Source organism: Streptomyces barringtoniae (assembly GCF_020819595.1).
In the GTDB taxonomy this organism is placed as follows: domain Bacteria; phylum Actinomycetota; class Actinomycetes; order Streptomycetales; family Streptomycetaceae; genus Streptomyces; species Streptomyces barringtoniae.
Genome location: NZ_JAJHNP010000017.1, coordinates 1 through 55262 on the forward strand (window position 1 = coordinate 1; position 55262 = coordinate 55262).

Sequence of the window (55262 nt, forward strand, 5' to 3'; positions counted from 1 at the left end):
GCCCGAGATGATCTTGCCGACCGTCTGCCGCGGGTTCAGCGAGGCGTACGGGTCCTGGAAGATCATCTGGATCTCGGAGCGGATCGGCGCGAGCTCCTTGCGGCCCGCGTGCGTGATGTCCTGCCCGCGGTAGGTGATCTTGCCGCCGGTCGGCTCCAGCAGGCGGGTGATCAGCCGGCCCGTGGTCGACTTGCCGCAGCCCGACTCGCCGACGAGGCCCAGGCTCTCGCCCTCGCCGACCTGGAAGTCCAGCCCGTCCACGGCCTGCACCGCGCCGACGGTACGGCGGATCGGGAATCCGCCCTTGATCGGGAAGTGCTTGGTGAGCCCGGAGACGTCCAGGAGGGGGTTCGTGTTGCTCATGGTCGTGAAGTCCCGTCTGGTTTCCGTCAGTTGTGCCGGGTTGCGGCGAAGTCGGAGAAGAGTTCCCGCTTCTGCTCCGCGGTCAGGTGGCACGCGGAGCCCCGGCCGTCGGCCACCTCGAGCGTCGGGCGCTCGGTCGAGCACAGGCCGCCGGCGACCTTCTCGGCGAACGCGCAGCGCGGGTGGAAGCGGCAGCCGGAGGGCGGGTTGAGCAGCGAGGGCGGGGAACCGGGGATGGGGGAGAGCGGCACGTCGACCGGGCCGTCCAGGCTCGGCATCGAGTTCAGCAGGCCCAGCGTGTAGGGGTGGTCCGCGGTGCTCAGCACCTGCTTCTTGGTGCCGCGTTCCACGCACCGGCCGCCGTACATCACCAGCACGTCGTCCGCGATGTCGGCGATGACGCCGAGGTCGTGCGTGATGAAGATGATCGCGGTGCCGAACTCCTGCTGGAGGTCCTTCAGCAGGTCCATGATCTGCGCCTGGACCGTCACGTCGAGGGCCGTGGTCGGCTCGTCGGCGATCAGCAGCTCGGGGTCGCAGACCAGCGCCATGGCGATCATCGCGCGCTGGCGCATACCGCCGGAGAACTGGTGCGGGTAGTCGTCGACGCGGGTCTCGGGCTGGGGGATGCCGACGCGGCGGAGCATCTCGATCGCACGGTCCCGGGCTTCCTTCTTGGAGGCGCCGGTGTGCTTGCGGTACGTCTCCGCGATCTGGACGCCGATCTTGTGATACGGCGACAGGGAGGCCAGCGCGTCCTGGAAGATCATGGACATCTTGTTGCCGCGCAGCTTCTCCAGCGTCCGCTCGGAGGCGGTGAGAAGCTCCTGCCCGTCGAGCACGATCTCGCCCTCCAGGGCGGTGCGCTCGCGGTTGTGCAGGCCCAGGATCGCCAGGTTGGTCACGGACTTGCCGGAGCCGGACTCGCCGACGATGCCGAGCGTCTTGCCCTTCTCCAGGTCGAAGGAGAGCCCGTCGACGGCCTTGACGATGCCGTCCTCGGTGGAGAAGTGCACGCGCAGGTCGCGGACGGAGAGGAAGGGGGTGCTCATCTTGTCTCTCCTTATGCGAGGCGGACGCGCGGGTCGATGAGGGCGTACACCGCGTCGACGACGATGTTGAAGACGACGATCGCGCCGGCGGCCACCATGGTGACACCGAGGAGCATCGGCAGGTCCATGTCCTTCACGGCCTTCACCGAGACGGCGCCGATGCCGTGCAGACCGAAGGTCTGTTCCGTGATGACCGCACCGCCGAGCAGCGAGCCGAGGTCCAGGCCGAGGATCGTCACGATCGGGCCCATCGCGCCGCGCCAGGCGAAGCGGAAGAACACGGTGCGCCCGGACAGGCCCTTGGCCCGTGCCGTGCGGACGTAGTCCTCGCTCAGCGTCTCGACCAGCTGGGAGCGGGTCATACGGGTGTAGTTGGCGGTGAAGATGATCGCCAGCACGAACCACGGCAGGATGAAGCCCCCGAACCAGGCCCCGGCGTTGTCCGTGAAGCCGGAGTTGTCGTTCGGGCGGGGCAGGAGGTGCCACTCGTCGGAGAGGTAGAACATCGCGACGATACCGACGATGTAGATCTGCAGCGACGAACCGATCAGCGACGCCGAAGAGGCGATCTTGTCCAGCGCCTTGCCCTGCTTGACGGCGGCGATCATGCCGGTGCCGACGCCGAAGACGAAGAAGACGACCGCGCTGCCCAGGGCCAGGGAGATCGTGGTCGGGAAGCGGTCCAGGATGATGCCCGTGACCGGCTCACGGTTGATGAACGAGTAGCCGAGGCAGGGCGCGTTGCAGTGCCCGTACGACGCGTAGTCGCGGCCCATGAAGACGCCCTCGAGCCAGTGCCAGTACTGCACCGGCAGCGGATCGTCGATACCCAGGTTGTGCTTTACGAGCGCCAGAGTCTGTGGCGTGCAGACCTTGCCGCAGGCGACCCGGGCGGGGTCACGCGGAGCGACGTAGAAGAGGAAGAAGGTGATGGCACTGATGATCAGCAGGATCACCGCTGCGCCGATTGTCCGGCGGACGAGAAAGCGGAACATGGCGATGGGATTCCCTGGGCGACGCCGTGGTGGGGGCGGAAGGGGGACGGGCGGGGCGCCGGTGTGCGGCGCCCCGCCCCTGGACTGGCTTGGGCGTCAGGCCTTCACGTACAGCTTGTACATGACGAACGCCGAGAACAGCGGGTCGAACAGCGCGCCGCCGACCTTCGAGCCGTGCAGGTAGAACCGGCGCTGGAAGGTCTCGGGGATGATCGGAGCCAGCTCCGTCATGATCTTCTTGTCCAGGTCCTCCCAGGCCGCGCCGGCCTTGGCGGGGTCGGCGATGACCGCGTTCTTCTTGATCGCGTCGTTGACCCAGCTCACGTTCAGCTGCGAGACGTTGTTGGAGCCGTTGGCGATCGTGGCGCCGTCGAACAGCGGCTGCATGACGGTGTAACCGGTCGGCCAGTCCGGGGACCAGCCGAACCACATCACGTCGAAGCTGTTGTTGATCTGCTGGACCTGGTCGTAGTAGCTGGTGGAGTCCACCGGCTTGACGACCGGGTCGAAGCCCGCCGCCTTCAGGGCGTTGGTGATGACGACCGCCGTCTTGGTGTAGGCGTCGTTGCTGCCCTTGGGGTAGGTGTAGACGATCTTCTGGCCGAGCTTGCCGGCCTCCTTCAGCAGCGCCTTGGCCTTCTCCGGGTCACCCTGCGGCTTCTGCAGCTTGCCGTAGACGTCCTGGTGCGCGTAGCCGAGGATGTCGGGGCTGATGATGGAGGTCGCGTAGTCACCGGCGGCCTGGCCACCGTAGATGCGGCGGATCTGCTCCAGCGGCCAGGCGTGGTTGAGGGCCTGGCGCACCTTCGGGTCGGTGATGCGCTTGCAGTTGATGGCGTAGTAGTACAGGCCGCTGAGCAGGCCGTTGATGGTGCGCTGCTTCAGCTGCGGGTCGCCCAGGACCTTCTGCAGACGCTCGGCGGGCACACCGCTGTAGGCCATGACCGAGTACTGGTCGTCGCCGCTCTCGGCGATCAGACGGTCGGTGGCCGGCAGGGACTCGGTGCCGAACTGGAAGGTGAAGCTGTCCGGGTAGGCGTTGCGGATCGCGTCCGTCGCCGGGTCCCAGTGCGGGTTGCGGACCAGCTTCAGGGACTTGTCGACCGAGTGCTGGGCGATCTTGTACGGGCCGGCGGAGACCGGGTCCTTGTCGTACTTGTCCTTGGTGTCGTGGCTCACCGGCACGGCGCCGTAGGAGTGCATCGCCAGCGTGAAGTTGAGGTCCGGGCGGGCGACCTTCAGCTTCAGCGTGATGGTCTTCTTCGCCTTGTCGGTGACGATGGAGTCCAGGTGCTTGTTGCTGAACGGGCCCTTGTACTTCGAGCGGAAGTCGCTGGAGCCGACGAGCGCGGACTGGACGTACTGCGCGCCCTCGGTGGTGAAGCTGGCGAAGCCGCGCTCGATGCCGTGGCGGACGTCCTCGACGGTCAGCTCGCTGCCGTCCTCCCACTTCAGACCGTCCTTCAGGGTGAAGGTCCAGGTCTTGCCGCCGTCGGCCATGGTGCCGGTGTCGGTGGCGAGGTCACCGACCAGCTTCATGGAGCCGTCCATGGCGATCTTGTAGCCGGTCAGGGCACGGACGTAGAGGTTGGCGACGGTGGAGTTCCAGGCGAAGTAGATCCGCTGCGGGTCCAGGTGGGAGAAGTCGTCCGGACCGATGCCGATGATGTTGCCGCCCTTGCGCGCACCCGGGATCTCGGGGGCGGGGCCGGTCGAGTCCTCCTTGGTGCCCACGGTCACGTGACCGGTGTACTTGGTCGTGCCGGCGTGGGAGCCGTTGCCGCTGTTCCCGCCACCTCCGCTGCTGCACGCGGAGAGGACCATGGAGCCGCCGGCCGCGACCGACGTGGCGATGACGAAGTTTCTGCGGGAAAGGGACATGGTTTCCTGCTCTGGTCGAGGAGAGATACGAGCTTCTCCGGCGGGCCCCGTCGCCCGGACCGGATGGTGGGACGGGAGGTTCAGCGCCCGGCCTTGGGATCCAGCGCGTCGCGCACCGAGTCGCCGAGGAGGTTGAAGGCGATGACGAAGATCACCATGGTCACGCCCGGGAAGAGCATGTACGTGATGTCGTCCTGGTAGTACTTGGACGCGTTCTGGACCATGACGCCCCAGTCCGGGGTCGGGTCGGAGAGGCCGACACCGAGGAAGGCCAGACCGGCTTCGACCGTCACGTACAGCGGAAGGGCCAAGGTCGCCTGGATGAGGATCGGCGTCCAGAGGTTGGGCAGCAGCTCCTTGAAGATGATCCGCGCCGGGGACGCGCCGGTCACCTTTGCCGCCTCCACGAACTCCCGCTCGCGCAGGGCGAGTACCTCACCGCGCAGCAGTCGGGCGATGGGTGCCCAGCCGAACGCGGTCATGACGGTGATGAGGGAGACGACGATGAGCCACGTCGGGGTCGCCTCGTCGGGCGCGACCAGGATCGTGAGCATCACCGGGAAGAAGCCGATGAAGAACAGGGTCTGCGGGAAGGCCAGCAGGATGTCGATGATGCGGCCGACGACGTAGTCCGTCTTGCCGCCGAGGTATCCGGCGGTGATGCCGATGACCACACCGAAGAAGGCCACCAGGACGGTCGTCGCGGTCGCGATCATGAGGGAGTTGCGGATCGCGTACAGCAGGAACGTGAACACGTCCCGGCCCAGCTGCGGGTCGATGCCGAACCAGAAGTCCCCGCTCATGCCGCCGTTGGGCGCGACCGGGAAACCGAAGTCGTTGAGCAGGCTCGGGTCGTTCTGGCCGTACGTGGTGTACGGGTCCTTGCCGTAGATCTTTGCGATCAGCGGCGCGCCGATGCCCACGACGAAGAAGAAGATCACCACAAAGGCGGATATGACGCCCGTCCGGTCCCGCTTGAAGCGGGTCCAGGCCAGCCGTCCCGGAGAGCGGCTCTCGGTGCCCTTCGGGTTGCCGGGCTTCGCCGATGCGGCGCTGTCTTCTTCGGTCACCTCGAGTGCGGCGGCCGGGGAAGGGGATGCGGGGGTGGTCATGATGCTCCGTGCCTTGTGGGTCAAGGCTCCGCAGGGCGCTCCCCTACGGGCTACGCCGGACTTTTTCAACGCAATTCATTCAAGGTCAATAAATTCTCGGTCGCCTTGGTTGCGTCTTTACCTTCTTTACCTGTACTTGATCATTCCGTAGCTACGCGGGTAGCGTGCCGTGATGAATCCGTGCTTCACATCGGATCAATCGGGCCAATCGGGCGATGGGTTCGATATGCGGACGGTGGTGTGTCGAAATGCGTACATCGGCCCGACGTAATCCAACGTTTCGGCATCGTTGCACGAAGATCTGTTGCGCCACCCGCCCAAGATCGTCCGGGCGCTCCCGATCACCGTCCGCTTTCGACCGGCGCGTCCCCCTAACGGCCCCTCAGTCCGACAGCGCGCATGCGGTATGTGTCATATAAGCCGATATTGGCCGGTACCGGTTCGGTGATCGCGGAGGAGGCAGCCATGCGGGGTATCGCGCACGCCCGGTGGGCCGCCGGTGTGATCGCCGCCGGGCTGCTGGCCACCGGATGCGGGGACAGCGGCGGCTTCGGCGGCGCCGGGGTGCTGACCTCCTCCTGGGGCGACCCGCAGAACCCGCTGGAGCCCGCCAACACCAACGAGGTGCAGGGCGGCAAGGTCCTCGACATGATCTTCCGGGGTCTGAAGAAGTACGACCCCAGGACCGGCAAGGCGCAGAACTGGCTCGCCGCGTCCATCGACACCGGCGACTCGCGGAACTTCACCATCAAGGTCAAGGACGGCTGGACCTTCTCCAACGGCGAGAAGGTGACCGCCCGCTCCTTCGTGGACGCCTGGAACTACGGGGCGAGCCTGCGCAACAACCAGAAGAACGCCTACTTCTTCGCCTACATCGACGGCTACGACAAGGTCCACCCCGACAGCGGCACCCAGACCGCCGACACCCTGTCCGGACTCAGGGTCACCGGTCCGGACACCTTCACCGTCCGGCTGAACCAGAAGTTCTCCAGCTTCCCCGACACCCTCGGCTACGCCGCCTTCGCCCCGCTGCCCCGGGCCTTCTTCACCGACCACGCCGCCTGGCTGAAGAAGCCGGTCGGCAACGGGCCGTACCGGATCGAGTCGTACACCAGGGGCTCGGCGATGAACCTGAGGAAGTGGGCGGGCTATCCCGGCCCCGACAAGGCGCAGAACGCCGGGGTGACCCTGCTGGTGTACACCGACAGCAACACCGCCTACACCGACGTGCTGGCCGGCAACCTCGACCTGGTCGACGACGTGCCCTCCACCCAGCTGAAGAACGTCGAGACCGACCTGAACGGCCGCTACATCAACACCCCGGCCGGCATCCTGCAGACCCTCGCCTTCCCCTACTACGACCCGAAGTGGGACACCCCCGGGGCGACGAAGGTCCGCACCGGCCTGTCCATGGCGATCAACCGCAGACAGATCACCGAGACCATCTTCCGCGGCACCCGCACCCCCGCCACCGACTGGACCTCCCCGGTCCTCGGCGCGGCCGGCGGCTACAAGCCCGGGCTGTGCGGCCACGCCTGCGACTACGACCCCGCCCAGGCCAAGAAGCTCATCCAGGAGGGCGGCGGGATCCCCGGCGGCCAGCTGAAGATCACCTACAACGCGGACACCGGCTCGCACAAGCAGTGGGTGGACGCCGTGTGCAACTCCATCAACAACACGCTCGGCAACGACAAGGCCTGCGTGGGCAACCCGGTCGGCACCTTCGCTGACTTCCGCAACCAGATCGGGCAGCACAAGATGACCGGCCCCTTCCGGGCCGGCTGGCAGATGGACTACCCGTTGATCCAGAACTTCCTGCAGCCGCTGTACTACACGGGCGCCTCCTCCAACGACGGCAAGTGGTCCAACAGCCGGTTCGACCGGCTCGTCGACCGGGCCAACGCCGAGACCGGGCAGGCCGCGGCCGTCCGGCTGTTCCAGCAGGCCGAGGAGGTCGTCCGCGACAACATGGCGGCCATCCCGCTCTGGTACCAGAACGGCAGCGCCGGCTACGCCTCCCGGCTCTCCCACGTGGCGCTCAACCCGTTCAGCGTGCCGGTCTACAACGAGATCAGGGTGGGCTGAGCGGCATGGGGCGCTATGTCGCACGGCGGCTGCTGCAGATGATCCCCGTGTTCATCGGGTCCACCCTGCTGATCTTCCTCATGGTCAACGTGATGGGCGACCCCATCGCCGGCCTGTGCGGCGAGCGGGCCTGCGATCCGGCGACGGCCGCCCAGCTGAAGCGGGAGTTCGGCTTGGACAAGCCGCTGTGGCAGCAGTACCTCACCTACATGGGGAACGTCTTCACCGGAGACTTCGGCACGGCGTTCAACGGCCAGCCGGTCACCGAGCTGATGGCCACCGCGTTCCCCGTCACCATCCGGCTCACGATCGTCGCCATCCTCTTCGAGATCGTCGTCGGCGTGACGCTGGGCGTGCTCACGGGCATGCGGCGCGGCCGGCCCGTCGACACCGGGGTGCTGCTGTCCACCCTGGTGGTGATCTCCGTGCCGACCTTCGTCACCGGTCTGCTGCTCCAGCTGCTGCTCGGCATCAAGTGGCAGTGGATCAGCCCGTCGGTGCGCTACGGCAGCTTCGACGAGCTGATCGTGCCCGGCCTGGTCCTCGCCTCCGTCTCCCTCGCCTACGTCACCCGGCTGACCCGCACCTCCATCGCGGAGAACAAACGGGCCGACTACGTCCGTACGGCGATCGCCAAGGGCCTGCCCAGGCGCCGGGTCGTCGTCCGTCACCTGCTGCGCAACTCGCTGATCCCCGTGGTCACCTTCATCGGGGCCGACATCGGCGCGCTGATGGGCGGTGCGATCGTCACCGAGCGGATCTTCAACATCCACGGCGTCGGCTTCCAGCTGTACCAGGGCATCCTGCGCCAGAACACCCAGACGGTCGTCGGCTTCGTGACGGTCCTCGTCCTGGTCTTCCTCGTCGCCAACCTCCTCGTCGACCTCCTGTACGCCGTACTCGACCCGAGGATCCGCTATGCCTGATCAGCAGTACGAGCCCGAGCGCGCGATCGCGGGAACCGGCATGGGCGGCGCGATGGACCTGGGCGCGAGCGAGGCAGCCACCCTGGAGCGGACCCCGGGCGGCCCGGAGGGCACGGGCCCGGCGGGCAAGCCACGCTCCCTGTGGTCCGACGCCTGGCGGGACCTGCGCCGCAACCCGGTCTTCCTGGTCTCCGCCGTGGTGATCCTCTTCCTGGTCTTCATCTCCGTCTGGCCCTCGGCGATCGCCTCCGGCAGCCCCCTGAAGTGCGACCTCGCCAAGGCCCAGGACGGCCCGGGCCCGGGGGCGCCCTTCGGGTACGACGGCCAGGGCTGCAACGTCTACACGCGCACGGTGTACGGCGCCCGTACGTCCGTCACGGTGGGCGTGCTGGCGACGCTCGGGGTGGGCGTCCTCGGGTCGGTCCTGGGGGCTCTGGCCGGCTACTTCGGCGGCGTCTGGGACTCGATCCTGTCCCGCATCACCGACATCTTCTTCGCCATCCCGGTGGTCCTCGGCGGTCTGGTCCTGCTGTCGGTGGTCACCAGCAACACGGTCTGGCCGGTCATCGGCTTCATGGTGCTGCTCGGCTGGCCGCAGATCGGCCGCATCTCCCGCGGCTCGGTCATCACCGCCAAGCAGAACGACTACGTCCAGGCAGCCCGCGCCCTGGGCGCCTCCGACTCCCGCATCCTGCTGCGCCACATCGCCCCGAACGCCGTGGCCCCGGTGATCGTGGTGGCGACCATCGCGCTGGGCACCTACATCGCGCTGGAGGCGACGCTGTCGTACCTCGGCGTAGGCCTGAAGCCGCCCAGCGTCTCCTGGGGCATCGACATCTCCGCCGCCTCCCCCTACATCCGCAACGCCCCGCACGCCCTCCTGTGGCCCTCGGGCGCCCTGGCCCTCACGGTCCTGGCCTTCATCATGCTCGGCGACGCGGTCCGCGACGCCCTCGATCCGAAGTTGAGGTGACGGCCGTGCGAGGCGCTGACGGCGCGCTGCTCGAAGTGCGCGACCTGAAGGTGGAGTTCCGGACCCGGGACGGGGTCGCCCATGCCGTCAATGGGGTGAGTTACGAGGTGGACGCGGGGGAGACCCTGGCCGTGCTCGGCGAGTCGGGCTCGGGCAAGTCGGTGACCGCGCAGGCCGTGATGGGCATCCTCGACACCCCGCCGGGAAAGGTCACCGGCGGCCGGATCCTGTTCCAGGGGCGGGATCTGCTCACCCTGAAAGAAGAGGAGCGCAGGAGGATCCGCGGCGCCGGGATGGCGATGATCTTCCAGGACGCGCTGTCGGCCCTCAACCCCGTCATCTCCGTGGGGGACCAGCTCGGCGAGATGTTCGTCGTGCACCGCGGGATGTCGAAGAAGGACGCGCGGGGCAAGGCCGTGGAGCTGATGGAGCGGGTGCGCATCCCGGCCGCCGCCCAGCGCGTGCGGGACTACCCCCACCAGTTCTCCGGCGGTATGCGCCAGCGCATCATGATCGCCATGGCGCTGGCCCTGGAACCGGCGCTGATCATCGCCGACGAGCCCACCACCGCCCTCGACGTCACCGTGCAGGCCCAGGTCATGGACCTGCTCGCGGAGCTGCAGCGCGAGTACCACATGGGGCTGATCCTCATCACCCATGACCTGGGCGTCGTCGCGGACGTGGCCGACCGGATCGCGGTGATGTACGCCGGGAAGATCGTCGAGTCCGCGCCCGTCCGCGACATCTACAAGGCACCGGCCCACCCCTACACCCGCGGCCTGCTGGACTCCATCCCGCGCCTGGACCAGAAGGGACACCAGCTGTACGCCATCAAGGGGCTGCCACCGAACCTGATGCACATCCCGCCGGGCTGCTCCTTCCACCCCCGCTGCCCCATGGCGAGGGACGTCTGCCGCACCGACGAACCCCCGCTGTACGAGGTCTCCGGCACCCGCGGCAGCGCCTGCCACTTCTGGAGGGAGTGCCTCGATGACCTCGACGACCTCGACGGCTGAACCGATCCTGGAGGTGACCGGGCTCGTCAAGCACTACCCCCTCACCCGGGGGATCCTCTTCAAGAAGCAGATCGGCGCGGTGAAGGCCGTCGACGGCGTCGACTTCACCCTCGCCAGGGGCGAAACCCTCGGCATCGTCGGCGAGTCGGGCTGCGGCAAGTCCACGGTCGCCAAGCTGCTCTGCAACCTGGAACGGCCGACGGCCGGCTCCATCCGGTTCAAGGGCGAGGACATCACCAAGCTGTCCGGAAAGGCCCTGAAGGCCGTACGCCGCAACATCCAGATGGTCTTCCAGGACCCGTACACCTCCCTCAACCCCCGTATGACGGTCGGCGACATCATCGGGGAGCCGTACGACATCCACCCCGAGGCCGCGCCCAAGGGCGACCGCCGCCGCAGGGTCCAGGAACTGCTGGACGTGGTCGGCCTCGACCCGGAGTACGTCAACCGCTATCCGCACCAGTTCTCCGGCGGCCAGCGCCAGCGCATCGGCATCGCACGGGGGCTGGCGCTGCGCCCGGAGGTCATCGTCGCCGACGAGCCGGTGTCCGCCCTCGACGTCTCGGTCCAGGCCCAGGTGATCAACCTCATGGACCGCCTGCAGTCGGAGTTCGACCTCTCCTACGTCTTCATCGCGCACGACCTGTCCATCGTCCGGCACATCTCCGACCGGGTCGGCGTGATGTACCTCGGGCGGATCGTGGAGATCGGCCGGGACGCCGAGATCTACGACCACCCCACGCACCCCTACACCCAGGCGCTGCTCTCGGCGGTCCCGGTCCCGGACCCCGAGGCGAGGGAACAGCGCGAGCGGATCATCCTCAGCGGAGACGTGCCGTCGCCGACGAACATCCCCTCCGGCTGCCGCTTCCGCACCCGCTGCTGGAAGGCGCAGGAGCGCTGCGTCCGGGAGGTGCCGGCCCTCGCGGTACCGGCGGTCTTCCGCGACACGTCCGGCCCGGCGGCCCACGCTTCCGCCTGCCACTTCGCGGAGGAGAAGCAGGTGGTTCCGGCGGAGGACTCGTAGGGGCGGGCGTACGGCAGCGGGCCGGGGCGACATGGCGCGCCCCGGCCCGCTTACGGCACCCGCACGGCCGTACGCTGATCAGCGTCCCGCGTCCGTATATCGGTGCCGCTTCCGTGGAGTTGCCTGCGTGTTAACGCAGTTGACGGTCAATTTCCCTGTGGTGGCAGCGAACGCCGCAGGAAGTCCAGCTGCAGCCGCAGCAGGTTCTCCGCGACCGTCTCCTGCGGGGTCATGTGCGTCACCCCGGACAGCGGCAGGACCTCGTGCGGGCGGCCCGCGGCGAGCAGGGCGGAGGACAGCCGCAGGGAGTGGGCGACGACGACGTTGTCGTCCGCAAGGCCGTGAATGATCATCATCGGGCGGTGCGGCTCGGCCGGGCCGACCAGGCCCGCGTCGTCGATCAGCGAGTTGCGGCGGTAGACCTCCGGCTGCTCGCCCGGCAGGCCCAGGTAGCGCTCCTGGTAGTGGGTGTCGTACAGCCGCAGATCGGTGACCGGGGCGCCGACGACCGCCGCGTGGAAGACGTCCGGGCGGCGCAGCACCGCCAGCGCCGCCAGATAGCCGCCGAAGGACCAGCCGCGGATCGCCACCCGCCCCAGGTCCAGCGGAAACTCCCCGGCGAGCGACTGCAGCGCGTCCACCTGGTCCTGGAGCACGACGGCCGCCAGCTCGTCCCGGACCGCCTTCTCCCAGGCCGGCGAGTGCCCCGGGGTGCCCCGTCCGTCGGCCACGACCACCGCGAAGCCCTGGTCGGCGAACCACTGGGAGGTGAGGTGGGCGTTGTGCGCGGCGACCACCCGCTGGCCGTGCGGGCCGCCGTAGGGGTCCATGAGGACGGGCAGGGGCGTGTCACCGTGGTAGTCCCGTGGCATAAGCACGGCGCACGGGATTCGGCGTGCGCCCCCCTGGGTCAGCGTCACCCGTGGGGAGAAACCGGGATTTTCGGCGTACGACCGGACAGTCGCCGCCGGTTTTCCGTCATGCAGCACCTGGACGCGGAGGCCGGGAGTGTCCGGTGTCGCGGACATGAGCACGGTCACGGCGCCCGCGCGCACCGCCGAGTGGACGCCGGGATCCTGCGACACGCGCTCCAGGCCCAGCTCGTTCACGCGGTACACATGGACCTGGCCGATCTCGGGCTCCTGTGCCTCCGCGCCCGCCGAGGCGGAAATCAGCACGTCGTCCGCGCCCACGTCCAGCACCGCGCGCACATGCAACTGGGCGCTGGTCAAAGGCCGTTCGCCGACCGTCAGCACCCGGGCGCCGCCCTCGTCCGCGATCCGGACAAGCTGCCCGGACGGGCTCCAGCAGGGCACTCCGGCGAACAATTCAAGCCAACTTGGATCTTCATCGGCGTGCACCATCCGGGTGGCCCCCGTGTCCGGGTCCACCGCCAGGAACAGCTGGCTGCGCTGGTCCCGGGCCTGCACCAGCAACAGCGGCGCACCCGCCGCTGACCAGTGCACACGGGCCAGATACGGATACCGGGACCGGTCCCACGCGACCTCCGTGCGCTCCCCGTCGAGCCCGAGAACGAACAGCCGTACGTCCGCGTTGGCCGTGCCGGCGGCCGGGTAGGCGACGTTACGTGGCTCACGCTCCGGGTGGGCCGGATCGGCGATCCACCACCGCTCCACCGGCGTGTCGTCCACGCGCGCCACGAGCAGCCGGCGCCCGTCGGGAGCCCACCAGAAGCCCCGCGAACGTCCCACCTCCTCGGCCGCGACGAACTCCGCGAGCCCGTAGGTGACCCGCCCCGGTCCGTCCGCCGGCTCCGGCTCGGCGAGCGCCCGGTCGCCCTCGCCCTCGGCGCCCACGACCCGCAGCGCACCCTGCGCGACATAGGCGATGTGCGTGCCGTCGGGGGAGGGGCGGGGGTCGATCACCGGGCCCGGGACCCGGAGTTCGCGCGCCGTACCGGCCCGCAGCTCGGCCGTGAAGAGCCGCCCTGACAAGGCGAAAGACGCCAACTCCAGGGCGCTGTCGGTGGCATAGCCGACGATGCCGGCACCTCCCTCCCGACTGCGCTCGCGGCGCGCCCGCTCCTCGGCGGAGAGTTCTTCGGCGGTGCCTCCCAGGAGGGTGCCGGGATCGGCCGCCAGGCGCTCCGCGCCCTCCGGAAGATCCATCACCCACAGGGAGTTGGCCCGGTCGGTGCCGGATCCGGAGCGCAGGAACGCCACGCGCGAAGCGTCGGGCGCCACCGTGAACGCACGCGGCGCGCCGAGCGTGAACCGCTGCGTCCGGGCGTGCCGACGGGGGAAGGAGTCAGACTCGGTCGTCATACCCCGACCATATTGGCCATGCGCCCCCTTGTGCGGCCGTGCGCCGAGCGATGCGCGAGCACGGATAGTTATGATCACTACCGCTGTGTGGGTATGAACCTGCTGGCGTCTGCATGGATTTGCTCTACTGATCTAGATCTGGCGATCTTTGGAGGTGAGCCGCCGTGGCACTCTCGATTTCGGCGGTGGTGCTGCTGGCGATCATCGTCTTCTTGCTGATCAAGAAGTCGGGGCTCAAGGGCGGGCATGCCATCGTCTGCATGCTGCTCGGCTTCTACCTCGCCTCCTCGACCGTCGCCCCCACGATCAGCCAGCTGACGACCAACGTCGCCAGCATGATCAGCAGCATCAAGTTCTGAGGCGCCCTTGGCAGGGGCTCACTTGCGCACGCCTGCCACGAAGACCGACCAGGTCTCCGGCGCGAGTGTCAGCCGGGGGCCGGTGGTGTGCTTGGAGTCGCGGACGTGGATGGTGTGAGGGGTTATGGCGATCTCGACGCAGGACTCGCCATCGGTACCGCCGCTGTAGCTGCTCTTGAACCACGCCAGCGGGCTCACTTGCGCACACCTGCCACGAAGACCGACCAGGTCTCCGGCGCGAGTGTCAGCCGGGGGCCGGTGGTGTGCTTGGAGTCGCGGACGTGGATGGTGTCGGGGGCTATGGCGACCTCGACGCAGGAGTCACCGTCGGGTCCGCTGCTGTAGCTGCTTTTGAACCACGCCAGTTCGGACGCGTTGCGGATCATGTTTCTCCCAGCAGTTTCTCGATGAGGGCCAGTGAGTCCCCGGGCCGAAGCGCCTGGGCCCGGATGGTCCCGTACCGCAGTTCAAGAAGGCGCAGCTCCTTGAGGTTCGAGACCGGACGCCCGTTGAACGCGCCGTCGGTGCGTCCCACCGCCGTGCCGTCCTCGAACTTCAGCAGCTCGATCCTTCCGCCCATGCCGGGGTGTGGTGGGCTGTCCAACGGCATCACTTGAAGTGTGACGTTGTTCAGCCGCCCTACCTCCAGCAAGCGTTCGAATTGCTGTCGCCGCACCATTGTGCCTCCAACCCTGCGGCGCAGGGTCGCCTCCTCCAGGACGAACCCGAGGGCCGGTGCGGGCGACCGCTCGAAAACGGACTGCCTGGCCACGCGGGCGGCCACTCGTCGTTCCAGGTCCTCCGGTGTGTAGGCGGGCAGCCAGCACTCCAGCAACGCCCGCGCGTGCTCAGGCGTCTGCAGCAGTCCAGGGATGTTGCTGGTCTCGTACACACCGATCTCGACTGCCTTGCCCTCCGACTCCGCCAGAGCCCGCACCTTCTTGGGATACCGGACCTTGGCCACGTCCTCCTTCATCGCGGCGATCAGTCCACCCGCCCCCAACACCATGTCGGCCTTGTCCAGATACTCCGGCCGGGGAATCCGCTTGCCGCCCTCGATCTTGTAGACCAGGTCCTCGCCGTAGCCGACGGCCTTGCCGAAGTCGCCGGCCTTCATCCCCACCGCCTCCCGGCGCAGCTTCAGCTGTCGACCGACCGTGGCGACGACCGCGACACCCCACTCGTCGTCCGGACCCACCTCCCAACCCGGCTCGTCCGCCTCGCCCTTGAGTCCGACCGTCATCCACCCCTCCCGACAAGCCCCGACACACCGGACAACCCCTGGACAGTCACCGTACGCAACCGCTCAGTCACCCATCACGGTAGGCGTCTGCGGCCACTCTGAGTGACGTGAATCAGAAAATCGCCGCGACGAACTCCCAACTCGACGGCACCATCCCGAACTTCACCGTCATGCTGTCCTGCACTCCGCGCGGCGCCCGCCTGGCCCGGCTGCTCGCGGCGGACCAGCTCCGCGGCTGGGGCCTCCCCGCCGACCCCGCGACGCTCGTCGTGGCCGAGCTGGCGGCCAACGCCGCGACCCATGGCCGTCTGCCCGGCCGCAGCTTCCGGCTCACGCTCTACGTCGTCGGCCGCACCCTGCGCATCGAGGTCACGGACACGCGTGGTGACCGGCTGCCCGAGCTCGGTGCGGTGGACGCGCAGGCCGAGTCCGGCCGTGGCCTCCTCCTCGTGGACGCGCTCGCCGACCGCTGGGACGTCGCGGAGGGCCGGTTCCCGCGCAAGACCGTCTGGGCCGAACTGCGCCTGTGAGGTCGCCCGGCCCCGCCCAAGGCGCGGCAGGGGCGCCGTTGCCTCGTAGGGTGGTCCCATGACGGAACTCCCCGCCCGGCGTCTTCTCCTGGTGCACGCGCACCCGGACGACGAGTCGATCAACAACGGCGCCACCATGGCCAGGTACGCGGCCGAGGGTGCACATGTGGCCCTGGTCACCTGCACCCTCGGGGAGCGGGGCGAGGTCATCCCGCCGGAGCTGCGGCATCTGACCGGGCCCGCGCTGGGCGCGCACCGGCGCGGGGAGCTCGCTGCCGCCGTGCGCGCGCTGGGCGTGACGGATGCCCGGCTGCTCGGCAGCGCGGGGCGGTACGGCGACTCCGGGATGATGGGCATCGCGGACAACGACGACCCCGGGTGCTTCTGGCAGGCCGACGTGGACGAGGCCGCCGGGCGTCTGGCCGACGTGATCCTCGAGGTCCGGCCCCAGGTCCTCGTGACGTACGACGACAACGGCGGCTACGGCCACCCGGACCACATCCAGGCCCACCGCGTCGCCATGCGCGCCGTCGAGATCGCGGACGAGCGCGGGCACAGGATCGACAAGGTGTACTGGAACCGGGTGCCGCGCTCCGTCGTCGAGGCCGCCTTCGCCCGGCTCCAGGACGAGCTGGCCGTACTGCCCTTCGACAAGGGCGCCACCGCGGCGGACGTACCCGGCGTGGTCGCCGACGAGCGGGTCACCACCAGCATCGACGGGACCGCCTTCGCCGCCGCCAAGGCCGCCGCGATGCGCGCCCACGTCACCCAGATCGAGGTGGCCGAGCCCTACTTCGCTCTCTCCAACGAACTGGCCCAGCCGCTGTTCACCACCGAGTACTACGAGTTGGTGCGCGGCGAGGGCCGGCCCGGGGAGACCGACCTGTTCGCCGGCCTCGGCCTCGACGCGGAGGAGACCTCATGAACAACACGGGACAGGGGCCGCTGCTCGCCCAGCCGCTGCAACGGCCCTCGGCCGGGCGAATCGCCGCCTATGCCGGCCTTTTCCTGCTCGGCGCGGTCGTCGGCCTGGCCGGGGCCCTCGTGCAGGCCGCCTGGTTCCCCGGAGGGCTGCTGCTGGCCCTCGCGGGCGCGGCGGGGCTGTTCCTCGGCGGGGCGTACGCCACGGGCGGCCGGGGCGGGGCGGTCGCGCCGGTGGTGGGCTGGGTCGTCACCGTCATCCTGCTCAGCACCGCGCGTCCCGAGGGCGACTTCCTGTTCGGCGCGGGACTCGGCTCCTATCTCTTCCTGCTCGGCGGCATGGCTCTCGCTGTGATCTGTGCCACCCTCGGCGCCGGGCGGCAACCTCGGGGCGGTCCCGCCCGACTTGGCAAGTGACGTACCACTTCGCCGTGCGGCGCACGTGGGAGTCCGGTGTGGGTTTCCTCAGTGGTCACGGGATAAGCGCCAGACGTGGCCAGTATGGTGGTGCGCGCCGCCGAGCCGCCCGAGCAGTCAGGTCGTAAGGGCGGCGGAGCCAACCGGGAGAACCTGCCTTGAGTCGTGAAACTGACACTCCGTCCTCCGGGCCCAACGGGCGCGGCGGAGCCGCATACCCCTCCGGCACGCCGCCGTACGGGACCCCCATGGCTTCCGATGACGGTACGGACGCCGGCCGTTCGGCCACGCGACCGGAGAAGAAGACCGAGACCACGCTGACGACCCGGATCCGGATCAACATCCCCGGGTCCCGGCCCATCCCGCCGGTCGTCGTGCGCAAGCCCGTCGGCGACGGCGAGAGCACCCGTGACGAGGCGCCCGACACCGGCCCGCGGCCCGCGGCCGACCGGACCGCCACCGGCCCCGCCGAATCCCCCGCCGATCCCGCGGCCCAGGCCGAGGAGAAGACCAGCGACTGGTTCGCGCCCCGCAAGTCCTCCGGCGGCAAGGGCGCTCCGGGCAGCGGCGGCACGAACGGGGCGGGGATCCCCGGCGCTTCCAGCTCCGTCCCCGGCGCGTCGGGCACCCGGCCGGGTGGCTCGGGAGCTTCCGGCGCGGCCGGTACCACCGGCGCACGTCCCGGCGGCGGCCGTCCCGGCGGTGTGGTCGGCTCCATGAGCGTCCCGGGCGCCCCCCGCTCCGGCTCCGGCAAGGGCCTGCCCGGCGCCACCGGCGGCCCCGTCGCCCCCGGGCACGGCGGCGGCACCGGCTCCTTCGACGTCACCGAGGCGCTGAACGCGGGCCCGCTGGGCGGCGGCTCCCGCCCCGGCGCGGCCGGCGGCGACACGCGCCGCGACGACCTGCCGTACTTCTCGGAGAACGGCGGCCAGGACGGCTTCGGCGGCACGGGCTCGGCGGGTTCGGGTCCGGCCGGCGCGGGCGGCCACGACGGCCTCGGCGACACGCCGGGCGCGAACGGCCAGAACGGCTTCCCCAGTGCCCCCGGCGCCAACGGCCACGGCGGCCTCGGCGGCCCCGGTGGTCCCAGCGGCTTCAACGGCCCGCACGGTCATGGCGGTTCCGGCGGCCCGCAGGGCCCGGCCGGCCCCACCAGCGGCCCGGTCACCGGCGACGGCCCCCTCCTCCCGTCGGCCGGCGAGCCCTTCGACGACCTGTCCGGCACGGGCGGTCCGCTCGGCACGGGCGGTTACGACGGCCCCGGCGGCCGGCCCCCGCGCAGTGCCCTCGCCGATCTCGCCGACCTCGACGGGCCCGCGGTCCCCGGCCGCCCGGGCGGCGGCCCCGCCGGACCCGGCGCCCCGGCCGCCGGCCCCGGTGCGAGCGGTCTCGGCCCGGGCGGCGGGCTCAGCGACGACACCGCGATCCTCACCCCGCAGAAGCCGGCCCCCGAACCGGGCACGCCCGGCTACCGTCCGGCCGACAACGTCTCCGGACACACCGTCACCAGCGGCATCCCGGTCGTCCCCGGGGCCGGTGCCTCCCCGTTCGGCGGCACGGCCCCGCAGTCCCCGGCCAGGCCGGAGCCGTCCGGCGCGCCCAAGGCGCAGGCCAAGCCGAAGAAGAAGGGCCGCAGCAAGCTGGTGCTGCTGGGCGCCGGCGTGGTCGTCGTCGCGGGCGGTGCCTACGGCGCCGGACTGCTGATGAACCACACCGACGTGCCCAAGGGCACCACGGTCCTCGGCGTGGACATCGGCGGCGGCACCCGTGACGACGCCGTCAAGAAGCTCGACGACGCCTTCGGCGGCCGGGTGAACAAGCCGCTGAAGCTCTCCGTCGGCGGCAACACGGTCAACCTCACCCCGGAGAACGCCGGCCTGCAGTTCGACTTCCAGGCCACCGTCAGCAAGGCCGCGACCAGCGACTACAACCCGGTGCACGTCATCGGCTCCCTCTTCGGGCAGAAGCGGGTGATCGACCCCGAGATGCCGGTGGACGAGGAGAAGCTCCAGGCCGCGCTCCAGCAGGCCGGCGGCGGCTCCGGCTCGGTCGTCGAGGGCGGCATCGACTTCAAGCCGGGCCAGGCGGTCGCCGTCTACGGCAAGGCGGGCAAGGCCATCGACGCCGCCCAGTCGACCCAGGCGGTCGAACAGGCCTACCGCACCCTGGTGGAGACGGACACGGCGGCCCCGGTCACCGTGCCGACGACGACCAAGCAGCCGACGGTGTCGAACGCCGCGGTCGACCAGGAGATGAAGGAGTTCGCGAAGCCGGCGATGTCGGCCAAGGTGACGGTGTCGGCGGGCCCGGGGCACGCGGTGCTGATGAGCCCGGAGAAATCGCTCTGGAAGTTCCTCAAGGTGGTGCCCACTCCGGACGGCAAGCTGGTCGACAAGCCCGACCTGAACGCCCTGAAGCAGCTCTACGGCAAGGCCTTCGACGGCGTGCTCATCACCCGAGCCAACGGCAAGAAGACGCCCGTCACCCCGCAGGACGTCTATGTCGCCCTGCGCCAGGCCCTGATGAGCACGACCAACCGGGTCGCGGTCATCGACACCAACCCCACCTAGCCGAGCCACACACGACAGGGGGCGTCCCGCGCTCGGCGGGCGCCCCCGCGCCCCCTTCGCCATGCCCGTCACCCGTTCGGCATGACATCTGTCATCCGGCACCCAGGACCCCCGACACTGCCCGGCGCCCGGCCCGCGCCGCGAGCATGGAGGCCATGACGACAACTGCGGCACCGGCCACCACCACCCCGGTGGTCGGCTTCGACCAGGTGACCAAGACGTACGGGAGCGTGCGGGCCGTCGACGGGCTCTCGCTCCGGCTGTACCCGGGCGAGACCGTCGCCCTCCTCGGCCCGAACGGGGCCGGCAAGTCCACCACCCTCGACCTGCTCCTCGGCCTCAAGCACCCCGACAGCGGCACGGTGAGCCTCTTCGGTGGCACCCCCCGCGACGCGATCGTCGCCGGCCGGGTCGGGGCGATGCTGCAGAGCGGCGGGCTGATGGACGAGGTCACCGTCGCGGAACTGGTCGGGCTGAGCTGCTCGCTGCACCCGAAGCCGTACAAGGCCGCGGACGTGATGGCCCGCGCGGGCATCGCGCAGATCGCCGACCGCAAGGTCAACAAGCTCTCCGGCGGCCAGGCCCAGCGCGTCCGCTTCGCCCTCGCCACCGCCGGCGACAGCGACCTGATCATCCTGGACGAGCCGACCACCGGCATGGACGTCTCCGCCCGCCAGGCCTTCTGGGCCACCATGCGCGAGCAGGCCGACCAGGGCCGTACGGTCCTCTTCGCCACCCACTACCTCGAAGAGGCCGACGCCATCGCCGACCGGGTCCTGGTGCTGCACCGCGGCCGGCTCCTCGCCGACGGCACCGCCGCCGAGATCAAGGCCAAGGCCGGCGCCCGCCGCGTCTCCTTCGACCTGGAGGGGCGGATCGACGAGGCCGCCCTGCGCGCCCTGCCGTTCCTCACCTCGATAGACGTCTCCGGCCAGACCGTCCGCATCCAGTCGTCCGACGCCGACGCCACCGTGCACGCCCTGTACGGCCTCGGTGTCTACCCCCGCAACCTCGAAGTCGCCGGTCTCGGTCTGGAGCAGGCCTTCGTCGCCATCACGGAGGCCGAGGAGGCCAAGCAGTCATGAACGCCCTGATCAAGCTCGAACTGGCTCGTGCCTTCCGTAACCGGAAGTTCCTGTTCTTCTCGGTGCTCTACCCCGCGATCCTGTTCCTGATCTTCTCCAGCAGCTCCGGCTCCACCTCCAAGGTCGACGGCACCGGCCTGACCGTCGCCACCTACCTGATGGTCTCCATGGCCTCCTTCGGCGCCCTGACCGCCGTCCTGATGGGCAACAGCGAGCGCATCGCCAAGGAGCGCGAGAACGGCTGGGTACGGCAGCTGCGGCTGACCCCGCTGCCCGGGCGCGGCTACGTCCTCGCCAAGACCGCCGGCGCCGCCGTGGTGAGCCTGCCGTCGATCATCGTGGTGTTCGTGGCGGCCGCCGCGATCAAGCACGTCCACCTGGACGCCTGGCAGTGGCTCGCCCTCACCGGGGTCATCTGGGCCGGCAGCCTCGTCTTCGCCGCGCTCGGCGTCGCCATCGGCTATGTCGCCTCCGGTGACGCGGTCCGCCCGATCACGATGATCATCTACTTCGGTCTGTCGATCCTCGGCGGCCTGTGGATGCCGTCCACCACCTTCCCGCAGATCCTCCAGGACATCGCGAAGTGGCTGCCCACCCACGCGTACGCTGCACTGGGACGGTCGATCGAGCAGAGCCAGGCCCCGAGCACGACCGACGTCGCGATCCTCGCCGTCTACTTCGTCCTCTTCGCGGGCGGCGCGGCCTGGCTGTACCGGAAGGACACGCTGAAGGCGTGAGCACGATGACGGAAGACCCGCGGGCCCACGAGCAGCGGCCCGAGCACCAGGTGCGGATCGGCCAGGGGCCGCGCAACCGGCGCGAGCTGATGGTCAAGGCGCTGTGGATCGGTGTCTGGCTGGTCTTCCTCGGCTCGCCGATCGACGACCTGACCAGCGGCCGGCACACCACGGGCGCCACAGTGGCCGGCGCGCTCGGCCTGACCGCCTTCGTCGTCACCTACCTGTCGCTGGTCTTCCGGAACATCGGGCGGACCTTCACACCGCGGGTCGTCGTCTCGATGGTCGCCGTCCTCGCCGTCCTCGCCCTCCTGCTGTCCTGCACCCTCGGCCCCGCCTGGCTCGGCCTGTACATCTACCTCTCGGTCGCCTGCGGGGCCACCCTGCCGGTCCGGGCCGCGTACTGGGCGATTCCGGGTACGACCGTGGTGATGTACCTGGTCGGACGGTACTGGGGCGAGAAGCCGGACGACAGCCTGCTCCTCGTCGTCCTCATCGGGTTCGCGATGGTCGGCGTCGGCCAGCTCGTCCGTACGACCGTCGAGCTGCGCAAGGCCCGGGCCACGGTCGCCCAGCTCGCCGCGAACGAGGAGCGGCTGCGCCTCGCCCGCGACCTGCACGACCTGCTCGGCCACTCGCTCTCCCTGATCACGCTGAAGAGCGAGCTGGCCGGCCGGATGCTGCCCGGCCATCCCGACAAGGCGGCCCAGCAGGTCGCCGACATCGAGCAGGTCAGCCGGCAGGCCCTGGTCGACGTCCGGGAGGCCGTCACCGGCTACCGGCGCCCCCGGCTCGCCGCCGAGCTCGCCGGCGCCCAGGTCGCCCTGACCGCCGCCGGTGTCAGCGCCGAGGTGCCGGCCGAGCCCGGCCTCGACGGCGTCCCCGAGGAGTCCGAGGCCGCGCTCGCGTGGGCGCTGCGCGAGGCGATCACCAACGTGGTCCGGCACAGCGGCGCCGACAAGTGCCTCGTCCAGCTCACCCACCGGCAGACCCTGGACGGCGCGATGCTCGAACTCTCCGTCGAGGACGACGGCTCGGGCGGCTCCGGCAGCGGACCCGGCAACGGTCTGATCGGCCTCACCGAGCGGCTGGAGAAGGCCGGCGGCTCCCTGGAGGCGGGCCGGATCAGGCACGGGTTCCGGCTGGTCGCCCGCGTCCCGGCGGCCTCTGAGGGCACGTAGGATCCGGGGCATGACAAGCACGATCAAGGTCCTTCTCGCCGAGGACCAGTCGATGGTCCGCGAGGCCCTGGCCGCGCTGCTCGGCCTGGAGGAGGACATCGAGGTCGTCGCCCAGGTCGCGCGCGGCGACCAGGTGCTGGCCGCCGTCGGCGCGCACGGCGTGGACGTGGCGCTGCTCGACATCGAGATGCCCGGCTGCACCGGCATCGAGGCGGCCGCGCAGGTCCACCGAGAGTTTCCGCAGGTCAAGCTGGTCGTGCTGACGACCTTCGGCCGCCCCGGCTATCTGCGCAGCGCCATGGAGGCCGGCGCCGACGCCTTCCTCGTCAAGGACGCCCCGGCCGCGCAGCTCGCCGAGGCGATCCGCAAGGTGCTCTCCGGTGAGCGGGTCATCGACCCCACGCTCGCCGCCGCCGCGCTCGCCGAGGGCGCGAACCCGCTCACCGAGCGCGAACGCGAGGTGCTGCGCGCCGCCGCCGACGGCTCCACCAACGCCGAACTGGCCAAGGCCCTCCACCTCTCCCAGGGCACGGTCCGCAACTACCTGTCCACGGCCATCCAGAAACTGGCGGTACGCAACAGGGCGGAGGCGGTACGGACAGCACGGGAGAAGGGCTGGCTCTGAGGGGTCAGTTGAGCATCGCGCGCGCGGTGTGCGCCTGCTGCCGTGCCTGGAGCGCGGTCGACTCGTCCACCACCTCGATCAGGTCCGCGTAGTACTCCAGCTCTTGCGCGCCCGAGGCGAACTCCCCGCGCTGCACCAGAAGCTGCCCCCGCTCGTAGCGCAGCCGGGCCGGATGCGCGGGCACCAGCAGCGCCAGCTCCACGGCCCACAGGGCCACGTCCGACCGCTCGGGCCGGGCCGAGGCCCACGCGCGGATGTTGTTCAGGATCCGCTGGACGACCTCCAGCGGCGCCGCGGGCTCCAGCATCGAGGCGTCCAGCGGCGCCCCCGTGGCGCCCACGACCAGCATCTCGGCATCGGCCCCGGTCAGCAGCCGCCCGCCGTCGAACGGATCGGCCAGCACCTGCTCCTCCGCCGCGCCGAAGCCGACCACGAAGTGCCCCGGCAGCGCGACGCCGTACACCGGGGCCCCGGCCCGCCGCGCGACCTCCAGCCACACCACCGACAGCAGGATCGGCAGCCCGCGCCGCCGGCGCAGCACCTCGTGCAGCAGGGAGGACTCCAGCCGGTCGTAGTCGGCCGGGGTGCCGTGGAAGTCGTACCGGCCGCCGAGCAGCCGCTGTACGGCCTCCGCCCACGCGTGCGGCCCGCCCGGCCGGTACGGCAGCTCGCCCGCGAGCCGGTCCAGCTCCAGCTGCGCGGCGTCGATCCCGGCCTCGTCCAGCGAACCGTCCGCCTCGGCGCCGATCAGCAGGCACAGCGCCGACAGATCCGGCCGCTCGGACCGCGCCTCCTCGGTGAACCTCCGACGCAACTCGGCCGACCGCTCCGGCGGGGGCGGGTACGGCGGCGGCAGATACGGGTGACGCATGCCAGGCTCATGCCCTTCCACAGCGGTTCTACGACCTCCCCGGCCGAGCCGGTGTGTTCGGGGTCGTGTCCCGGTTGTCGATCGTGTCCGCTGTCCGGCCCCGGTCCTCGGGCCGGCCGGCTGGCCTGTTCCGGACCGGATCGGCGGGGGGTTGCGTTTGCCGGGCCCTGCCCTTGGACGCGTCCGTCTCCGGCGCCTCCGGTGCGCGGTAGTGGTGGTACGCGTGGTGCGGGGTGAAGCCCAGGGCGGCGTACAGTGCGCGCGCGCCCTCGTTGTCCGTCTCGACCTGCAGCCAGGCCGCCGACGCGCCCTCGTCCAGCGCCCGCCGGGCCAGCGCGGCCATCACCTCGGTGGCGAGCCCCTGGCGGCGCCGCCCGGGATCCACCTCGACCGCAGCGAACCCGGCCCACCGCCCGTCCACGACACACCGCCCGATCGCCGCCGGAGGCTCACCCCCGGCGCCGGGCACGGTCGCGAACCACACCGACGGAGCCCCGCCGAGCACCCGCAGGGCCACCTCGCTCACCCCCTTGCGCCGGTACCGGGCGAGCCACGCCTCGTCCGCCTGCCGGGACACCACCACACCGGTGCCCTCGGCGCGGTCCGCGACCGGCGCCAGGGCACCGGTCCACACCTCGGCCGTCACCTCCCGCACCCAGCCGCGCCGTTCCAGTTCCGCGCACAGCAGCTCCTGCGTGCCCTCGGCGCCGGTGGCCGTCTGGACGTAGGCGGGCAGGCCACGCTCGCCGTACCAGCGTCGTACGGCAGCAAGGGCCGCGTCGAGGGGAAGGCCGGGGTCGCCGAGCGGCAGCACGCTGTTGGCCCGCCGCGTGAACCCGTCGGCGGCCCGCAGCTCCCACTCACCGAGCCGCTCGGTCTCGAGCGGCTGCCAGCCGCGCGCGCAGACCCGCGCGAGTTCCTCGTACGAGGCGGCGGGCCCCCGGCGGCGCGCCGGGGCGGCCGGTACGACCTTGCCCGCCACCAACGCGGACTCGGCGATCCGCACGCTCTGCCCGTCGCGTCGTGTGATCATGAGCACGCCAGCATCCCATGATGTGAGAACACCCACCGTGTCGGTGAACTTCTCTTGTGCCGCACCAGTTTCGCTCAAGCGCCGTACAGAGACACGTTTTCCCACGTCAGAAGGGGTGATGCGGACCTCCAAGTGTCCTGTCGCCGAGATTTCCACTGGTCAGTTCACCCCTCCTGTTCGGATCATGCTCCGGAACGGAGATACTAGGGGCGGGCATCGACGACGCCGCGCTCCCGCGCGCCAGGCGGCGGAGCCTGAGGAGGCCCGCCAGCGCCCTATCGAGGAGGAACGACAGCGTGACCTACGTCATCGCGCAGCCTTGTGTCGACGTCAAGGACAAGGCGTGCATCGAGGAGTGCCCGGTCGACTGCATCTACGAGGGCCAGCGGTCCTTGTACATCCACCCGGACGAATGCGTCGACTGTGGTGCCTGTGAGCCGGTCTGCCCGGTCGAGGCGATCTTCTACGAGGACGACACTCCGGAGGAGTGGAAGGACTACTACAAGGCGAACGTCGAGTTCTTCGACGAGCTGGGCTCTCCCGGCGGTGCCAGCAAGCTGGGGCTGATCGAGCGCGACCACCCCTTCATCGCCGCGCTGCCGCCGCAGGGCGAGTGACCGTCTAAGCGCCAAGCGGCCCGCACCCAACCGTGCCGCCTCGGTCCCGTACGGCCCGATCGTCCAGATCGCGGCCGTGCGGGACCGAGGCGTTTGCCGCCACCGACGAAAGGGAGCCACCGACCGTGTCCGCAGTCTCCGACCGCCTGCCGACCTTCCCCTGGGACAAGCTGGAGCCGTACAAGAAGACGGCCGCCGCGCATCCGGACGGGATGGTCGACCTCTCCGTGGGCACCCCGGTCGACCCGGTGCCCGAACTGATCCAGAAGGCCCTGGTCGACGCGGCCGACTCCCCGGGCTACCCGACCGTCTGGGGCACCCCGGCGCTGCGCGACGCGATCACCGGCTGGCTCCAGCGCCGTCTGGGCGCCCGGGACGTGACCCACCGCCACGTCCTGCCGGTCGTCGGCTCCAAGGAACTGGTCGCCTGGCTGCCGACCCAGCTCGGCCTCGGCCCCGGCGACAGGGTGGCCTACCCGCGCCTCGCCTACCCCACCTACGAGGTCGGCGCCCGCCTGGCCCGCGCCGACTACGAGGTCTACGACGACCCGCGCGACCTCGACCCGGCCGGCCTGAAGCTCCTGTGGCTGAACTCCCCGTCCAACCCCACGGGCAAGGTCCTCTCGAAGGAGGACCTGACCGGCATCGTGGCCTGGGCCCGCGAGCACGGCGTCCTGCTGTTCTCCGACGAGTGCTACCTGGAGCTGGGCTGGGAGGCCGACCCGGTCTCCGTCCTGCACCCGGACGTCAACGGCGGCTCCTACGACGGCATCGTCGCTGTCCACTCCCTCTCCAAGCGCTCCAACCTGGCGGGCTACCGCGCGGCCTTCATCGCCGGCGACCCGGCCGTCCTGGGCCCGCTGCTGGAGATCCGCAAGCACGGCGGCATGATGACCCCGGCACCGACCCAGGCGGCCGTGGTGGCGGCCCTCGGCGACGACGAGCACGTCCGCGTCCAGCGCGAGCGTTACGCCGCCCGCCGCGAGGCCCTCCGGGCGGCTCTGCTGGGCCACGGCTTCCGCATCGAGCACAGCGAGGCGAGTCTCTACCTCTGGGCCACCCGCGGGGAGTCCTGCTGGACCACGGTCGCCCACCTGGCTGACCTGGGCATCCTCGTCGCCCCCGGCGACTTCTACGGGGAGGCGGGCGAAAGGTTCGTACGCGTGGCCCTGACAGCGACGGACGAACGCATCCAGGCAGCGGTGTCCCGCCTGACGGCGTAGAGCCCCCGCCGTACCCCTGCACAACCGCAACAACCGCAACCGCAACAACCACACCACACAAGGCAACGGGGCCCAGGGAACTCCCTGGACCCCGTCACCGGTCGAAGCGACGCTCAGCCACCCAGCGGCAGCCCCTGCACCGGCAGGTTGGTCACCCCACCCTTCGTTGCGCTGGACGCGGCGCCCCCGAGGACTTCCCCTGCCGCCCCGGCAGCGCCGCCGGCGGCCTGCTGCGCGACCGGCGCCGTCTTCTTCACGGCACCGCCGCCGGTCTTGGCCGCGGCCGGCACCGTCTGCTCGACCGCCTTGCCGCCCGTGTGGCCCGCGAGTGAGGTGACGTTCTGCGCGGCACCGTCGACGCTGTCGGCGACGTGCGCTCCGTCCAGGGCGGTCAGACCACCCACGTTCGGGGCCGCCGGCAGGTTCGTGGCCGCACCGGCGGAGCCGGCCGCACCGACCCCGGCTGCCGCTCCCGCTGCGACGAGCAGCGCGGCACGGGCGATCCGGCGGGTCAGAGGGAGGGACATGATGCTCCATTCGACGGAAGAGAACGGTGTTGTGTGTCCGGTCCGTGTCGTGGCCCGGACGCCGTGACTACCGCTCGAAGCCCGCGAAGGTTGCGGACGTCCCAGGTAAAGAATGGATAACGCATCGCATTATCAGGTGTGGATAAAAACGGGCAAAGAACGTCTGCCCGAAATCCCGCAGAATCCTTACGGCCTTGATTTTCCAGGGAACTCGGGAGACGGTACGCCTCCCCTCCCGGCCGCCGCCCCGACCGGCCCCGTACAACCCCTGGGAGGGATCTCCCGTACTACTGTCCGGTCACGATCCGGACGACGCCCAGGGACGCCCCCACACCGCCCGTCCCGTCCGACGCGGCCGGCTTCCACTGCCCGCCACCGCTTCCCGCGGCCCACTCCCGACCCGCGTACGCCACCCGCTGGATGTGCAGCGCCGAGGAGTTGGCCACGGCCCACTGCGCCAGCTGCCAGCCCCGCTGCCGCTCGCCGCGCCCGATCGCGTCCACCTTCGTGCCCTGCGGCACCGGCACGGTCACCGTCCGCCCCTGCGCGGTCGCGGTCACACTCGGCGAGGGAGAGGGCGACGGCACGGGCGTACCGCCCACCTCCGCACCGGTCTCCTGCAGCGCGTCCCGCCCGAAGTCCCGTACCAGCGCGGCCCGCACCGCGTCCGGACCCGTCGCCGAGGCCGTGGTCTCCGGGCGCCCGTCGCAGGTCAGCGTGGCCGCCGAGCGCCCGGTCAGTGCCGCCGCCAGCAGCTGCGCGTCCGACTCGTGCTTGGCGTACGCCTCCGGGTAGCCGCTGCGCTGGACCTCCTGGGCCGCCCTGGTCAGCGGCAGATCGGTGTAGTTCGGCACCTTGGCCAGGTGCGCGTAGAAGATGCCCGCCGCGTACGCCGGGTCCATGATCTGCTGCTCGGTGCCCCAGCCCTGCGAGGGCCGCTGCTGGAACAGGCCCAGCGAGTCCCGGTCGCCGTGCTCGATGTTGCGCAGCCCCGACTCCTGCAGGGCGGTCGCCAGCGCGATCGTCACCGCCCGCTCGGGCATCCCGCGCCCGGTGCCGACCGCCGCGATCGTCGCCGCGTTCACCGCCTGCTCCGGCGTGAACTCGTACGACGTTCTGTCACCGTAGTCCGAGACCACCTTGCAGCCGCGCGCTCCGCCGCCTCCGGTGACGTACTGCACCACGAGGTACGCGGCGACGCCGCACAGGACCAACAGGGCCGCACCGAAACGGAAGAGGCGGCCGCGACGCTTGGGACGGGTGGGGGACGGCTCTGGCACGCGTACAAGGTACTTGAGGCCCGACGCGACCTCACGGGGGGTTACCGGACAGCGCTTGCCCGCCGCCCCCGCCAGGCGGCGCGCTAGGGTCGACGCCATGGCCGACACCTCGCTTGACCTCACGCTCGACGCCGCCGCGCTCACCGCGCAGCTCGTGGACTTCCCCTCCGAGAGCGGCACCGAGAAGCCGCTCGCGGACGCCGTCGAGACCGCCCTGCGCGCCCTGCCGCACCTGACGGTCGACCGCCACGGCAACAACGTGATCGCCCGTACGCACCTGGGGCGCGCCGAGCGGGTGATTCTGGCCGGCCACATCGACACGGTCCCGATCGCGGACAACGTGCCCTCCCGCCTCGACGAGGACGGCGTGCTGTGGGGCTGCGGCACCTGCGACATGAAGTCGGGCGTCGCGGTGCAGCTGCGCATCGCGGCCACGGTCCCCGCCCCCAACCGCGACCTGACCTTCGTCTTCTACGACAACGAGGAGGTCGCCGCCGAACTCAACGGCCTCAAGCACGTGGCCGCGGCCCACCCGGAGTGGCTCGAGGGCGACTTCGCGGTCCTGCTGGAGCCCTCCGACGGCGAGGTCGAGGGCGGCTGCCAGGGCACCCTGCGGGTGCTGCTGAGGACGAAGGGCGAGCGCGCCCACTCGGCACGCTCCTGGATGGGCTCCAACGCCATCCACGCGGCGTCCCCGATCCTGGCCCGTCTGGCCGCCTACGAGCCCCGCTACCCCGTGATCGACGGCCTGGAGTACCGCGAGGGACTGAACGCGGTGGGCATCAGCGGCGGGGTCGCCGGCAACGTCATCCCCGACGAGTGCGTGGTGACGGTCAACTTCCGCTACGCCCCCGACCGCACGGAGGAGGAGGCGATCGCGCACGTCCGCGAGGTGTTCGCGGACTGCGGCGTGGAGGAGTTCGTGGTCGACGACCACAGTGGCGGGGCCCTGCCCGGCCTCTCCCACCCGGCCGCCGCGGCCTTCATCGAGGCGGTGGGCGGCACCCCCCACCCCAAGTACGGCTGGACGGACGTCTCCCGCTTCTCCGCGCTGGGCATCCCGGCCGTCAACTACGGCCCCGGCAACCCGCACTTGGCCCACAAGCGCGACGAGCGGGTGGAGACGGCCAAGATCCTCGCGGGCGAGGAACGCCTGCGGAACTGGCTCACCGCGTAGGACGCCGTACGGCGGGTGCGCGGCGCAGGACGCCCGTACGGCGCACGCGTGCCGGACATGCGCTCGTCCCCCCTCCGTAACCGGCGTGGATCTACGCTGAGGTGGAACCACCCCCGAGCGGAGGGAGCGCACATGCCTACCGGCAACCCCGAGGGGAAGAAGATCCCGCCGGACGAGCAGCGGCTCGGACCGGTCCTCCGGCGGCGCGGGCAGGTGACGGCCAGTACGACCGACCAGCGCCTGCTGGACGCCGGCGGCCCCTCGGACTGGGTCCACACCGACCCCTGGCGCGTGCTCCGCATCCAGTCGGAGTTCATCGAGGGCTTCGGCACGCTGGCCGAACTCCCGCCTGCCATCAGCGTGTTCGGCTCGGCGCGTACGCCGGTGGACTCGCCGGAGTACGACGCCGGGGTGCGGCTCGGCCGCGGCCTGGTCGAGGCGGGCTGGGCCGTGATCACGGGCGGCGGGCCGGGCGCGATGGAGGCGGCCAACAGGGGCGCCTGCGAGGCGGGCGGCGTCTCGGTCGGCCTCGGCATCGAGCTGCCCTTCGAGCAGGGGCTGAACCCCTACGTCGACATCGGGCTGAACTTCCGCTACTTCTTCGTCCGCAAGATGATGTTCGTGAAGTACGCGCAGGGTTTCGTGGTCCTGCCCGGCGGCCTCGGCACGCTCGACGAACTCTTCGAGGCGCTGACCCTGGTCCAGACCCAGAAGGTCACCCGCTTCCCGATCGTCCTCTTCGGCAGCGAGTACTGGGGCGGCCTGGTGTCCTGGCTGAAGAACACCCTGGTGGCCCAGGGCAAGGCGGCGGAGAAGGACCTGCTGCTGTTCCACGTCACGGACGAGGTGGACGAGGCGGTGGCCCTGGTGTCGAAGGAGGCGGGCCGCTAGCGGGCCGGGAGGCGGGGCTCCGGCCGGCGCCCACTGGGCGGAGCCCCCGGTCGGTCAGGCCAGACCCCGCCGAGCCACCGCCGGCACCCGGTGCCCGGCGATCGACGCCACCATCTCCAGCACCTGCCGGGTCTCCGCCACCTCGTGCACCCGGTACACCCGCGCCCCGAGCCACGCCGACACCGCGGTCGTCGCCAACGTACCGATCAACCGCTCCTTCACCGGCCGGTCCAGCGTCTCCCCGACGAAGTCCTTGTTGGACAGCGACACCAGCACCGGCCACCCCGTGGCGACCATCTCGTCCAGCCGCCGCGTCGCCTCCAGGCTGTGCCGCGTGTTCTTCCCGAAGTCGTGCCCGGGATCGATCAGCACCGACTCCCGCGGCACCCCGAGCGCCACCGCCCGCTCGGCCAGACCCACGGTGACGTCCAGGATGTCGGCCATCACGTCGTCGTACGTCACCCGATGCGGGCGCGTACGCGGCTGCACACCCCCCGCGTGCGTGCACACCAGCCCCACCCCGTACCGCGCGGCGACCTCGGCGAGCCCCGGATCGACGCCGCCCCACGCGTCGTTCAGCAGATCCGCCCCCGCCTCGCACACCGCCTCGCCGACCTCGGCCCGCCAGGTGTCCACGCTGATCACCACGTCCGGGAAACGCCGCCGCACCTCGGCCACGAAACCGACCGTCCGCCGCGCCTCCTCCTCGGCCGTGACCTCCTCGCCCGGCCCGGCCTTCACCCCGCCGATGTCGATGATCGCGGCGCCCTCGGCAACGGCCTGCTCCACGCGTGCGAGGGCCGGCTCGTCGCGGAACGTGGCCCCTTGGTCGTAGAAGGAGTCCGGAGTCCGGTTCACGATCGCCATGATCACCGGCTCTTGGGGTCCGAATTCCCGCCTGCCCAGCCTGAGCATCAGCCGTGACCTCTCCTTGTACGTCCCGCGGTACAACCGTCTGTGACCCTAACTGTCAGACTCGCATGGCACGATCGGACCCAGACAGATTCAGCGTCCGGCACAACGTCCGGCACGGAGCGTGGGGACCCCTGGCGATGGTGATGTTCTTGTTCCTGGTCGTCGCGCTGGCCGTCGTGGTCGGCGCGGTGACGCTCGCCGTGGTGGGCGGCAGCGGAAGCGGCCCCCTGCCGGAGGTGGCACCGGAGCGGCTGCAGGACCCGCTGCCCCCGGACCGCCCGGTGAACCGCGCGGACGTGGACAGCCTGCGCTTCCCGGTCTCCCCGCGCGGCTACCGCATGGCGGACGTCGACGACGCCCTCGGCCGGCTCGGCGCCGAGCTCGCCGAGCGGGACGCCCGTATCGCCGACCTGGAGTCGGCGCTGGCAGGCGCCAGAGCCGCGGCGGCACACGTCCGCATGGAGAAGCCCGATCACCCCGAGGACCAGCGATGAGCGACGGCACCGCCCTCCCCGGGCCCGACGGCGCCCTGCGCTGCCCCTGGGCCCTGTCGACCGACGACTATGTGTCGTACCACGACGAGGAGTGGGGCCGCCCGGTCCACGGCGACGACGCCCTCTTCGAGCGGATCAGCCTGGAGGCCTTCCAGTCGGGCCTGTCCTGGATCACGATCCTGCGCCGCCGCGAGGGCTTCCGCGCCGCCTTCGCCGGCTTCCGCATCGAGAAGGTCGCCGCCTTCACGGAGGAGGACCGCGAGCGCCTGCTGGCCGATGCGGGCATCATCCGCAACCGCGCCAAGATCGACGCCACGCTCGCCAACGCGCGCGTGCTCGCCGACTGGGCGGAGGGCGAGCTGGACGAGCTGATCTGGTCCCACGCACCGGCCCCGGCCGGCCGCCCCGCGCCGAAGACCCTCGCCGACGTCCCGGCCGTGACCCCGGAGTCCACGGCCCTGTCCAGGGCCCTGAAGAAACGGGGCCTCAGATTCGTCGGCCCGACGACGGCGTACGCGCTGATGCAGGCCTGCGGCCTGGTCGACGACCACCTGGAAGCATGCGTGGCGAGAGGAGCGGGCGTCTGACCGCCGGGTCCCGAACCCTGGCCGAGATCCTGGACGCGGCGGCCAGGGGACGCTTCCCGGCGCCCGACGGCGGTACGACGGTGGTGCCGCAGCCGAGCCGTCGCGACGCCGGAGTGATCGCGTTCACCGCCCACTCCGTGGTGTTCACCGACGAGGACCCCGACTGGGTGCGCAGCACGCTCGCCTCCCTCGACTGCGACGAGCTGGCGGCGGCGATGAACCCCCGCTTCCTGGCCTCGTTCCTTGCCCGCACGGGCCGGTCCACCGACACGATCGACCTGCTCACCGTGGCGGGCTCCCTGCCCGGCGACCCCCCGCTGGAACTGCGGGAACTCGCCGACCCGGACCATCCGCGGGTGCGCAGTGCACGGGCGCGCCGGGACGATGTGCGCGTCTGGGCGACGGACGGGGGAGTGGTCGTCCTCGGGCGGGGCGTGGCGGGCCGCTGGGAGACGGCGATCGAGGTGGACGAGGACGTACGCCACCGGGGGCTGGGCCGGGCGCTGGCCACCGCCGCCCGGCACCTCGTTCCCCCGGGCGCATCGGTCTGGTCGCAGCAGGCCGCCGGGAACGCCCGCAGCGTGCGCGCCTTCCAGGCGGCCGGCTACCGGCCCGTGGGCGCGGAGGCCCTCCTCATCGCCCACTAGGCCCCCAGTCCCGCCGCCCGCTCCGCCCTCTTGGCCAACGCGAAAGCCCCCGCGCATCGCACGCCAGGCCTCCCGGTCCGGTCCGATCGCCCGGCAGGCGCGGAGGGCCTGCGCGTCGCGGGCCAGGCTCGTCCGGTCCGTGGTTCACCGCTGTTCGGTCCGGTCCGCGCCTGCTCGGCGTGGAGGGTCTGGGCATCGCGGGCCGGGCTCGTCCGGTCCGCGGTCTGCCGCCGTTCGGTTCGGTCCGGTCGCCTGGCAGACGTGGACGGCCTGCGCTCCGCGCGCCCGGTCCGCCCCGGTCCGTGGTTTGCCGCCGTTCGTTTCGGTCCGGTCGACTGGTCGGCGTGGAGGGTCTGGGCATCGCGGGCCAGGCTCGTCCGGTCCGTGGTCTGCCGCTGTTCGGTTCGGTCCGGTCGCCTGGCAGACGTGGAGGGTCAAGGCATCGCGGGCCGGGGCCGTTCGGTCCGCGGTCCGTCGCCGCCCGGTCCGGTCCGATCGCCCGGCCCGCGCGGAGGGCCTTCGCAGTGTGCGCCAGGGCTGCCGGTCACCGGACCGGATGTCGTCTCAGCGGCCCAGGTACTTCGGCTTCTCCTTGTTCACGAACGCCTGCACGGCGATCGCGTGGTCCTCGGACTGGCCGGCCCGGGTCTGCAGTTCGTCCTCCTTCTCCAGGGTCTCGGCGAGGGAGTGCGTGAGGCCGTAGGCCACCGCCTCCTTGATGGCCGCGTACGCCACGGTCGGGCCCTCGGCCAGCGCCCGCGCCGTCTTCTCCGCCTCGGCGCGCAGCTCGGCCGCGGGGACGACCCGGTTGGCGATGCCCAGCTCCAGCGCGTCCTGGGCGCTGATGCTGCGCGGGAAGAGCAGCAGGTCGGCGGCGCGGCTCGGGCCGATCACCCGGGGCAGGGTCCAGGAGATGCCGGAGTCGGCGGTCAGGGCGACGCCCGCGAAGGAGGTGTTGAAGGAGGCCGTGTCGGCGACCAGCCGGTAGTCCGCGGTGAGCGCGAAGCCGAAGCCGGCCCCGGCCGCGACGCCGTTCACCGCGGCGACCACCGGCTTGGGCGCCCCGGCGAGGGCCCGCGCGATCGGGTTGTAGTGCTCCTTGACCGTGCTCATCGTCTGCCCGGACCCGGTCTCACGGTCCGCCGCGAGCAGCCCGATGTGCTCCTTGAGGTCCTGGCCGACGCAGAACGCCCGGTCCCCGGCCGCGGTCAGCAAGATTGCCCGTACGGCCGTGTCGCCTGCCGCGGATTCCGCCGCCTCCCGGAGGGCGACCTTGGTCGCGACGTTCAGCGCGTTCATCGCCTCGGGGCGGTTCAGCGTGATCGTCGCGAGTCCGTCGCTCACCTCGTAGAGCACGGTGTCGGCCATGGCGCATCCCCTCCGGTTCGCGGGTGACGTACCGCTCAGTACGTCCTGTATGAAGGACAGCATGGCGGAGATCGCCGCGCGAGGGCCGGACCTGACGTGTGAGCTGCGTCAAAGAAAAACGGAGGGGAGCCGACCGGTGGATGTCCGTGCGGCGGTGCAGTATCGCAGCCACATCGCCGAATTGGGTGGTTTTGCTCGCGCGCGTTGCCCAAGCGATGCCGACTGACGTTGGTCATCGGGTCCTGCGATGCGGGATAATGGCTGGGAAGCAATGTGTTCGATGCCGGTGTCGCGTGTCCGTTTCGGAACCGCGGATGCCCTCCCGGGGCTCTCGGCAGACGATGAGCTGGTTTCAGGAAGGGGAACGAGCATGGCGGCCATGAAGCCGCGGACGGGTGATGGCCCGCTCGAGGTGACCAAGGAGGGGCGGGGCATCGTCATGCGCGTTCCGCTCGAAGGCGGCGGTCGACTCGTCGTCGAGCTGACCCCTGACGAGGCCGAGGCGCTCGGCGACGCCCTCAAGAAGGTCGTCGTCTGACGTCCCAACGATCCTGTCCTTCGGACTGCCCCGGCATCGTACGCGGTGCCGGGGCAGTCGCGTATGCCGTCCCGCGGCGGCCCGTCAACGCTTGACGGCGCACAGCAGCCCGTCGCCCACCGGCAGCAGCGAAGGGACCAGTTCCTGGCTCTCGCGCACCGCGCGCAGCAGCTCCCGCAGCCGCAGCACCTCCGTGGGCTGCGGTCCCGAGTCCACCGTACGGCCGTTGGCGAAGACGCCCTCGAAGACCACCAGCCCGCCCGGCCGCAGCAGCCGCAACGATTCAGCGAGGTAGTCCAGGTACTCCAGCCGGTCGCCGTCGCAGAAGACGAGGTCGTAGCCGGCGTCCGCGAGCCGGGGGAGTACGTCCAGGGCGCGGCCGGGTATGAAGCGGGCCCGGTTGCTGGCGAAACCACAGCCGCGGAAGGCCTCCCGCGCGAACTGCTGGTGCTCCGGCTCCGGATCGACCGTGGTGAGCACCCCGTCCGGGCGCATGCCGTGCAGCAGATGGATCCCGGACACCCCGCAGCCCGTGCCGATCTCCGCCACCGCCTTCGCGTCCACGGAGGCGGCGAGCAGTCGCAGCGCGGCGCCGGTGCCGGGCGACACCGAGCGCAGCCCTGCCTCGCGGGCCCGGTCACGGGCCCACCGCAGCGCTTCGTCCTCGGCGACAAAGGCGTCGGCGAACGCCCAGCTCGTCTGCCGGTTGCCGGTAATGACCCTCTCCTGTCCCCGTGGTTGCCTGGGCGTGACTGTATCCGTTGGCGGCGGGAACCCGCAGATGGGACCAGGCGTTTAAAGGGGTGAGACGGTGGCCCGGGACGCGACGGGGGTAAGACGGGGGTGCAAGGGGTGGATCAGGACGCCCAGGAGCAGCTGACGCAGCCGTATGAGCCGTATCAGCCCAGATCAAATTCTCGTAAAACCGCTTATGGGGAGCTAACGGGCGAGGTGGCTATGGTAGGGGCTCCACTGGACACCACCAGAGCTGACAGGGGAGGTGCGGCTGCGCCCGGGAATCGGGGTGGAGTGCTGCGGCGCTTCCTCGGGTCGGCGGGCAGGCCGAAATCCGTGACCGACACCGCTGCTGACCATCACGCCGGTTTCGCCGCAGGCGAGGCCCAGACCGCGACCTTCTCCACCGACGCGGACGGGCAGGCGTGGACTCCGCCCACGTGGGAGGAGATCGTCAGCACGCACAGCGGCCGGGTCTACCGACTGGCCTACCGCCTGACGGGCAATCAGCACGACGCCGAGGACCTCACCCAGGAGGTCTTCGTGCGCGTCTTCCGTTCCCTGTCGACGTACTCGCCGGGCACCTTCGAGGGCTGGCTGCACCGCATCACCACCAACCTCTTCCTGGACATGGTCCGGCGCAAGCAGCGCATCCGCTTCGACGCCCTGGGCGAGGACGCGGCCGAGCGCCTGGCCAGCCGCGAGCCCACCCCGCAGCAGCTCTTCAACGACGCGCACTTCGACGCCGACGTCCAGCAGGCCCTGGACACCCTCGCGCCCGAGTTCCGCGCCGCCGTCGTCCTGTGCGACATCGAGGGACTGTCGTACGAGGAGATCGCCGCGACCCTCGGCGTCAAGCTCGGCACCGTCCGCTCCCGTATCCACCGTGGCCGCTCCCAGCTCCGCAAGGCGCTCGCGCACCGCTCCCCGGAGGCCCGCGCGGCCGAGCGGCGCTCCTTCGTGGCGCGTGTCCCCGCTCTGGGGGGAGGGGGCGCGACCGCGTGAGTGGATCCCGGCCCAAACCTGCGGAGGCACACCTCGCAGAGCAGCACCTGGGAGACCGGCTCTCCGCCCTGGTGGACGGAGAGCTCGGTCATGAGTCGCGTGAGCGGGTCCTCGCGCACCTGGCCACCTGTGCCCGGTGCAAGGCGGAGGCGGACGCCCAGCGCCGGCTGAAGAACGTGTTCGCGGAGGCGGCCCCGCCGCCCCCCTCGGCGAGCCTCCTGGCCCGCCTGCAGGGCCTACCCGGAGGAGGTGACCTCGACGGCGACGGAATGTCGCCGCCCGGGGGACTCTTCGGCCGCGGCTCGGAGGACGACGAACCCCCCGGGACGGGGGGAGCCTCCGGCATCTCCGGCGTCTCCGGCATCTCCGGCGTCTTCGGGGTCTTCGGAGTGAGGCGCGGCGAGCGCTTCACGTTCGGTTACGTACCCGCCCGCCCGCACGGCCCCGCGCATCCGGACAGCCCTGTCCCGGCCGCCGGGGAGCGCGGCTTCCGTATCCATCCCGTCGGCCGCCCGGACGACGGCCGCTCCGCCTCGCGCGGTCTGCGGTTCGCGTTCGCCGCCGCCGGTGCGGTGTCGCTGGCCGCGGTCGCCCTCGGCGGCGTGACCACCGCCCTTCCCGGTGACACCACCGCGGACGGCCGCGGCGGCTCGGGCACCGGCAACAACGTGATCCCGGCACGCTCGGCGGGCACCGGCGCGGGCTCGGGGGCGGCCACGCCGGACAGCCAGCGCCGCCGCGCGTTGGGACCGCTGTTCGCCCAGGGTGGTACACGGTTCGGACCGGCGCCGGCCGTCCCGACCTCGATGGCCGCGCCGCTGGTGCCCGGACTGCCGACCCCCGGCACCGGCCGGACCCCGGGCGACGGCACCATGCGCGGCCTGACCGCACCGCTGATGGCGGGTGCGGCCGCGGTCTCCCCGCTGATACGTCCGCTGGACGACACCGTGGTCTACCCGCTCAACGCCTGGTCCGCCGTCCCCGGAGTGAACGGCTCCAGCCTGCTGTCCGCGTCCGTCCCCGACACCACCCCCGCCGTGACGCCCTCCCCCTCCACGCCCGACCAGACCCCCTGACCGGCCCCGACCGGCCACTACGCCACGGCCCGCGAACCTGGTTGAATCCGGTGAGGACCGTTCCCGCGGCGATGACCCGGGGGCGTAGTCGACGTTCCGCGGCCGCCGCCGAAGCGTGCGGCCGCGGCCAGCCGTGGGGAGAGCATGAACGAGGGGAACCGTGTCCCACCGGAGGACGACCCGGAGGGTACGGCGGCGGCGACACCGGCCGACCGAACCGACGCCGTGGGGCGGGAGAGCGCCGGGCAGCGTGAGACGCCCGTCGGCCTCGGGTCGGCCGAGGCCGACGGGGACTTCGAGCTGGCCAAGCCGGTGTCGGGGGCGACGGGCGGTGGGGCCGGGGTGTCGCCCGAGCGCGCGGAAAGCGCCTGGACGGTTCCCAGCGAGCGGCCGAAGCCGTTGCACGACCCGGATCCCTACGGCACCCCGCCATACGGCGAGCCGGGCCCCTGGGCGCCCGCACCCCCCGTACAGCACCCCGCGGTCACGGCCGCCCAAGGAACACTTGCGCCGACGCCTACGGCTCCGCCTGAGGCACCGAGCCCGGCACCCGGGGCTCCCACCCCCGCACCGGGTCCGCACACCCCGGCAGCCGGCGTACCGGTACCCAGCGGCACCACACCCTTCCCGACGCCCGGCGCACCGGCCGTCGGCGTTCCGTCCCCCGCCGCGCCCGCGCCTGCGGCGCCTGCTCCCGGCGCTCCCGCCCTTGCGGCGCCAGCGTCCGGGGCGCGCGAGCTCGGGGCTCCCTCTCCCGCTTCTGCAGTCTCCGGGGCGCCTGCACCCGGCGTTCCATCCCCCGCCGCTCCCGCTTCCGGGGCGCCCACCCCCGGCGTTCCGGCCGTCGGCGTTCCATCCCCCGCCGCTCCCGCCCTTGCGGCGCCCGCGCCCGGTGTTCCGGTGCCCGGTGTTCCCGCGCCTGGGGCGCCCGAGCTTGGTGCCCCGTCTCCCGCTGCTCCAGTCTCCGGGGTGCCCGCGCCCGGCATTTCAGCCCCCGGCGCTCCCGGCCTTGCGGCGCCCGCGCCCGGTGTTCCCGCGCCCGGGGCGCCCGAGCTTGGGGCTCCGTCCCCCGCTGCTCCAGTCTCCGGGGCGCCCGCGCCCGGCGTTCCCGCCTCCGGCGTTCCCGCCTCCGGCGTTCCCGCCTCCGGCGTTCCCGCCTCCGGCGTTCCCGCCCCTGCGGCCCCTGCGGCCCCAGCCCCCGGTACCCCCGCCCCCACGGCGTCCGACCCCAGCGTCCCCGCCACGGCCACCCTCGCCACTCCAGCCCCCGCAGGCCCCCCAGTACCGCCTCCCTCGGGGGGCGAGGAGGCTCCTCGTTATGACCCCTGGGGTGTTGGGTCGCCCAAGGAGCAGGTGTTCGGGCAGGGGGCGTTGCAGCAGAGCGGGGTGCGGGTGCTGACGGAGGAGCAGCGCAAGCGGCGGGGGAAGCGGCTGCTGGTCGTGTGGAGCCTGCTGGTCGCCGTTTTCTCCGCAGGCGTCGGCGGGGTGGCCGGTGCCTGGGTACAGCGTCAGGGGCTGGGGGACGACGTCCACCTGCCGCCGGCCGGGCGCGTGCCCGCCGGGCGGGCGCCGAACAGCGTGGCCGGGATAGCCGCCCGTGCGCTGCCCAGTGTCGTCACCCTGCACGTCACCGGGACCGAACAGAGCGACACCGGCACCGGCTTCGTGCTCGACACCCAGGGGCACATCCTCACCAACAACCACGTCGTTGCGCCGGCCGGATCAGACGGCGCCATATCCGTGACGTTCAGCAGCGGCGACACCGTCAAGGCCAAGGTGGTCGGCCACGACAGCGGCTACGACCTCGCCGTCGTCCAGATCCACGGCGTGCACGGGCTCACCCCGCTGCCCCTCGGCAACTCCGACGACGTCCGGGTCGGCGACCCCGTCGTCGCCATCGGCGCCCCCTTCGACCTGGCCAACACCGTCACCTCCGGCATCATCAGCGCCAAGGAGCGGCCCATCACGGCCGGGGGAGACAAGGGCGACGGAAGCGACGTCAGCTACGTCGACGCGCTGCAGACCGACGCCCCCATCAATCCGGGCAACTCCGGTGGCCCGCTCCTCGACTCCCGGGCCCAGGTCATCGGCATCAACTCGGCCATCCGTTCCGCCGACGGCGGCTCCGACTCGGACAGCGGCCAGGCCGGTTCCATCGGGCTCGGTTTCGCCATCCCCGTGAACCAGGCCAAGCGTGTCGCCGAGGAGCTGATCAACGACGGCCACGCGACCCACCCCGTGATCGGCGTCACGCTCGACATGGCGTACACAGGCGACGGCGCCCGCATCGACAGCAGGAGCGCGGGCGGCGGCCCCGCCGTGAGCAAGGGCGGTCCCGGTGAACGGGCCGGGCTCAAGGTCGGCGACGTCATCACCGAGGTCGACGGACAGCCCGTGCACACCGCCGAGGAGCTGATCGTCAAGATCCGCGCCCACCGGCCCGGCGACCAGCTGCGGCTGACCGTCCGCCGCGCCGGCACGGACCGGGACGTCCCGCTCCGACTGGGCGCGGCGGAGCAGAACTGACACAAGTCTCACCTCGGGACGGTACCGGTCGGACGGGAACGCCGGGTACCGTTGAGCGACCGAGGACATCGCAAGGAGCGTCAGGTGTTCAATGACATAGGACCACTGGAGCTGGTGACGATCATCGTGCTCGCCGTGCTCGTCTTCGGTCCGGACAAGCTCCCGAAGGTCATCCAGGACGTCATGCGCACGATCCGGAAGATCCGCGAGTTCTCGGAGAGCGCCAAGCAGGACATCCGCAGCGAACTGGGCCCGGAGTTCAAGGACTTCGAGTTCGAGGACCTCAACCCGAAGACGTTCATCCGCAAGCAGCTGGACGGCGACGAACTGGGCCTGAAGGAGATCCGCAACGGGTTCGACCTGAAGAAGGAGATGGCCGAGGTCACGGACGCCGTCCACGGGCGGGAGAGCGAAGCCCTCACCTCGTCCTCGTCCTCCTCGGCGTCCGCGTCTTCCTCGGGTTCGGCCGCCTCGGGCCGTATCGACATGACCAAGAAGCCGGAGGAGCCCGCCAGGGACGAGCGGCCGCCCTTCGACGCGGACGCCACCTGACGGACGCCACCTGGCGCACCCTCAGGCGCCGACACGCGCACGCGGGCGTACGCCGCGCACGTGACGCGTTTCATAGCACGCACCCGTCGCACACGGCCTGAACAGGCCGTTCGTGCGACCCACGCATCCAGCGCCTGCCCTGAGGCTCCCACCGGTGTGGATATGCTGCCGAGTTGTTGTGCGGACCGGACGAGTACGCCCGAAGGGGGGCGGGCCACCGCTGGTCCGACGAGAGCGAGGAGGCGTCCGGGCAGATGGAGACGACGAGTCGGGTGGGCGCACAGGCGCCGGCCGCGGAGGGTGCGCAGCAGCTCCCCTCCGCCCGGCGTACGGTCGACGGTTATCTGCAGGCACCCTTCCCGTGGTACGGCCTCGACGAGGCGTTCACCGGGCCGCGCTGGCTGATGCAGGTCGGTACGGCGGCCGACGGTGCCGTCGAGCACGGGTCGATCGGGCACGGCGACGAGCCGTCCGTGCGGGGGGAGGCGGGCTCCGCCGGTGAGCCGCGGGAGAAGTTCGCGGTGGTCGTCACCGTCGCCGCGCAGCCGTCGCGCAGGAGCGCCGACGGTACGGGGCTGCTGGAGGCCACGTCGGTGTCCTCGGCGGCGTGGCTGGCCGGGGTGGGGCTGCTGTCGTTCACCTGGCCCGGGCAGATGGACCACAGCTTGCGGGACGACTGGCTGGATCAGCAGACGGAGACGGCGTGGGCCTTGGCCGACGATCTTGAGGGGCCGGAGTGGAGTCGGCTCTCTCTTCCGGTGGACGGGGTCGCCGCCTCCTTCCACTACCGGGAGTCCGAGTTCGGATGGGTGCTCGCCGGTACTACCGAGGCGGGGGTGCACCTGGGGGCGTACGGGCGGGGGATGAGCGCGTACGGTCTCGGGTTCGCCGTCGTGAAGGACGTCTCCGCCTACGCGTGACATCCGCCCACGCGGTCAACGAAGGGGCACCGATCGATTTCGGTGCCCCTTTGTCGTCGAGGGCTGCGGGGAATCCTCAGAACTTGTTCTTCGGCGTGATCCCCAGCGACAGGCCCGACAGGCCGCGCTGCCGGCCGCCGAGCTTCCCGGCGATCGCCCGCAGGGCGGAACCCGCCGGGGAGTCCGGGTCGGTCAGGACCACCGGCTTGCCCTCGTCGCCGCCCTCGCGGAGGCGGACGTCGATCGGGATGTTGCCGAGGACCGGGACCGTCGTACCCGTGGTGCGGGTGAGGCCGTCGGCGACCACCTGGCCGCCGCCGGTGCCGAAGACGTCGACCATCTCGCCGCAGTGCGGGCAGGGCAGGCCGGACATGTTCTCGACCACGCCGACGATCTTCTGGTGGGTCTGGACCGCGATGGAACCGGCGCGCTCGGCGACCTCGGCCGCCGCCTGCTGCGGGGTCGTCACCACCAGGATCTCGGCGTTCGGGACCAGCTGGGCGACGGAGATCGCGATGTCGCCGGTGCCGGGCGGCAGGTCCAGGAGCAGGACGTCCAGGTCGCCCCAGTACACGTCCGCCAGGAACTGCTGGAGCGCCCGGTGCAGCATCGGGCCGCGCCAGACGACCGGCGCGTTGCCCGGGGTGAACATGCCGATGGAGATGACCTTCACGCCGTTCGCCGACGGCGGCATGATCATGTTCTCGACCTGAGTCGGACGGCCGTCCGCACCCAGCATGCGCGGCACGCTGTGGCCGTAGATGTCGGCGTCGACGACGCCCACCTTCAGGCCGTCGGCGGCCATGGCGGCCGCCAGGTTCACCGTCACCGAGGACTTGCCGACGCCGCCCTTGCCGGAGGCGACCGCGTAGACGCGGGTGAGGTTGCCGGGCTTGGCGAAGGGGACCTCGCGCTCGGCCTGGCCGCCGCGCAGCGCGTTGGCCAGCTCCTTGCGCTGCTCGTCGCTCATCACGTCGAGGGTGACGTCGACGCGCGTGACGCCCTCCACCCGGGAGACCGCCTCGGTGACACGCTGGGTGATCGTCTCGCGCATGGGGCAGCCGGAGACCGTCAGGTACACGGTGACGGCCACCGCGCCGTCATCCCCGATCTCCACCGATTTGACCATTCCCAGTTCGGTGATGGGTCGGTTGATCTCGGGGTCGTTCACCGTCGCCAGTGCCTCGCGCACCGCGTCTTCCGTAGCCATAAGGACGATGGTACGGCGCACCGAGGGGCGTCCGGGATGCCCCTCAGCGGTCGTCTGTGTCACGTCCCGGAGACCGATCTGACCGTTCCGCCGGGAATACGACATGCCCGGGGTGCCCGTCGTGCCGGCGCCTGTCGTCCAGCTCCTTGACCAGATCCTGCAGCTCCGAGCGGATCCAGTCGCGGGTCGCGACCTCGCCCAGGCCCAGGCGCAGCGAGGCGATCTCCCGGGTCAGGTACTCGGTGTCGGCGATGGACCGCTCGTTCTGCTTGCGGTCCTGCTCCAGGTTGACCCGGTCACGGTCGTCCTGCCGGTTCTGCGCGAGCAGGATCAGCGGGGCCGCGTAGGAGGCCTGCAGGGACAGCGCCAGGGTCAGGAAGATGAAGGGGTAGTTGTCGAAGCGCAGGCCGGCGGGCGCGGCGACGTTCCACAGCACCCACAGGATGATGACAACCGTCATCCAGACGATGAAGCGTCCTGTGCCCAGGAAGCGGGCGATCCGTTCCGACAGCCGGCCGAAGGCCTCCGGGTCCCACTCGGGCAGGACGCGGTGGCGCGGCGGGCGCGGCTGGTCCAGGCGGGGCGTGCGCGGCCGGGTGGCGGCGGTGGCGCCCGCCGGGGTGCGGTCGCGGGTCGCGGCGTCGCGCTCAGGAGCCATGGGTCCCCACCCCCTCGTTCTCGTCGTTCAGGTGGAACTCGGTCTCCCGCCAGTCCTCCGGCAGCATGTGGTCCAGTACGTCGTCCACGGTGACCGCGCCGAGCAGCGACCCGGACTCGTCCACCACGGGCGCGGCGACCATGTCGTACGTGGCGAAGAACCCGGCGATGACGCGCAGTGCCGCGTCCGGGTCGAGCGGCTGCAGGTCGGTGTCGACGATGGAGCTGACCAGGGAGTAGGGCGGCTCGCGCAGCAGCCGCTGGAAGTGGACCGTGCCCAGGTACTTGCCGGTCGGGGTCTCGTCCGGCGGGCGGCAGACGTAGACCTGGGCGGCGAGAGACGGGGAGAGGTCGGGGTTGCGGACCCGGGCGAGCGCGTCGGCGACCGTGGCGTCCGGGCGCAGCACGATCGGCTCGGTGGTCATCAGACCGCCGGCCGTGTGCTCCTCGTACGACATCAGGCGGCGCATGTCGGCCGCGTCGCTCGGCTGCATCAGGCTCAGCAGCCGCTCCTTGTCCTCCTCGGGCAGCTCGCCGAGCAGGTCGGCCGCGTCGTCGGGGTCCATGGCCTCCAGGACGTCCGCCGCGCGCTCCTCCTTCAGCTTGCCGAGGATCTCGATCTGGTCGTCCTCCGGCAGCTCTTCGAGCACGTCGGCCAGCCGGTCGTCGTCCAGGGCGGCGGCGACCTCGGCGCGCCGCTTGGCAGAGAGGTGGTGCAGGACGTTGGCGAGGTCGGCGGGGCGCAGCTGCTCGAAGGTGGCGAGCAGGCTCTCGGCGCCCTGTCCGTGCTCCTCCAGGGAGAAGCCGGTGACGGCCGACCACTCGACGGTCAGCGTCTCGCCCTTGGCCCGCCGGAAGGCGCTCGCTTTCCTGCCCTTGCGCACGAAGACACGGCCGACCTCCCAGTCGCGGCGGGCCGGCAGCTGCTGCACGGACAGGTCGAGGACGGTGACCTCCTCGCCGGTCTCCACCAGCGTCACCCGCCGGTCCAGCAGCTCACCGAAGACCAGCCGCTCGGTGGGCCGCTGCTCGAAGCGCCGGACGTTCATCACGCCGGTCGTGATGACCTGCCCGGACTCGACGCCGGTGACCCGGGTCATGGGCAGGAAGATACGGCGCCGGGTGACCAGTTCGACGACCAGCCCCAGGAGGCGCGGGGGCCTGCGGCCCACGCGCAGCATCACGACCAGGTCGCGCACGCGGCCCACCTGGTCGCCGTTCGGATCGAAGACGGGGACCCCGGCGAGGTGCGAGACGAAGATCCGGGGGGCGCCGGCTGCCATGGCTCTGCTTCCTCTACTGACGTGGCCTGGGAATCGCCCCTTTCCGGGGTGTTCCGCTTTCTTTGTGAATTGCTCGGAATTGCCCGCTCGGGTGCGCTTCAGGCTAGCCCGTACCGGTCGGATACGCCCTGGTGGGGGGTCCGGACGGTCTCGCTCCGCCGGGCGGCCGAGGCACGGGTACGCTGCGGTCCACCGCTCAGGAACCGTCAGAAAGGCGACCCCACCTGTGACTGCGATTCCCCAGGGCCGTACCCGCCGGGCCGCGCTGGTCACCTCGATCTGCGTATGCGCCCTGACGGGGATGGCGGTGCTGGCCGGGTGCGGCGGCGAGGATCCGGACGCGGGGACGAACGGCGTGGGCAAGCTGTCCGCCGACAGGATCCAGGCGAAGACCCGCGCGGCCGCCCAGGGGGCACCTGCGGTACGGCTGTCCGGCACCGTCGTCACCAGCGGCCGGACGTACCGGCTGGACATGCGGCTGAAGGCCGACGGCGGGACCGGGTCGGTGACCTCGAAGGGGGCGACCTTCAAGCTGCTGCGGGTGGGGAAGCAGCTGTATCTGAAGGCCGACGCGGACTTCTGGAACCAGGCCGGCGGCAAGGGCGGCGACGGTGGTGACGGCGCGGCCGCCAAGCTGGACGGCAAGTACGTCAAGGTGCCCCAGGACGATCCCGCGTACAGGAAGTTCAGCGGTTTCACGGACAAGGACGTCCTCCTCGACGGACTGTTCACACTGCACGGCTCACTGGCGACGGACGGCCACCACGACGACGCGGGTACCCGCACCATCCGCATCACCGGCGACAAGGGCTCCGGCGGCAGCCTCGACGTCTCCCTGGAGGGCACGCCGTATCCCCTCCGCCTGGTCCGCGGCGGCGGGGCGGGAACGCTCAGCTTCTCCGACTGGGGCAAGGACTTCGCCGTCGCCGAGCCCGCCAAGTCCGACACGGTGGATTACGGGCAGCAGTTGCCGGCGTCCTAGCCGTTTCAGGGCGCCGGTACCGAAGAGCGCCTGCCGCTCTCGTCCGCCGCAACGGCGTCAGCCACAGCGGTGCTCAGCCGCAGCGGTGCTCGGCCCCAGTGGCGCGTCCCGGCGTTGCCGCCCCCTGCCCGGCCCCTCGGCGCTACCGGCCCTTCCGGCGCTTGACGAGAAGCTTCGGCAGGCCCGCCGGCACCGGTCGCCGCGTGGTCGCCGGAGTCGCGACCGGTCGCTCGGCCAGGCTGCCGTCGGGCAAGGGCGCCAAGGACCCGGCCGGAGCCAGGCGCAGCACCCGGCATTCGCGGGCCCAGCGGGCCGGCATCTCCTCGCCGTCGGGGGCGTTCAGACGCTTGCCCTTGAGCTCGGCGACGGCCGCCTCCCACTCCTCGGAGCCGGAGGGCAGCTCGGACACGGTCGCGGCGAACGTCACCAGCCGCCCGCCCTTGTCCTTGCTGCGCACCGTCACCTCGGCGGTGCCCCCGTCGACCAGCCCCTCCAGCGGCTGCTCACCGGGGCCGCCGCCGACCAGGCACACCGCGCCCTCGTGCCACACGTGCCACAGCGCACGCGCGGCGGAGGCTCCGGCGCCCCTGACCCAGATGAGGCCGGACTTCTTCGAGGCCTCCTCGATGAGGGCCCGGTCGAGCAGCTCGCTTGTCATGCGCCCAGCCTATCCAGCGCCCGCTCACAGCCAGCCGTTGCGCTTGAGCACCCGGTGGATACCCACACACATGGCGATGGTGACGCCCAGGACGAGCGGGTAGCCGTACTTCCAGTGCAGCTCGGGCATGTAGTCGAAGTTCATCCCGTACACGCCGGTCACCATCGTCGGCACGGCGATGATCGCGGCCCAGGCCGTGATCTTGCGCATGTCCTCGTTCTGCGCGACGGACGCCTGCGCCAGGTTGGCCTGGAGGATGGAGTTGAGGAGTTCGTCGAAGCTCAGCACCTGCTCCTGGACCCGGGCGAGGTGGTCGGCGACGTCCCGGAAGTACTTCTGGATGTCCGGGTCGACCAGCCGCATCGGCCGCTCGCTCAGCAGCTGCATCGGGCGCAGCAGCGGAGCCACCGCGCGCTTGAACTCCAGCACCTCACGCTTGAGTTGGTAGATCCGGGCCGAGTCCACACCGCGCGAGACCCCGCCCTTGCGGCCCGGCGAGAAGACCTCGGTCTCCACCTCGTCGATGTCGTCCTGCACCGCGTCGGCGACCGCGATGTAGCCGTCCACGACGTGGTCGGCGATCGCGTGCAGCACGGCCGAGGGACCCTTGGCCAGCAGCTCCGGGTCGTCCTGCAGCCGGTGGCGCAGCGCCCGCAGCGAGCCCTGGCCGCCGTGCCGGACGGTGATGAAGAAGTCCCGGCCGGTGAAGCACATGACCTCGCCGGTCTCCACGACCTCGCTGTTGGCGGTGAGCCGGTCGTGCTCGACGTAGTGGATCGTCTTGAAGACGGTGAACAGCGAGTCGTCGTAGCGCTCCAGCTTGGGCCGCTGGTGGGCCTGCACCGCGTCCTCCACGGCCAGCGGGTGCAGCCCGAACTCGCTCGCGATACCGGCGAATTCGGCCTCGGTCGGCTCGTGCAGCCCGATCCACACGAAGCCGCCGTCGCGCCGCACCAGGCGCATCGCCTCGTGCGGGCTCAGCGGCTTGTCGCTGCGCACCCGCACGCCGTCGCGGTAGACGGCGCAGTCCACGACGGCCGACGGGGTGGCCGGGTCGCGGGTGGTGTCGTACGAGGCGTTCGACGTGCTCGTGGGCTTGCGCGGCGAGACGCGGGACGGACGGACCACGGCGCGCAGGTCGCGGATCATCGACATGGGCAGGCTCCTTCGCGACAGGCAACGAATGACCGCCGGCGACGGGTGGAACTACCCGGAATGGGGACGTCCTGACAAGGGGTCTCCCCGCCCTTGAGGCAGGGGAAAGATGTTTGGCACGTCCACAAAGCGGGGAGCACCGCACCGTTGCGGTGGCGACTTCGCTACTGATGCAGAACTGATGCGATCGACAGATCGGGTGATCAGACGGATCGGATGATCAGACGGATCAGGCAAAGCGAAACGAAGTGCTCTTCCGAAGGGCAACGCGCACGGGAAGGCGTAGAGCAGCCGGAAACCAGCCAGTGACTACATCAACGGGCGGAAGAGCGAGTGATACTGCACGGTCGACTTCGATCCATGACAGCCCCACCTCCTCCGGCCGGTCCCTCGTAAGGGAGTCTCGTCGGCGTCGGGACTTGATAGCGACGCTTCTGCGTGCTGTCCCGAACCACCGGCTCAGCGTAGCAGCCGCCCGATGTGTCAAGGCGCCGCTTTGCCCGCTACTGACGAGTTCTATGCTCGCGTCATGGTTGATGTTCTTCCTCTGGTCGAGGCACGGTTGACCACCGCCCTGGGCGAACCGGACGCGCGCGCCGCCGTCACCTTCCTCGGCACGGACCGCATCGAGGTGCTCCGGTTCCAGGAGGGGGACGTCCTGCGGTACGCCACCCTCGGCATGTCCGCCCACCCCATGACCGACCCCACCGCGATGCTCGCCGACCCGGTCAAGGGCCCCCGCGCCGAGCTGGTCCTCTCCGTCCGCGCGGGCCTCGCCGACACCGACAAGGTCCTCCGCCCGCTCGCCGTACTGGCCGCGTCCCCGCAGGTCGAGGGTCTGATCGTGACCCCGGGCGCCTCGCTGGACGTGGGGGAGCCGCTGTGGCCCGGCGCCCCCTTCACCTCGTTCCTGGTCGGCGAGCCCGGCGGTCTGGTCGAGGACCTGGAGCTGGACGCCCCGATGGATCCCGTACGGTTCCTGCCGCTGCTGCCGATGACCCCGAACGAGGCCGCCTGGAAGCGGGTGCACGGCGCCCAGGCCCTCCAGGAGCGGTGGCTGGCGCGCGGGACGGACCTGAGGGACCCCGCCCGCAGGTCCGTCCCGCTGGACTGAGCAGGAAGTGACCGATCTCACCAACACAAGGCCGGATTCGGCCAGTTGGCAAAGCCGGTGACGCCGTGCGCGGCGGCGGCCGCGAACCAGCGGGCGAAGTTGCAGCCCGCGCTCGCCACCGGGCGGGGGCGTCGGACACGCCGAGGGCCAGCTCGGTGTAGACGGTGTTGTTCACGCCCATGAACGCGCCGCCGGCAGCACACCCCAGCGCAGAACGTGCGGGCCGGCTTCGGCTGCTCCTTCAGGAACGCCGTGATGCACAGGAAGCCGATCGCCGGCGGCGTGGCCGTGCCGAAGAAGGGGTGGCGCCAGCTGATGTCGCCGAGGGCCGCGCCGAGCAGCGGGCCGCAGGCCGTGCCGAAGCCGGGCGCGCACTCGTACGGCAGGATCGCCGCCGCACTGCCCCCGGCCGACGCGCCGACGATCACCGCGAGCGAGGTCGAGGGACACCTGGCCGGTGGTCGCGTACAGGCCCTGCGCGATCGACGGCAGGTTCGGGCCGACCAGACCGACGCCAATTAATGTACATTGCATCAAATTTGCCGGACGGGTGATCGTCCTTGACGTGGGCGGGCAGGGGTAGGACCGTGGAGCCCTATGAGGGGCGAACCCAGTTGCCCGAGGTGCGGTGGCCGGGTCAGGGCGCCCGGTCTCTTCGCCGATGCGTGGCAGTGCGATGTGCACGGCACGGTGTATCCGCTGCAGCCCGTGATCCCGCCCAGTGTCGAAGCCCTCGGTGCCGTCGTGCACCGCACGCACGTGCCGTTGTGGATGCCCTGGCCGCTGCCCGTCGGCTGGCTCTTCACGGGCGTGGCCTACGCGGGTGACGACCGCAGCGGTGGCCGCGCGACCGCCGTCGCCTGCTCCGGACCCGGCCCGCTCGGCGGCCCGGCCGAACTCATCCTGGTCGCCGAGGAGCTCGGCGTCGGCCTCGGCGCGCGCTACGCGGGCATCGACGGCCCGGACCCGGGGTCGTACATGAACGTCGAGAAGCCGCCCCAGGCCAAGGTGCTGGCCGTCGGTCGCCCGACCCCGCTCTGGCACGTCTACCGCACCCCCGACGACCGTGCCGTCTTCGCCGGTGAGGCCCTCGGCATGTGGCTGTGGGCGGTGATGTGGCCCGAGCAGGCGGGCCTGCTGATGTACGACGAGCTGGTGCTGACGGATCTGCGGGACGCGGGGGCGGAGCTGGATCTGGTCCCCTTCGGAGCGTTGTCGCCGCGCTTGCTCCGGCCGTGACGCCCCCTGGAGTGGGGGTTCTGCGCGTCGGCGGGTGCGGGTGCTTCGTGGTTGCTAGCGCCCACGCGGCGGAGCCGCAGATCGAACACGGCCCCGCGCGCCTTGCGGCTCGTCCGGTAAAGGGCGCTGCCGGGGTGCGGGTGTGACAGCCGGGCTTCAGAACCCCGCTATCCTTAGGTGTCCCCTTCCGTAGCCGTCCTCGTCTGGAGTCACCGTGCGCATCGATCTGCACTGTCACTCCACGGCCTCTGACGGCACGGACACCCCGGCCGAGCTGGTGCGCAATGCCGCCGCTGCCGGGCTGGACGTCGTCGCGCTGACGGACCACGACACCACCCGTGGGTACGCCGAGGCGATCGCCGCGCTGCCCGAGGGGCTCACCCTGGTCACCGGGGCCGAGCTGTCCTGCCGCATCGACGGCATCTCGATGCACATGCTGGCCTACCTCTTCGACCCCGCGGAGCCCGCCCTGCTCGCCGAGCGCGAGCTGGTGCGGGACGACCGGGTGCCGCGGGCCAAGGGCATGGTCGCCAAGCTCGGCGCGCTGGGCGTGCCGGTCACCTGGGAGCAGGTCGAGCGGATCGCGGCCGGCGGCTCCGTGGGGCGCCCGCACGTCGCGACGGCGCTGGTCGAGCTGGGCGTCGTACCGACCGTGAGCGACGCGTTCACCGAGGAGTGGCTGGCCGACGGCGGCCGGGCCTTCGTGGAGAAGCACGAGACGGACCCCTTCGAGGCGATCCGGCTGGTCAAGAACGCGGGCGGGGTCTGTGTGTTCGCGCACCCGGCCGCCGCCAAGCGCGGTCGTACGGTCCCGGAGGCGCGGATCGCCGAGATGGCCGAGGCCGGCCTGGACGGCCTCGAGGTCGACCACATGGACCACGACGCCGACGCGCGCGACCGGCTGCGGGGCCTGGCGAAGGACCTGGATCTGCTGGTCACCGGCTCCTCGGACTACCACGGCAGCCGCAAGACCGTCACGCTCGGCGCGTACACGACGGACCCCGAGGTGTACGGGGAGATCACGCGACGGGCGACCGGCGCGTTCCCGGTGCCGGGCACCGGCGGAGCCTGACGCCGTCAGCGGCCCCCACGCGACCCCAGTCCACCCTTTCCAGCAAGGCCAGTACTTCCCCATGTTCGACGTCGCCGTCTTCGGCTCTCTGTTCCTGACCCTTTTTGTCATCATGGATCCCCCCGGGATCACCCCGATCTTCCTCGCCCTGACCGCCGGGCGCCCGGCCAAGGTGCAGAAGCGGATGGCCTTCCAGGCCGTCTGCGTGGCGGGCGGGGTCATCGCCACCTTCGGTGTCCTGGGCCACCAGATCCTCGACTACCTGCACGTCTCCGTCCCCGCGCTGATGATCGCGGGCGGTCTGCTGCTCCTGCTGATCGCGCTGGACCTGCTCACCGGCAAGACCGACGAGCCGAAGCAGACCAAGGACGTGAACGTGGCGCTCGTACCGCTCGGCATGCCGCTGCTGGCCGGGCCCGGTGCGATCGTGTCCGTGATCCTGGCCGTGCAGAAGGCCGGCAGCGTGGCCACGCAGGTGTCGGTGTGGTCCGCGATCCTCGCGATCCATGTCGTGCTGTGGCTGGTGATGCGCTACTCGCTGCTGATCATCCGGGTCATCAAGGACGGGGGTGTGGTGCTCGTGACGCGACTCGCGGGCATGATGCTCTCCGCCATCGCCGTACAGCAGATCATCAACGGGATCACTCAGGTGATCCGGGGGAGCTGAGCCCTCGTCGGCTCGGCTCCCCCGGAAAGCTTGAGTGGCGCGCAGCGCGTGAGCGTTACGAGGCCTGGGTCTCGGCCGGGCGGATCCACAGGCGCTGTCCGATGGCGGCGGCCTGCTGAACGATCCGGTTGACGGAGGCGGCGTCCACGACGGTGCTGTCCACGGTGGTGCCGTCGACCTCGTCGAGTCGCATGATCTCGAAGCGCACAGGCTTCTCCCTTCGTCTGGTCATCCTCCTGAGGAGAACTACTTGATGCGCCGGATGTTGTATCCGGCGTTCGTAGGGAGTCAACGCGATGCTTGTTACAAACATTCCCTACGCTAAAGAAAATTTTCGAACGTCTAATTACTGACTGGTAAGTCGGGTCGGCCGGACCGATCGGGACCGGTTGTGTTCGCAGCGTGACCACCGGGACAATGGAGGCGATGAACGACGACCTGGCGGCCCTGGGCGCCCGCATCGACCGCACGAACGAGCTGCTGGAACGCATGCTCGCCGAGGTGGCGAAGACGCCCTCCACCCACGCGATCTTCGTCGACGCGGGCTATCTGTACGCGGCCGCGGGCCGGCTGGTCGCCGGGACCGAGGACCGCCGGGCCTTCGACCTCGACGCCGAGGGCCTGATCGAGGCCCTCATCGACCGTGCGCGCCAGGTCTTCGCGGACAGCCGCCTGCTGCGGGTGTACTGGTACGACGGCGCCCGCCGCCGCATCCACACCGCCGAGCAACAGTCCATCGCCGAACTCCCCGACGTCAAGGTCCGGCTCGGCAACCTCAACGCCAACAACCAGCAGAAGGGCGTCGATTCGCTGATCCGCAGCGACCTCGAGTCACTGGCGAGGCACCGCGCGATCAGCGACGCCGCCCTGCTCGGCGGCGACGAGGACCTGGTCTCGGCGGTCGAGGCGGCGCAGGGCTACGGCGCCCGCGTCCACCTGTGGGGCATCGAGGCCCCCGAGGGCCGCAACCAGGCCGAGCCGCTGCTGTGGGAGGTGGACAGCCAGCGCACCCTCGACCTCGAGTTCTTCAAGCCGTACGTCTCCCGCCGCACGGCCGCCGTCTACGACGCCACCGCCGGCACCCGCCCCACCCGTGAGGACGTCCGTTTCGTCGGCGCCCAGATCGCCGCGAAGTGGCTGGCCGCGCGGGGCCGCGAGTCCCTGGTCGAGCTGCTCCCCGGCCATCCCTACCTCCCCGGCTCCGTCGACCAGGACCTGCTGGTCGAGGCCGAGGGCCTGCTCCAGTACTCCCTGCGCGGCCAGGCGGACCTGCGCCGCGCCCTGAGGGACGGCTTCTGGGAGCATCTGCAGGCGCAGTACTAACCCTGCCCGTCCGCGCTGTCCCAGAAGTCGGCGATCGCGCGGGCCGTGGCGAGGGGCTGGTCGGTGTTGGGGGAGTGCTCGGCGTTCTCGATCACCGTCCGCCGTGCGTTGAGCCGTAGCGCCATGTCGTCCAGCAGGGGCAGCGGCCAGGTGTCGTCCCGTGCCCCGGACAGGACGTGGAACGGCAGCGGCAGCGCGGCCAGTTCCTTGATCCGGTCCGGTTCCGTGCACAACTGGCGTCCGGCTGCGACGAGTTGGGCGGGCTTGGTGCGCAGCCAGCGGCGCTGCAGGTCGTCGCGGTCGTCCAGGCCGCCGTCCAGGGCCGCCGTCTCGGTCTCCTCGGGCGTCTCCATCGCCCGCATCGCGTCCCACACCTGAGCCATGGTCATCACCGCGAGGGCGTCCCGCAGCAGCTTCACGCGCTGCTGCTGGGCCTCCGAGATCTGCGCGGGGCCGGAGGCCATGAGGGTGAGCGACCGGAAGGGCGCGTGGTCGAGCAGCACGGCCGCGCGCGAGACCTGCCCGCCGAAGGAGTGCCCCAGCAGATGCACCGGCTCCCCGAGCGCCTCGGCCTGAGCCAGCACGTCCCGCGCCAACTCCTGCCTCGCATAAGCGGATTCGTCGGTCTCGGGTCCGTCCGACTCGTACTGCCCGCGCCCGTCCACGGCCACGGTCCGGTAACCGCGCCGCGCGAGCGGCACGTGCAGCGGATTGAAGTCCTCCTTGCTCCCGGTGAACCCCGGCAGCAACAGCGCCACCCCTCGGGGCTCGACCCCGTCGGCCACGGGAGCGTCGACTACGGCGAACTCCCCGCGCGCGGTCCGCAGCGAGTACGCACGGGCACCGGGGGGCGGGACGAAGGTGACGGGCCTGCTCATGGGGAGAGGCTATCGGAGCGCCCCAAGAGGCGGGGCTCTGGCTGCCCTGCGGCTCCGCCGACGTGCGGACATGCGACGGCCCGGTCCACATCGGTGGACCGGGCCGTCGCATGTCGGGTGCCGGATCAGCCCTCGGCGGCCTCGACGGCCGCCGCGGCCTTGCGGGTACGGCGACGCGGCTTTTCCTCCGGCTCCTCGGTGGCCTGCGCCGGGATCTCGGCGGCGACCGCCTTGGCGGCGGCCTTACGGGTCCGCCGGACCTTCGGCGCGGCCACCTCGGCGTCACCGTCCGCCTCCACGACGGCAGCGGCCGTCTTGCGGGTGCGGCGGGGCTTGGCCTCGGCCTCGGGTGCCTCGGTCGTCTCCGGTGCGGCGACGGCCTTCTTGCGGGTGCGGCGCGGCTTGGTTTCCGTGCCCTCGGCCGTGTCCACGGCCGTTTCGGCCTCCGGTGCGGCGGCGGCCGTCTTGCGGGTGCGGCGCGGCTTGGGCTCCGCCTCCGTGTCCGCCGGTGCCGTCTCGGTGACGGCGGTGGCCGTCTTGCGGGTGCGGCGGGGCTTGGTCTCGGTGCCTTCGGCCGTGTCCACGGCCGTTTCGGCCTCCGGTGCGGCGGCGGCTTTCTTGCGCGTGCGGCGGGGCTTGGCCTCGGCCTCGGGTGCCTC

Annotated in this window: 57 protein-coding genes and 2 pseudogenes (1 of these 59 running past the window's edge); 34 read left to right on the top strand and 25 right to left on the bottom strand. The window is 71.2% G+C overall.

The window, feature by feature from the left end; translation table 11 throughout:
- The 5 genes from LMU33_RS27550 to LMU33_RS27570 all read right to left on the bottom strand — a co-directional run.
- On the bottom strand, positions 1–363 hold a 363-nt coding region (locus LMU33_RS27550), incomplete at its 3' end, for an ATP-binding cassette domain-containing protein (RefSeq protein WP_228623312.1).
- Between the two features lie 26 nt (positions 364–389).
- Positions 390–1415 (bottom strand): ABC transporter ATP-binding protein, encoded by a 1026-nt coding sequence (locus tag LMU33_RS27555; RefSeq protein ID WP_228623313.1) that lies wholly within the window; start codon positions 1413–1415, stop codon positions 390–392.
- A gap of 11 nt (positions 1416–1426) precedes the next feature.
- The gene (locus tag LMU33_RS27560; protein WP_228623314.1) at positions 1427–2410 is read right to left on the bottom strand and encodes an ABC transporter permease; all 984 of its coding nucleotides are present in this window, start codon (positions 2408–2410) and stop codon (positions 1427–1429) included.
- 96 nt (positions 2411–2506) lie between these two features.
- A complete protein-coding gene (locus LMU33_RS27565) occupies positions 2507–4291 on the bottom strand; it encodes an ABC transporter substrate-binding protein (protein WP_228623315.1) in 1785 nt (594 codons plus the stop codon).
- A gap of 80 nt (positions 4292–4371) precedes the next feature.
- Entirely contained in the window at positions 4372–5403 is a 1032-nt protein-coding gene (locus tag LMU33_RS27570; protein WP_228623316.1) for an ABC transporter permease, read from the bottom strand.
- A 465-nt stretch (positions 5404–5868) separates the two neighbouring features.
- Between LMU33_RS27570 and LMU33_RS27575 the strand changes: the two genes are divergently transcribed.
- Genes LMU33_RS27575 through LMU33_RS27595 form a run of 5 tightly spaced genes read left to right on the top strand, consistent with a single transcriptional unit; the run spans position 5869 to position 11430 of the window.
- Complete coding sequence (locus LMU33_RS27575) at positions 5869–7488, top strand: peptide ABC transporter substrate-binding protein (RefSeq protein WP_228623317.1); 1620 nt, start codon at positions 5869–5871, stop codon at positions 7486–7488.
- A gap of 5 nt (positions 7489–7493) precedes the next feature.
- Positions 7494–8414, top strand: a complete 921-nt coding sequence (locus tag LMU33_RS27580; protein ID WP_228623318.1) for an ABC transporter permease — start codon at positions 7494–7496, stop codon at positions 8412–8414.
- A complete protein-coding gene (locus LMU33_RS27585; protein WP_228623319.1) occupies positions 8407–9387 on the top strand; it encodes an ABC transporter permease in 981 nt (326 codons plus the stop codon). The genes LMU33_RS27580 and LMU33_RS27585 overlap by 8 nt, the downstream gene beginning before the upstream one ends.
- A 5-nt stretch (positions 9388–9392) precedes the next feature.
- Complete coding sequence (locus tag LMU33_RS27590; protein ID WP_228623320.1) at positions 9393–10403, top strand: ABC transporter ATP-binding protein; 1011 nt, start codon at positions 9393–9395, stop codon at positions 10401–10403.
- Positions 10378–11430, top strand: a complete 1053-nt coding sequence (locus LMU33_RS27595; protein ID WP_228623321.1) for an ABC transporter ATP-binding protein — start codon at positions 10378–10380, stop codon at positions 11428–11430. The genes LMU33_RS27590 and LMU33_RS27595 overlap by 26 nt, the downstream gene beginning before the upstream one ends.
- Before the next feature lie 146 nt (positions 11431–11576).
- Here LMU33_RS27595 and LMU33_RS27600 read toward each other — a convergent pair whose 3' ends face one another.
- Entirely contained in the window at positions 11577–13715 is a 2139-nt protein-coding gene (locus LMU33_RS27600; RefSeq protein ID WP_228623322.1) for a S9 family peptidase, read from the bottom strand.
- 164 nt (positions 13716–13879) lie between these two features.
- On the opposite strand from LMU33_RS27600, the gene LMU33_RS27605 reads away from it, so the two are divergent.
- Positions 13880–14074 (top strand): hypothetical protein, encoded by a 195-nt coding sequence (locus tag LMU33_RS27605; RefSeq protein ID WP_228623323.1) that lies wholly within the window; start codon positions 13880–13882, stop codon positions 14072–14074.
- Between the two features lie 18 nt (positions 14075–14092).
- On the opposite strand, the gene LMU33_RS27610 is transcribed toward LMU33_RS27605, so the two are convergent.
- From LMU33_RS27610 to LMU33_RS27620, 3 genes are read right to left on the bottom strand one after another with little or no spacing between them, the layout of a single operon-like run.
- Complete coding sequence (locus LMU33_RS27610; RefSeq protein ID WP_228623324.1) at positions 14093–14272, bottom strand: DUF397 domain-containing protein; 180 nt, start codon at positions 14270–14272, stop codon at positions 14093–14095.
- Positions 14269–14460 (bottom strand): DUF397 domain-containing protein, encoded by a 192-nt coding sequence (locus tag LMU33_RS27615; RefSeq protein ID WP_228623325.1) that lies wholly within the window; start codon positions 14458–14460, stop codon positions 14269–14271. The genes LMU33_RS27610 and LMU33_RS27615 overlap by 4 nt, the downstream gene beginning before the upstream one ends.
- On the bottom strand, positions 14457–15317 hold the full coding sequence (locus tag LMU33_RS27620; protein WP_228623326.1) for a helix-turn-helix domain-containing protein: 861 nt from the start codon (positions 15315–15317) through the stop codon (positions 14457–14459). Before LMU33_RS27620 ends, LMU33_RS27615 begins: the two co-directional genes overlap by 4 nt.
- Before the next feature lie 107 nt (positions 15318–15424).
- On the opposite strand from LMU33_RS27620, the gene LMU33_RS27625 reads away from it, so the two are divergent.
- The 8 genes from LMU33_RS27625 (at position 15425) to LMU33_RS27660 (ending at position 23383) form a co-directional block, all read left to right on the top strand.
- Positions 15425–15847, top strand: a complete 423-nt coding sequence (locus LMU33_RS27625) for an ATP-binding protein (protein ID WP_228623327.1) — start codon at positions 15425–15427, stop codon at positions 15845–15847.
- Between the two features lie 58 nt (positions 15848–15905).
- Positions 15906–16772, top strand: coding sequence for an N-acetyl-1-D-myo-inositol-2-amino-2-deoxy-alpha-D-glucopyranoside deacetylase (mshB, locus tag LMU33_RS27630; protein WP_228623328.1), 867 nt, complete (start codon positions 15906–15908; stop codon positions 16770–16772).
- Positions 16769–17185 (top strand): DUF6113 family protein, encoded by a 417-nt coding sequence (locus LMU33_RS27635; RefSeq protein ID WP_228623329.1) that lies wholly within the window; start codon positions 16769–16771, stop codon positions 17183–17185. The genes mshB and LMU33_RS27635 overlap by 4 nt, the downstream gene beginning before the upstream one ends.
- A gap of 158 nt (positions 17186–17343) precedes the next feature.
- Positions 17344–19755, top strand: coding sequence for a hypothetical protein (locus LMU33_RS27640; RefSeq protein ID WP_228623330.1), 2412 nt, complete (start codon positions 17344–17346; stop codon positions 19753–19755).
- Between the two features lie 155 nt (positions 19756–19910).
- Positions 19911–20840: an ABC transporter ATP-binding protein gene (locus tag LMU33_RS27645; protein WP_228623331.1), complete on the top strand. Its 930-nt coding sequence runs from the start codon at positions 19911–19913 to the stop codon at positions 20838–20840.
- The gene (locus LMU33_RS27650; RefSeq protein WP_228623332.1) at positions 20837–21577 is read left to right on the top strand and encodes an ABC transporter permease; all 741 of its coding nucleotides are present in this window, start codon (positions 20837–20839) and stop codon (positions 21575–21577) included. Before LMU33_RS27645 ends, LMU33_RS27650 begins: the two co-directional genes overlap by 4 nt.
- The gene (locus tag LMU33_RS27655; protein ID WP_372478064.1) at positions 21574–22758 is read left to right on the top strand and encodes a sensor histidine kinase; all 1185 of its coding nucleotides are present in this window, start codon (positions 21574–21576) and stop codon (positions 22756–22758) included. Before LMU33_RS27650 ends, LMU33_RS27655 begins: the two co-directional genes overlap by 4 nt.
- 10 nt (positions 22759–22768) lie before the next feature.
- Positions 22769–23383, top strand: a complete 615-nt coding sequence (locus LMU33_RS27660) for a response regulator transcription factor (RefSeq protein ID WP_228623333.1) — start codon at positions 22769–22771, stop codon at positions 23381–23383.
- A gap of 4 nt (positions 23384–23387) precedes the next feature.
- On the opposite strand, the gene LMU33_RS27665 is transcribed toward LMU33_RS27660, so the two are convergent.
- Entirely contained in the window at positions 23388–24254 is an 867-nt protein-coding gene (locus LMU33_RS27665; RefSeq protein ID WP_228623334.1) for a transglutaminase family protein, read from the bottom strand.
- Between the two features lie 196 nt (positions 24255–24450).
- Positions 24451–25443 (bottom strand): annotated as a pseudogene (locus LMU33_RS27670) (GNAT family N-acetyltransferase); the annotation flags it as partial.
- Positions 25444–25583: 140 nt separating this feature from the next.
- On the opposite strand from LMU33_RS27670, the gene fdxA reads away from it, so the two are divergent.
- Together fdxA and LMU33_RS27680 are read left to right on the top strand one after the other, a co-directional pair.
- Positions 25584–25904 carry a ferredoxin gene (fdxA, locus tag LMU33_RS27675; protein ID WP_018561461.1) on the top strand — a complete coding sequence of 107 codons (321 nt, stop codon included), beginning with the start codon at positions 25584–25586 and terminating at the stop codon, positions 25902–25904.
- Between the two features lie 125 nt (positions 25905–26029).
- Complete coding sequence (locus LMU33_RS27680) at positions 26030–27127, top strand: bifunctional succinyldiaminopimelate transaminase/glutamate-prephenate aminotransferase (RefSeq protein ID WP_228623336.1); 1098 nt, start codon at positions 26030–26032, stop codon at positions 27125–27127.
- 113 nt (positions 27128–27240) lie between these two features.
- Here the strand turns inward: LMU33_RS27680 and LMU33_RS27685 are convergent, their stop codons facing one another.
- Complete coding sequence (locus tag LMU33_RS27685; protein WP_228623337.1) at positions 27241–27654, bottom strand: ATP-binding protein; 414 nt, start codon at positions 27652–27654, stop codon at positions 27241–27243.
- A 287-nt stretch (positions 27655–27941) separates the two neighbouring features.
- On the bottom strand, positions 27942–28934 hold the full coding sequence (locus LMU33_RS27690) for a VldE C-terminal domain-containing protein (protein ID WP_228623338.1): 993 nt from the start codon (positions 28932–28934) through the stop codon (positions 27942–27944).
- A 97-nt stretch (positions 28935–29031) separates the two neighbouring features.
- Between LMU33_RS27690 and dapE the strand changes: the two genes are divergently transcribed.
- The gene (gene dapE, locus LMU33_RS27695; protein ID WP_228623339.1) at positions 29032–30111 is read left to right on the top strand and encodes a succinyl-diaminopimelate desuccinylase; all 1080 of its coding nucleotides are present in this window, start codon (positions 29032–29034) and stop codon (positions 30109–30111) included.
- Positions 30112–30243: 132 nt separating this feature from the next.
- A complete protein-coding gene (locus LMU33_RS27700; RefSeq protein WP_228623340.1) occupies positions 30244–31002 on the top strand; it encodes an LOG family protein in 759 nt (252 codons plus the stop codon).
- Positions 31003–31056: 54 nt separating this feature from the next.
- Here LMU33_RS27700 and folP read toward each other — a convergent pair whose 3' ends face one another.
- Positions 31057–31917 carry a dihydropteroate synthase gene (gene folP, locus LMU33_RS27705; protein WP_228623341.1) on the bottom strand — a complete coding sequence of 287 codons (861 nt, stop codon included), beginning with the start codon at positions 31915–31917 and terminating at the stop codon, positions 31057–31059.
- A gap of 137 nt (positions 31918–32054) precedes the next feature.
- On the opposite strand from folP, the gene LMU33_RS27710 reads away from it, so the two are divergent.
- From LMU33_RS27710 to LMU33_RS27720, 3 genes are read left to right on the top strand one after another with little or no spacing between them, the layout of a single operon-like run.
- Complete coding sequence (locus LMU33_RS27710) at positions 32055–32411, top strand: DivIVA domain-containing protein (RefSeq protein ID WP_228623342.1); 357 nt, start codon at positions 32055–32057, stop codon at positions 32409–32411.
- On the top strand, positions 32408–32998 hold the full coding sequence (locus LMU33_RS27715; protein ID WP_228623343.1) for a DNA-3-methyladenine glycosylase I: 591 nt from the start codon (positions 32408–32410) through the stop codon (positions 32996–32998). Before LMU33_RS27710 ends, LMU33_RS27715 begins: the two co-directional genes overlap by 4 nt.
- Positions 32971–33645, top strand: coding sequence for a GNAT family protein (locus LMU33_RS27720; protein WP_228623344.1), 675 nt, complete (start codon positions 32971–32973; stop codon positions 33643–33645). The genes LMU33_RS27715 and LMU33_RS27720 overlap by 28 nt, the downstream gene beginning before the upstream one ends.
- Before the next feature lie 564 nt (positions 33646–34209).
- Here the strand turns inward: LMU33_RS27720 and chcB are convergent.
- Positions 34210–35013, bottom strand: coding sequence for a 2-cyclohexenylcarbonyl CoA isomerase (gene chcB, locus LMU33_RS27725; protein ID WP_228623345.1), 804 nt, complete (start codon positions 35011–35013; stop codon positions 34210–34212).
- 61 nt (positions 35014–35074) lie between these two features.
- On the opposite strand from chcB, the gene LMU33_RS27730 reads away from it, so the two are divergent.
- Both LMU33_RS27730 and LMU33_RS27735 read left to right on the top strand, forming a co-directional pair.
- Entirely contained in the window at positions 35075–35239 is a 165-nt protein-coding gene (locus LMU33_RS27730) for a hypothetical protein (RefSeq protein ID WP_228623346.1), read from the top strand.
- 144 nt (positions 35240–35383) lie between these two features.
- Positions 35384–35551, top strand: coding sequence for a DUF3117 domain-containing protein (locus LMU33_RS27735; protein WP_018544333.1), 168 nt, complete (start codon positions 35384–35386; stop codon positions 35549–35551).
- A gap of 84 nt (positions 35552–35635) precedes the next feature.
- On the opposite strand, the gene LMU33_RS27740 is transcribed toward LMU33_RS27735, so the two are convergent.
- A complete protein-coding gene (locus tag LMU33_RS27740) occupies positions 35636–36334 on the bottom strand; it encodes an O-methyltransferase (protein WP_308280817.1) in 699 nt (232 codons plus the stop codon).
- Between the two features lie 246 nt (positions 36335–36580).
- On the opposite strand from LMU33_RS27740, the gene sigE reads away from it, so the two are divergent.
- From sigE to LMU33_RS27765, 5 genes are all read left to right on the top strand, one after another.
- Complete coding sequence (sigE, locus tag LMU33_RS27745; protein ID WP_228623347.1) at positions 36581–37291, top strand: RNA polymerase sigma factor SigE; 711 nt, start codon at positions 36581–36583, stop codon at positions 37289–37291.
- A complete protein-coding gene (locus tag LMU33_RS27750) occupies positions 37288–38367 on the top strand; it encodes a zf-HC2 domain-containing protein (RefSeq protein ID WP_228623348.1) in 1080 nt (359 codons plus the stop codon). The genes sigE and LMU33_RS27750 overlap by 4 nt, the downstream gene beginning before the upstream one ends.
- A 900-nt stretch (positions 38368–39267) precedes the next feature.
- A complete protein-coding gene (locus tag LMU33_RS27755) occupies positions 39268–40893 on the top strand; it encodes a S1C family serine protease (protein ID WP_308280814.1) in 1626 nt (541 codons plus the stop codon).
- A gap of 84 nt (positions 40894–40977) precedes the next feature.
- Positions 40978–41445 carry a sec-independent translocase gene (locus tag LMU33_RS27760; protein WP_228623349.1) on the top strand — a complete coding sequence of 156 codons (468 nt, stop codon included), beginning with the start codon at positions 40978–40980 and terminating at the stop codon, positions 41443–41445.
- A 254-nt stretch (positions 41446–41699) separates the two neighbouring features.
- On the top strand, positions 41700–42365 hold the full coding sequence (locus tag LMU33_RS27765; protein ID WP_228623350.1) for a hypothetical protein: 666 nt from the start codon (positions 41700–41702) through the stop codon (positions 42363–42365).
- Positions 42366–42441: 76 nt separating this feature from the next.
- On the opposite strand, the gene LMU33_RS27770 is transcribed toward LMU33_RS27765, so the two are convergent.
- The 3 genes from LMU33_RS27770 to LMU33_RS27780 are packed head-to-tail and all read right to left on the bottom strand — an operon-like array spanning position 42442 to position 45515.
- Positions 42442–43575, bottom strand: coding sequence for an Mrp/NBP35 family ATP-binding protein (locus LMU33_RS27770; RefSeq protein WP_228623351.1), 1134 nt, complete (start codon positions 43573–43575; stop codon positions 42442–42444).
- A 43-nt stretch (positions 43576–43618) separates the two neighbouring features.
- Positions 43619–44233, bottom strand: a complete 615-nt coding sequence (locus tag LMU33_RS27775; RefSeq protein ID WP_228623352.1) for a DUF1003 domain-containing protein — start codon at positions 44231–44233, stop codon at positions 43619–43621.
- Positions 44223–45515 (bottom strand): magnesium transporter MgtE N-terminal domain-containing protein, encoded by a 1293-nt coding sequence (locus LMU33_RS27780; RefSeq protein ID WP_228623353.1) that lies wholly within the window; start codon positions 45513–45515, stop codon positions 44223–44225. Before LMU33_RS27780 ends, LMU33_RS27775 begins: the two co-directional genes overlap by 11 nt.
- Before the next feature lie 226 nt (positions 45516–45741).
- Here LMU33_RS27780 and LMU33_RS27785 point away from each other — a divergent pair, with 226 nt between their 5' ends.
- Complete coding sequence (locus LMU33_RS27785; protein ID WP_228623354.1) at positions 45742–46497, top strand: hypothetical protein; 756 nt, start codon at positions 45742–45744, stop codon at positions 46495–46497.
- A 142-nt stretch (positions 46498–46639) separates the two neighbouring features.
- Here LMU33_RS27785 and LMU33_RS27790 read toward each other — a convergent pair whose 3' ends face one another.
- Both LMU33_RS27790 and LMU33_RS27795 read right to left on the bottom strand, forming a co-directional pair.
- The gene (locus tag LMU33_RS27790; RefSeq protein ID WP_228623355.1) at positions 46640–47155 is read right to left on the bottom strand and encodes a hypothetical protein; all 516 of its coding nucleotides are present in this window, start codon (positions 47153–47155) and stop codon (positions 46640–46642) included.
- Between the two features lie 24 nt (positions 47156–47179).
- Positions 47180–48310 carry a magnesium and cobalt transport protein CorA gene (locus LMU33_RS27795; RefSeq protein ID WP_228623356.1) on the bottom strand — a complete coding sequence of 377 codons (1131 nt, stop codon included), beginning with the start codon at positions 48308–48310 and terminating at the stop codon, positions 47180–47182.
- A gap of 529 nt (positions 48311–48839) precedes the next feature.
- Here LMU33_RS27795 and LMU33_RS27800 point away from each other — a divergent pair.
- On the top strand, positions 48840–49424 hold the full coding sequence (locus LMU33_RS27800; protein ID WP_228623357.1) for a suppressor of fused domain protein: 585 nt from the start codon (positions 48840–48842) through the stop codon (positions 49422–49424).
- A gap of 68 nt (positions 49425–49492) precedes the next feature.
- On the opposite strand, the pseudogene LMU33_RS27805 reads toward LMU33_RS27800, so the two are convergent.
- Positions 49493–49867 (bottom strand): annotated as a pseudogene (locus LMU33_RS27805) (MFS transporter); the annotation flags it as partial.
- Between the two features lie 154 nt (positions 49868–50021).
- Here LMU33_RS27805 and LMU33_RS27810 point away from each other — a divergent pair.
- The 3 genes from LMU33_RS27810 to LMU33_RS27820 all read left to right on the top strand — a co-directional run bounded on the left by LMU33_RS27810 (position 50022) and on the right by LMU33_RS27820 (position 52402).
- On the top strand, positions 50022–50663 hold the full coding sequence (locus LMU33_RS27810; RefSeq protein ID WP_228623358.1) for a DUF6758 family protein: 642 nt from the start codon (positions 50022–50024) through the stop codon (positions 50661–50663).
- Positions 50664–50877: 214 nt separating this feature from the next.
- Positions 50878–51735, top strand: a complete 858-nt coding sequence (locus tag LMU33_RS27815; RefSeq protein WP_228623359.1) for a PHP domain-containing protein — start codon at positions 50878–50880, stop codon at positions 51733–51735.
- 61 nt (positions 51736–51796) lie between these two features.
- Positions 51797–52402 (top strand): MarC family protein, encoded by a 606-nt coding sequence (locus tag LMU33_RS27820; protein WP_228623360.1) that lies wholly within the window; start codon positions 51797–51799, stop codon positions 52400–52402.
- 55 nt (positions 52403–52457) lie between these two features.
- Here LMU33_RS27820 and LMU33_RS27825 read toward each other — a convergent pair whose 3' ends face one another.
- Positions 52458–52610: a DUF8834 family protein gene (locus LMU33_RS27825; protein WP_099054875.1), complete on the bottom strand. Its 153-nt coding sequence runs from the start codon at positions 52608–52610 to the stop codon at positions 52458–52460.
- A 209-nt stretch (positions 52611–52819) separates the two neighbouring features.
- Between LMU33_RS27825 and LMU33_RS27830 the strand changes: the two genes are divergently transcribed.
- On the top strand, positions 52820–53725 hold the full coding sequence (locus LMU33_RS27830) for an NYN domain-containing protein (protein WP_228623481.1): 906 nt from the start codon (positions 52820–52822) through the stop codon (positions 53723–53725).
- Here the strand turns inward: LMU33_RS27830 and LMU33_RS27835 are convergent.
- Complete coding sequence (locus LMU33_RS27835; RefSeq protein ID WP_228623361.1) at positions 53722–54603, bottom strand: alpha/beta fold hydrolase; 882 nt, start codon at positions 54601–54603, stop codon at positions 53722–53724. The genes LMU33_RS27830 and LMU33_RS27835 overlap by 4 nt on opposite strands.
- A 125-nt stretch (positions 54604–54728) precedes the next feature.
- Positions 54729–55262: the 3' portion of a DEAD/DEAH box helicase gene (locus LMU33_RS27840; protein ID WP_228623362.1), read on the bottom strand. Its footprint extends 2001 nt past the window's final position; 534 of the gene's 2535 nt are visible here — the last part of the coding sequence; its start codon lies beyond the right edge, outside the window; it ends in the stop codon at positions 54729–54731.

Excerpts from the sequence above, each read along its gene's own strand:
- LMU33_RS27555 (WP_228623313.1), bottom strand. The coding sequence starts at position 1,415 with ATGAGCACCCCCTTCCTCTCCGTCCGCGACCTGCGCGTGCACTTCTCC.
- LMU33_RS27560 (WP_228623314.1), bottom strand. The coding sequence starts at position 2,410 with ATGTTCCGCTTTCTCGTCCGCCGGACAATCGGCGCAGCGGTGATCCTG.
- LMU33_RS27565 (WP_228623315.1), bottom strand. The coding sequence starts at position 4,291 with ATGTCCCTTTCCCGCAGAAACTTCGTCATCGCCACGTCGGTCGCGGCC.
- LMU33_RS27570 (WP_228623316.1), bottom strand. The coding sequence starts at position 5,403 with ATGACCACCCCCGCATCCCCTTCCCCGGCCGCCGCACTCGAGGTGACC.
- LMU33_RS27575 (WP_228623317.1), top strand. The coding sequence starts at position 5,869 with ATGCGGGGTATCGCGCACGCCCGGTGGGCCGCCGGTGTGATCGCCGCC.
- LMU33_RS27580 (WP_228623318.1), top strand. The coding sequence starts at position 7,494 with ATGGGGCGCTATGTCGCACGGCGGCTGCTGCAGATGATCCCCGTGTTC.
- LMU33_RS27585 (WP_228623319.1), top strand. The coding sequence starts at position 8,407 with ATGCCTGATCAGCAGTACGAGCCCGAGCGCGCGATCGCGGGAACCGGC.
- LMU33_RS27595 (WP_228623321.1), top strand. The coding sequence starts at position 10,378 with ATGACCTCGACGACCTCGACGGCTGAACCGATCCTGGAGGTGACCGGG.
- LMU33_RS27600 (WP_228623322.1), bottom strand. The coding sequence starts at position 13,715 with ATGACGACCGAGTCTGACTCCTTCCCCCGTCGGCACGCCCGGACGCAG.
- LMU33_RS27615 (WP_228623325.1), bottom strand. The coding sequence starts at position 14,460 with ATGATCCGCAACGCGTCCGAACTGGCGTGGTTCAAAAGCAGCTACAGC.
- LMU33_RS27620 (WP_228623326.1), bottom strand. The coding sequence starts at position 15,317 with ATGACGGTCGGACTCAAGGGCGAGGCGGACGAGCCGGGTTGGGAGGTG.
- mshB (WP_228623328.1), top strand. The coding sequence starts at position 15,906 with ATGACGGAACTCCCCGCCCGGCGTCTTCTCCTGGTGCACGCGCACCCG.
- LMU33_RS27635 (WP_228623329.1), top strand. The coding sequence starts at position 16,769 with ATGAACAACACGGGACAGGGGCCGCTGCTCGCCCAGCCGCTGCAACGG.
- LMU33_RS27645 (WP_228623331.1), top strand. The coding sequence starts at position 19,911 with ATGACGACAACTGCGGCACCGGCCACCACCACCCCGGTGGTCGGCTTC.
- LMU33_RS27650 (WP_228623332.1), top strand. The coding sequence starts at position 20,837 with ATGAACGCCCTGATCAAGCTCGAACTGGCTCGTGCCTTCCGTAACCGG.
- LMU33_RS27660 (WP_228623333.1), top strand. The coding sequence starts at position 22,769 with ATGACAAGCACGATCAAGGTCCTTCTCGCCGAGGACCAGTCGATGGTC.
- LMU33_RS27665 (WP_228623334.1), bottom strand. The coding sequence starts at position 24,254 with ATGCGTCACCCGTATCTGCCGCCGCCGTACCCGCCCCCGCCGGAGCGG.
- LMU33_RS27685 (WP_228623337.1), bottom strand. The coding sequence starts at position 27,654 with ATGTCCCTCCCTCTGACCCGCCGGATCGCCCGTGCCGCGCTGCTCGTC.
- dapE (WP_228623339.1), top strand. The coding sequence starts at position 29,032 with ATGGCCGACACCTCGCTTGACCTCACGCTCGACGCCGCCGCGCTCACC.
- LMU33_RS27700 (WP_228623340.1), top strand. The coding sequence starts at position 30,244 with ATGCCTACCGGCAACCCCGAGGGGAAGAAGATCCCGCCGGACGAGCAG.
- folP (WP_228623341.1), bottom strand. The coding sequence starts at position 31,917 with ATGCTCAGGCTGGGCAGGCGGGAATTCGGACCCCAAGAGCCGGTGATC.
- LMU33_RS27710 (WP_228623342.1), top strand. The coding sequence starts at position 32,055 with ATGGTGATGTTCTTGTTCCTGGTCGTCGCGCTGGCCGTCGTGGTCGGC.
- LMU33_RS27715 (WP_228623343.1), top strand. The coding sequence starts at position 32,408 with ATGAGCGACGGCACCGCCCTCCCCGGGCCCGACGGCGCCCTGCGCTGC.
- LMU33_RS27720 (WP_228623344.1), top strand. The coding sequence starts at position 32,971 with ATGCGTGGCGAGAGGAGCGGGCGTCTGACCGCCGGGTCCCGAACCCTG.
- chcB (WP_228623345.1), bottom strand. The coding sequence starts at position 35,013 with ATGGCCGACACCGTGCTCTACGAGGTGAGCGACGGACTCGCGACGATC.
- LMU33_RS27730 (WP_228623346.1), top strand. The coding sequence starts at position 35,075 with ATGGCGGAGATCGCCGCGCGAGGGCCGGACCTGACGTGTGAGCTGCGT.
- LMU33_RS27735 (WP_018544333.1), top strand. The coding sequence starts at position 35,384 with ATGGCGGCCATGAAGCCGCGGACGGGTGATGGCCCGCTCGAGGTGACC.
- LMU33_RS27765 (WP_228623350.1), top strand. The coding sequence starts at position 41,700 with ATGGAGACGACGAGTCGGGTGGGCGCACAGGCGCCGGCCGCGGAGGGT.
- LMU33_RS27770 (WP_228623351.1), bottom strand. The coding sequence starts at position 43,575 with ATGGCTACGGAAGACGCGGTGCGCGAGGCACTGGCGACGGTGAACGAC.
- LMU33_RS27775 (WP_228623352.1), bottom strand. The coding sequence starts at position 44,233 with ATGGCTCCTGAGCGCGACGCCGCGACCCGCGACCGCACCCCGGCGGGC.
- LMU33_RS27780 (WP_228623353.1), bottom strand. The coding sequence starts at position 45,515 with ATGGCAGCCGGCGCCCCCCGGATCTTCGTCTCGCACCTCGCCGGGGTC.
- LMU33_RS27790 (WP_228623355.1), bottom strand. The coding sequence starts at position 47,155 with ATGACAAGCGAGCTGCTCGACCGGGCCCTCATCGAGGAGGCCTCGAAG.
- LMU33_RS27795 (WP_228623356.1), bottom strand. The coding sequence starts at position 48,310 with ATGTCGATGATCCGCGACCTGCGCGCCGTGGTCCGTCCGTCCCGCGTC.
- LMU33_RS27800 (WP_228623357.1), top strand. The coding sequence starts at position 48,840 with ATGGTTGATGTTCTTCCTCTGGTCGAGGCACGGTTGACCACCGCCCTG.
- LMU33_RS27810 (WP_228623358.1), top strand. The coding sequence starts at position 50,022 with ATGAGGGGCGAACCCAGTTGCCCGAGGTGCGGTGGCCGGGTCAGGGCG.
- LMU33_RS27820 (WP_228623360.1), top strand. The coding sequence starts at position 51,797 with ATGTTCGACGTCGCCGTCTTCGGCTCTCTGTTCCTGACCCTTTTTGTC.
- LMU33_RS27830 (WP_228623481.1), top strand. The coding sequence starts at position 52,820 with ATGGAGGCGATGAACGACGACCTGGCGGCCCTGGGCGCCCGCATCGAC.
- LMU33_RS27835 (WP_228623361.1), bottom strand. The coding sequence starts at position 54,603 with ATGAGCAGGCCCGTCACCTTCGTCCCGCCCCCCGGTGCCCGTGCGTAC.